Origin of the sequence: Pseudomonas sp. gcc21 (genome assembly GCF_012844345.1) — a bacterium.
Lineage (GTDB): Bacteria > Pseudomonadota > Gammaproteobacteria > Pseudomonadales > Pseudomonadaceae > Halopseudomonas.
This window is the reverse complement of sequence record NZ_CP051625.1, coordinates 3,384,277-3,441,947: the sequence shown is the minus strand read 5'-3', so window position 1 is coordinate 3,441,947 and position 57,671 is coordinate 3,384,277. Positions and strand designations below refer to the sequence as shown.

54 protein-coding genes, 2 tRNA genes and 1 other RNA gene (2 of these 57 only partly in view) are annotated in these 57,671 nt (G+C 56.6%); 26 read left to right on the top strand and 31 right to left on the bottom strand.

Annotated elements, in window-relative coordinates; translation table 11 throughout:
- Positions 1 to 342, top strand: partial view of a pseudouridine synthase gene (locus HG264_RS15935; RefSeq protein WP_169408526.1) — the final stretch only. Its footprint begins 354 nt before the window's first position; only the last 342 of its 696 coding nucleotides appear in the window; its start codon lies beyond the left edge, outside the window; it ends in the stop codon at positions 340 to 342.
- Between the two features lie 11 nt (positions 343 to 353).
- On the opposite strand, the gene HG264_RS15930 is transcribed toward HG264_RS15935, so the two are convergent.
- The 17 genes from HG264_RS15930 to rlmE form a co-directional block, all read right to left on the bottom strand.
- Entirely contained in the window at positions 354 to 683 is a 330-nt protein-coding gene (locus HG264_RS15930) for a hypothetical protein (protein ID WP_169408525.1), read from the bottom strand.
- Entirely contained in the window at positions 680 to 1,009 is a 330-nt protein-coding gene (locus HG264_RS15925; RefSeq protein ID WP_169408524.1) for a hypothetical protein, read from the bottom strand. Before HG264_RS15925 ends, HG264_RS15930 begins: the two co-directional genes overlap by 4 nt.
- A gap of 140 nt (positions 1,010 to 1,149) precedes the next feature.
- Complete coding sequence (gene pnp, locus HG264_RS15920; RefSeq protein WP_169408523.1) at positions 1,150 to 3,258, bottom strand: polyribonucleotide nucleotidyltransferase; 2,109 nt, start codon at positions 3,256 to 3,258, stop codon at positions 1,150 to 1,152.
- Positions 3,259 to 3,346: 88 nt separating this feature from the next.
- Entirely contained in the window at positions 3,347 to 3,616 is a 270-nt protein-coding gene (gene rpsO / locus HG264_RS15915) for a 30S ribosomal protein S15 (protein WP_169408522.1), read from the bottom strand.
- Between the two features lie 162 nt (positions 3,617 to 3,778).
- Positions 3,779 to 4,699: a tRNA pseudouridine(55) synthase TruB gene (gene truB / locus HG264_RS15910; protein WP_169408521.1), complete on the bottom strand. Its 921-nt coding sequence runs from the start codon at positions 4,697 to 4,699 to the stop codon at positions 3,779 to 3,781.
- 3 nt (positions 4,700 to 4,702) lie between these two features.
- A complete protein-coding gene (gene rbfA, locus HG264_RS15905; RefSeq protein ID WP_169408520.1) occupies positions 4,703 to 5,089 on the bottom strand; it encodes a 30S ribosome-binding factor RbfA in 387 nt (128 codons plus the stop codon).
- Positions 5,090 to 5,269: 180 nt separating this feature from the next.
- Complete coding sequence (gene infB / locus HG264_RS15900) at positions 5,270 to 7,786, bottom strand: translation initiation factor IF-2 (RefSeq protein ID WP_169408519.1); 2,517 nt, start codon at positions 7,784 to 7,786, stop codon at positions 5,270 to 5,272.
- A 61-nt stretch (positions 7,787 to 7,847) separates the two neighbouring features.
- The gene (gene nusA / locus HG264_RS15895) at positions 7,848 to 9,329 is read right to left on the bottom strand and encodes a transcription termination factor NusA (RefSeq protein WP_169408518.1); all 1,482 of its coding nucleotides are present in this window, start codon (positions 9,327 to 9,329) and stop codon (positions 7,848 to 7,850) included.
- A 52-nt stretch (positions 9,330 to 9,381) separates the two neighbouring features.
- Positions 9,382 to 9,837 (bottom strand): ribosome maturation factor RimP, encoded by a 456-nt coding sequence (rimP, locus tag HG264_RS15890; protein ID WP_169408517.1) that lies wholly within the window; start codon positions 9,835 to 9,837, stop codon positions 9,382 to 9,384.
- 118 nt (positions 9,838 to 9,955) lie between these two features.
- A tRNA-Met gene (locus HG264_RS15885) sits at positions 9,956 to 10,032 on the bottom strand.
- A gap of 102 nt (positions 10,033 to 10,134) precedes the next feature.
- Positions 10,135 to 10,219 (bottom strand) — tRNA-Leu (locus HG264_RS15880).
- A gap of 12 nt (positions 10,220 to 10,231) precedes the next feature.
- A complete protein-coding gene (secG, locus tag HG264_RS15875) occupies positions 10,232 to 10,612 on the bottom strand; it encodes a preprotein translocase subunit SecG (RefSeq protein WP_169408516.1) in 381 nt (126 codons plus the stop codon).
- On the bottom strand, positions 10,612 to 11,370 hold the full coding sequence (gene tpiA / locus HG264_RS15870) for a triose-phosphate isomerase (RefSeq protein ID WP_169408515.1): 759 nt from the start codon (positions 11,368 to 11,370) through the stop codon (positions 10,612 to 10,614). Before tpiA ends, secG begins: the two co-directional genes overlap by 1 nt.
- A 69-nt stretch (positions 11,371 to 11,439) precedes the next feature.
- Positions 11,440 to 12,786: a phosphoglucosamine mutase gene (glmM, locus tag HG264_RS15865; RefSeq protein ID WP_169408514.1), complete on the bottom strand. Its 1,347-nt coding sequence runs from the start codon at positions 12,784 to 12,786 to the stop codon at positions 11,440 to 11,442.
- A 40-nt stretch (positions 12,787 to 12,826) separates the two neighbouring features.
- A complete protein-coding gene (folP, locus tag HG264_RS15860) occupies positions 12,827 to 13,675 on the bottom strand; it encodes a dihydropteroate synthase (RefSeq protein ID WP_169408513.1) in 849 nt (282 codons plus the stop codon).
- A 7-nt stretch (positions 13,676 to 13,682) separates the two neighbouring features.
- Complete coding sequence (ftsH, locus tag HG264_RS15855; protein ID WP_169408512.1) at positions 13,683 to 15,632, bottom strand: ATP-dependent zinc metalloprotease FtsH; 1,950 nt, start codon at positions 15,630 to 15,632, stop codon at positions 13,683 to 13,685.
- A 142-nt stretch (positions 15,633 to 15,774) separates the two neighbouring features.
- Entirely contained in the window at positions 15,775 to 16,404 is a 630-nt protein-coding gene (rlmE, locus tag HG264_RS15850; protein ID WP_169408511.1) for a 23S rRNA (uridine(2552)-2'-O)-methyltransferase RlmE, read from the bottom strand.
- Positions 16,405 to 16,486: 82 nt separating this feature from the next.
- Between rlmE and yhbY the strand changes: the two genes are divergently transcribed.
- Positions 16,487 to 16,801, top strand: a complete 315-nt coding sequence (gene yhbY, locus HG264_RS15845; RefSeq protein ID WP_169409172.1) for a ribosome assembly RNA-binding protein YhbY — start codon at positions 16,487 to 16,489, stop codon at positions 16,799 to 16,801.
- 10 nt (positions 16,802 to 16,811) lie between these two features.
- Here yhbY and HG264_RS15840 read toward each other — a convergent pair whose 3' ends face one another.
- From HG264_RS15840 to carA, 4 genes are read right to left on the bottom strand one after another with little or no spacing between them, the layout of a single operon-like run.
- Positions 16,812 to 17,234: a hypothetical protein gene (locus tag HG264_RS15840; protein ID WP_256663707.1), complete on the bottom strand. Its 423-nt coding sequence runs from the start codon at positions 17,232 to 17,234 to the stop codon at positions 16,812 to 16,814.
- The gene (greA, locus tag HG264_RS15835) at positions 17,231 to 17,704 is read right to left on the bottom strand and encodes a transcription elongation factor GreA (protein ID WP_169408510.1); all 474 of its coding nucleotides are present in this window, start codon (positions 17,702 to 17,704) and stop codon (positions 17,231 to 17,233) included. The genes HG264_RS15840 and greA overlap by 4 nt, the downstream gene beginning before the upstream one ends.
- Positions 17,705 to 17,707: 3 nt before the next feature.
- Positions 17,708 to 20,923, bottom strand: a complete 3,216-nt coding sequence (gene carB, locus HG264_RS15830; RefSeq protein WP_169408509.1) for a carbamoyl-phosphate synthase large subunit — start codon at positions 20,921 to 20,923, stop codon at positions 17,708 to 17,710.
- A 32-nt stretch (positions 20,924 to 20,955) separates the two neighbouring features.
- Complete coding sequence (carA, locus tag HG264_RS15825; RefSeq protein ID WP_169408508.1) at positions 20,956 to 22,092, bottom strand: glutamine-hydrolyzing carbamoyl-phosphate synthase small subunit; 1,137 nt, start codon at positions 22,090 to 22,092, stop codon at positions 20,956 to 20,958.
- A gap of 352 nt (positions 22,093 to 22,444) precedes the next feature.
- On the opposite strand from carA, the gene HG264_RS15820 reads away from it, so the two are divergent.
- Positions 22,445 to 23,206, top strand: coding sequence for a hypothetical protein (locus tag HG264_RS15820; protein WP_169408507.1), 762 nt, complete (start codon positions 22,445 to 22,447; stop codon positions 23,204 to 23,206).
- A 95-nt stretch (positions 23,207 to 23,301) separates the two neighbouring features.
- Here HG264_RS15820 and dapB read toward each other — a convergent pair whose 3' ends face one another.
- From dapB to grpE, 4 genes are all read right to left on the bottom strand, one after another.
- Positions 23,302 to 24,111 (bottom strand): 4-hydroxy-tetrahydrodipicolinate reductase, encoded by an 810-nt coding sequence (dapB, locus tag HG264_RS15815; RefSeq protein ID WP_169408506.1) that lies wholly within the window; start codon positions 24,109 to 24,111, stop codon positions 23,302 to 23,304.
- Between the two features lie 11 nt (positions 24,112 to 24,122).
- Positions 24,123 to 25,265, bottom strand: a complete 1,143-nt coding sequence (gene dnaJ / locus HG264_RS15810; RefSeq protein WP_169408505.1) for a molecular chaperone DnaJ — start codon at positions 25,263 to 25,265, stop codon at positions 24,123 to 24,125.
- 151 nt (positions 25,266 to 25,416) lie between these two features.
- The gene (gene dnaK, locus HG264_RS15805) at positions 25,417 to 27,336 is read right to left on the bottom strand and encodes a molecular chaperone DnaK (protein ID WP_169408504.1); all 1,920 of its coding nucleotides are present in this window, start codon (positions 27,334 to 27,336) and stop codon (positions 25,417 to 25,419) included.
- Between the two features lie 86 nt (positions 27,337 to 27,422).
- The gene (gene grpE / locus HG264_RS15800; protein ID WP_169408503.1) at positions 27,423 to 28,004 is read right to left on the bottom strand and encodes a nucleotide exchange factor GrpE; all 582 of its coding nucleotides are present in this window, start codon (positions 28,002 to 28,004) and stop codon (positions 27,423 to 27,425) included.
- A 228-nt stretch (positions 28,005 to 28,232) separates the two neighbouring features.
- On the opposite strand from grpE, the gene recN reads away from it, so the two are divergent.
- Positions 28,233 to 29,906, top strand: coding sequence for a DNA repair protein RecN (recN, locus tag HG264_RS15795; protein ID WP_169408502.1), 1,674 nt, complete (start codon positions 28,233 to 28,235; stop codon positions 29,904 to 29,906).
- Positions 29,907 to 29,985: 79 nt separating this feature from the next.
- Here the strand turns inward: recN and fur are convergent, their stop codons facing one another.
- Positions 29,986 to 30,390 (bottom strand): ferric iron uptake transcriptional regulator, encoded by a 405-nt coding sequence (gene fur / locus HG264_RS15790; RefSeq protein ID WP_169409170.1) that lies wholly within the window; start codon positions 30,388 to 30,390, stop codon positions 29,986 to 29,988.
- 94 nt (positions 30,391 to 30,484) lie between these two features.
- Here fur and HG264_RS15785 point away from each other — a divergent pair, with 94 nt between their 5' ends.
- On the top strand, positions 30,485 to 30,919 hold the full coding sequence (locus tag HG264_RS15785) for an outer membrane protein assembly factor BamE (protein WP_169408501.1): 435 nt from the start codon (positions 30,485 to 30,487) through the stop codon (positions 30,917 to 30,919).
- A 54-nt stretch (positions 30,920 to 30,973) separates the two neighbouring features.
- On the opposite strand, the gene HG264_RS15780 is transcribed toward HG264_RS15785, so the two are convergent.
- The 3 genes from HG264_RS15780 to HG264_RS15770 are packed head-to-tail and all read right to left on the bottom strand — an operon-like array spanning position 30,974 to position 33,135.
- A complete protein-coding gene (locus tag HG264_RS15780) occupies positions 30,974 to 31,297 on the bottom strand; it encodes an RnfH family protein (RefSeq protein ID WP_256663705.1) in 324 nt (107 codons plus the stop codon).
- A complete protein-coding gene (locus HG264_RS15775) occupies positions 31,287 to 31,724 on the bottom strand; it encodes a type II toxin-antitoxin system RatA family toxin (RefSeq protein ID WP_169408499.1) in 438 nt (145 codons plus the stop codon). The genes HG264_RS15780 and HG264_RS15775 overlap by 11 nt, the downstream gene beginning before the upstream one ends.
- Before the next feature lie 7 nt (positions 31,725 to 31,731).
- A complete protein-coding gene (locus HG264_RS15770; RefSeq protein ID WP_169408498.1) occupies positions 31,732 to 33,135 on the bottom strand; it encodes a sodium-dependent transporter in 1,404 nt (467 codons plus the stop codon).
- Between the two features lie 119 nt (positions 33,136 to 33,254).
- On the opposite strand from HG264_RS15770, the gene smpB reads away from it, so the two are divergent.
- Positions 33,255 to 33,737 (top strand): SsrA-binding protein SmpB, encoded by a 483-nt coding sequence (gene smpB / locus HG264_RS15765; protein WP_169409169.1) that lies wholly within the window; start codon positions 33,255 to 33,257, stop codon positions 33,735 to 33,737.
- Positions 33,738 to 33,921: 184 nt separating this feature from the next.
- Positions 33,922 to 34,308, top strand: a transfer-messenger RNA (tmRNA) gene (gene ssrA / locus HG264_RS15760).
- A gap of 95 nt (positions 34,309 to 34,403) precedes the next feature.
- Here the strand turns inward: ssrA and fdhD are convergent.
- The gene (gene fdhD / locus HG264_RS15755) at positions 34,404 to 35,222 is read right to left on the bottom strand and encodes a formate dehydrogenase accessory sulfurtransferase FdhD (RefSeq protein ID WP_256663704.1); all 819 of its coding nucleotides are present in this window, start codon (positions 35,220 to 35,222) and stop codon (positions 34,404 to 34,406) included.
- A gap of 632 nt (positions 35,223 to 35,854) precedes the next feature.
- Here fdhD and HG264_RS15750 point away from each other — a divergent pair.
- The 18 genes from HG264_RS15750 to HG264_RS15665 all read left to right on the top strand — a co-directional run bounded on the left by HG264_RS15750 (position 35,855) and on the right by HG264_RS15665 (position 55,750).
- The gene (locus HG264_RS15750) at positions 35,855 to 36,274 is read left to right on the top strand and encodes a transcription termination/antitermination NusG family protein (RefSeq protein ID WP_169408497.1); all 420 of its coding nucleotides are present in this window, start codon (positions 35,855 to 35,857) and stop codon (positions 36,272 to 36,274) included.
- A gap of 268 nt (positions 36,275 to 36,542) precedes the next feature.
- Complete coding sequence (locus HG264_RS15745; protein WP_169408496.1) at positions 36,543 to 37,010, top strand: hypothetical protein; 468 nt, start codon at positions 36,543 to 36,545, stop codon at positions 37,008 to 37,010.
- Positions 37,011 to 37,065: 55 nt separating this feature from the next.
- Positions 37,066 to 38,247: an outer membrane beta-barrel protein gene (locus HG264_RS15740; RefSeq protein ID WP_169408495.1), complete on the top strand. Its 1,182-nt coding sequence runs from the start codon at positions 37,066 to 37,068 to the stop codon at positions 38,245 to 38,247.
- Between the two features lie 137 nt (positions 38,248 to 38,384).
- Entirely contained in the window at positions 38,385 to 38,921 is a 537-nt protein-coding gene (locus tag HG264_RS15735) for a polysaccharide biosynthesis/export family protein (RefSeq protein WP_169408494.1), read from the top strand.
- 2 nt (positions 38,922 to 38,923) lie between these two features.
- Positions 38,924 to 41,146 carry a polysaccharide biosynthesis tyrosine autokinase gene (locus HG264_RS15730; RefSeq protein ID WP_169408493.1) on the top strand — a complete coding sequence of 741 codons (2,223 nt, stop codon included), beginning with the start codon at positions 38,924 to 38,926 and terminating at the stop codon, positions 41,144 to 41,146.
- A gap of 371 nt (positions 41,147 to 41,517) precedes the next feature.
- Positions 41,518 to 42,279, top strand: a complete 762-nt coding sequence (locus HG264_RS15725; protein WP_169408492.1) for a hypothetical protein — start codon at positions 41,518 to 41,520, stop codon at positions 42,277 to 42,279.
- A complete protein-coding gene (locus HG264_RS15720) occupies positions 42,276 to 43,670 on the top strand; it encodes an undecaprenyl-phosphate glucose phosphotransferase (RefSeq protein ID WP_169408491.1) in 1,395 nt (464 codons plus the stop codon). The genes HG264_RS15725 and HG264_RS15720 overlap by 4 nt, the downstream gene beginning before the upstream one ends.
- A 106-nt stretch (positions 43,671 to 43,776) precedes the next feature.
- Entirely contained in the window at positions 43,777 to 45,123 is a 1,347-nt protein-coding gene (locus HG264_RS15715; protein WP_169408490.1) for a UDP-glucose/GDP-mannose dehydrogenase family protein, read from the top strand.
- Between the two features lie 85 nt (positions 45,124 to 45,208).
- Positions 45,209 to 46,498 carry a lipopolysaccharide biosynthesis protein gene (locus HG264_RS15710; protein WP_256663701.1) on the top strand — a complete coding sequence of 430 codons (1,290 nt, stop codon included), beginning with the start codon at positions 45,209 to 45,211 and terminating at the stop codon, positions 46,496 to 46,498.
- A gap of 54 nt (positions 46,499 to 46,552) precedes the next feature.
- A complete protein-coding gene (locus tag HG264_RS15705) occupies positions 46,553 to 47,713 on the top strand; it encodes a glycosyltransferase family 2 protein (RefSeq protein ID WP_169408488.1) in 1,161 nt (386 codons plus the stop codon).
- Between the two features lie 59 nt (positions 47,714 to 47,772).
- A complete protein-coding gene (gmd, locus tag HG264_RS15700; RefSeq protein WP_169408487.1) occupies positions 47,773 to 48,897 on the top strand; it encodes a GDP-mannose 4,6-dehydratase in 1,125 nt (374 codons plus the stop codon).
- A gap of 2 nt (positions 48,898 to 48,899) precedes the next feature.
- Positions 48,900 to 49,874: a GDP-L-fucose synthase gene (locus tag HG264_RS15695; protein WP_169408486.1), complete on the top strand. Its 975-nt coding sequence runs from the start codon at positions 48,900 to 48,902 to the stop codon at positions 49,872 to 49,874.
- A gap of 1 nt (position 49,875) precedes the next feature.
- A complete protein-coding gene (locus tag HG264_RS15690; RefSeq protein ID WP_169409167.1) occupies positions 49,876 to 50,328 on the top strand; it encodes a GDP-mannose mannosyl hydrolase in 453 nt (150 codons plus the stop codon).
- A gap of 123 nt (positions 50,329 to 50,451) precedes the next feature.
- Entirely contained in the window at positions 50,452 to 51,735 is a 1,284-nt protein-coding gene (locus HG264_RS15685; protein WP_169408485.1) for a hypothetical protein, read from the top strand.
- Positions 51,698 to 52,471 carry a glycosyltransferase gene (locus HG264_RS15680; RefSeq protein ID WP_169408484.1) on the top strand — a complete coding sequence of 258 codons (774 nt, stop codon included), beginning with the start codon at positions 51,698 to 51,700 and terminating at the stop codon, positions 52,469 to 52,471. Before HG264_RS15685 ends, HG264_RS15680 begins: the two co-directional genes overlap by 38 nt.
- Positions 52,472 to 52,531: 60 nt before the next feature.
- A complete protein-coding gene (locus HG264_RS15675) occupies positions 52,532 to 53,278 on the top strand; it encodes a WecB/TagA/CpsF family glycosyltransferase (protein WP_256663700.1) in 747 nt (248 codons plus the stop codon).
- A 2-nt stretch (positions 53,279 to 53,280) separates the two neighbouring features.
- Positions 53,281 to 54,717, top strand: coding sequence for a mannose-1-phosphate guanylyltransferase/mannose-6-phosphate isomerase (locus tag HG264_RS15670; protein WP_169408482.1), 1,437 nt, complete (start codon positions 53,281 to 53,283; stop codon positions 54,715 to 54,717).
- Between the two features lie 61 nt (positions 54,718 to 54,778).
- Complete coding sequence (locus HG264_RS15665) at positions 54,779 to 55,750, top strand: phosphoribosyltransferase family protein (protein WP_169408481.1); 972 nt, start codon at positions 54,779 to 54,781, stop codon at positions 55,748 to 55,750.
- Between the two features lie 54 nt (positions 55,751 to 55,804).
- Here HG264_RS15665 and HG264_RS15660 read toward each other — a convergent pair whose 3' ends face one another.
- Entirely contained in the window at positions 55,805 to 56,857 is a 1,053-nt protein-coding gene (locus tag HG264_RS15660; protein ID WP_169408480.1) for a glycoside hydrolase family 5 protein, read from the bottom strand.
- 210 nt (positions 56,858 to 57,067) lie between these two features.
- Between HG264_RS15660 and HG264_RS15655 the strand changes: the two genes are divergently transcribed.
- Positions 57,068 to 57,671, top strand: the 5' portion of a protein-coding gene (locus tag HG264_RS15655; RefSeq protein ID WP_169408479.1) for a WecB/TagA/CpsF family glycosyltransferase. Its footprint extends 182 nt past the window's final position; only the first 604 of its 786 coding nucleotides appear in the window; the start codon lies at positions 57,068 to 57,070; the stop codon falls past the right edge of the window.

Here is a 57,671-nt window from a genome sequence, read left to right as displayed (position 1 = left end):
CGCCTGACTGAACCCGGCAAAAAGATCGCCAAGACCTATCGAGTCACCACAGCCAGACCCATCACGCCGCAAACCCGGCTACGGTTCGCCGAAGGTATCTACTTTGCGCTGGAGAATCTCACCACCTCCCCCGCCCAGCTCCAACAACTTGACGATCATTCAGCACGCCTGACTATCTATGAAGGGCGCTACCATCAAGTGAAACGCATGTTTCACGCCGTTGGTAATCATGTAACCGCTCTGCACCGTGAAAGCATGGGCGAAATTCGATTGGACGACACGCTGGAGCCGGCCGCCAGCCGGCCATTGACCGAGGCAGAAATCGCTTCAGTTGACGGGTAAAACGCCCCCGGCTATTCCTGACTCAGTAGCCGCTGCGCCAGCTGTTCCGATCCGGCAAAATATTCCAGACCGAGGCCGACGGGCACTCCGCAAGGCCTGGCACCAAGCGAGCGAGCAAGCGCATCCAGCCCGGGGCTGAAATACAGTTTGAGCTCACAATGCAATCGACCTTCTGATTCGAATCGTTGAAAGACCGCCAGGTCATCGACCGCCTGCCTGCACGCTTCGTCCACCGCCTGCAGCACTGACTCGAGCTGTTGGTCAGCCAGCAACGGATCCCCGACATTGAGTACATGCCAGACGCTGGGGGGTGACGACCCTTCCCGCGTATCGAAGCTCATCTGACGAGCGCAATAACAGCCACCACCACGGCTACCAGCGACGCAGCCGAGGACAGCATGACCAGCTTCTGCAGTCTGTTGACCTCCTGCTGTAGCCTCGCCGCCGCGTCATCAATCCCCAGCACTGTTTGCTCGAAATTCTCAGCGAGGGTATGGATGGACTCAGCGTTGCGGGTTGCCGCGGTTTGTAACTCTTCTATCTGTCGGGTTACCACCGGGTCTGCCTTGCTGGCGTCCGGTTTGGACGTGAAGGCCGGAATGGCGGTCGCCACAATCTGTGTGACATAGGGAAGCGTGGTTTTCAACAACGGTAACCAGGCTGGCATGGGCAGCGCCTCTGACGAAATGAGATAGCGTCAGCATAGCTGAGGTAGCTCAGCGTAAGAACCCGGCCGCACATTCCTGCCGCCAAACGCAAAAAGCCCCGGAGACCGGGACTTTTCGTTACTGCGGACTGAAGCTGATATCAGACGCCGCTGGTTTCAGCCGCTTCGACGTCCTTCATGGACAGCTTGATGCGCCCACGGTTGTCGACATCGAGTACCAGAACCTTCACTTCCTGGCCTTCCTGCAGCACGTCAGTCACCTTCTCGATACGCTGGTTGGCGATTTGCGAGATGTGTACCAGACCGTCCTTGCCGGGCAGGATGCTGACGAATGCGCCGAAATCGACGATACGCTCGACCTTGCCTGTGTAGACCTTGCCGATTTCCGCTTCGGCAGTGATACCGTCTACGCGCGCCTTGGCAGCGTTGGCGGCATCCTTGCTGGCAGCAAAGATCTTCACAGTGCCGTCGTCAGTGATATCGATGGAAGCGCCGGTCTCTTCACAGATGCTGCGAATGGTAGCGCCACCCTTGCCGATCACGTCGCGAATCTTGTCGGAGTCGATCTTCATGCTGATCATCGTCGGTGCGTTGGAAGACAGCTCCTTGCGCGACTCTGGCAACACTTCGTTCATCTGGCGCAGGATGGTCAGACGCGCTTCGTGGGCCTGATGCAGAGCGGTTTCCATGATCTCTTCGGTAATACCGTTGATCTTGATATCCATCTGCAGGGCGGTAACACCCTTCTCGGTACCGGCTACCTTGAAGTCCATATCGCCAAGGTGATCTTCGTCGCCAAGAATGTCAGTCAATACAGCGAACTTCTCGCCTTCCTTGACCAGACCCATGGCAATACCTGCAACAGGCGCCTTGAGCGGAACACCGGCATCCATCAGTGCGAGAGACGCACCACAAACCGACGCCATGGAGCTGGAGCCGTTGGATTCGGTGATCTCGGACACAACGCGGATGCTGTAAGGGAACTGATCCATGTCAGGCATGACAGCCTGGATACCACGACGGGCCAGACGGCCGTGGCCAATTTCGCGGCGGCCAGTGCCACCCATGCGGCCAGCTTCGCCTACCGAATAGGGAGGGAAGTTGTAGTGGAACATGAAGGGGTCTTTCTTTTCGCCTTCCAGAGTGTCCAGCAGCTGCGCATCACGAGCGGTACCCAGCGTAGTAACAACCAGTGCCTGAGTCTCGCCGCGGGTGAACAGAGCCGAACCGTGGGTGCGGTTCAGTACACCGACTTCGATATGCAGCGGACGCACAGTCTTGGTGTCGCGCCCATCGATACGCGGGTTACCGTTGACGATGCTCTCGCGCACGGTGCGGTATTCGATCTCGCCAAATGCATCCTTGACCTCGGCTGCAGAAGGCTTGCCTTCTTCTTCGCCGGACAGGGCTTCGATAGCCTGATTGCGCAACTCGCCCAGACGGGTATAACGCGCCTGCTTGTCAGTGACGGTGTAGCCTTCAGCAATACCGGCACCAAACTGGCCCTTGATCGCGTCCAGCAGCACAGTGTTTTCAGGCGCAGCCTGCCAGTCCCAACGCGGCTTGCCGGCTTCGGCAGCCAGTTCCTTGATTGCCTGAACGGCAGGCTGGAATTCCATGTGGGCGAACAGTACTGCACCCAGCATCTGGTCTTCGGTCAGCTCTTGCGCTTCGGATTCGACCATCAGTACGGCGTCTTCAGTACCCGCTACGATCATGTCCAGACGCGAAGACTTGAGCTGCTCGTAAGTTGGGTTGAGGACGTAACCGTTGTTCTCGTCGAACCCGACACGGGCGCCGCCAATGGGGCCGTTGAAAGGAATGCCGGAGATGGCCAGCGCAGCAGACGTACCAATCAGCGCGGCGATATCCGGATCGGTAGTCTTGTCTGTGGAGACAACAGTACAAACGACCTGGACTTCGTTCATGAAGCCGTCTTCAAACAACGGACGGATCGGACGGTCAATCAGACGCGAGGTCAGAGTCTCTTTTTCGGTAGGCCGGCCTTCACGCTTGAAGAAACCGCCGGGAATCTTGCCCGCAGCGTAGGTTTTCTCGATGTAATGCACGGACAGAGGGAAAAAGTCGCGACCGGCTTCGGCTTTCTTGGCTCCAACAACGGTACACAGAACGCTGACGGCATCATCGATGCTGACCAGAACGGCACCGGTAGCCTGGCGAGCGATGCGGCCCGTTTCCAGGGTAATGGTGTTATTACCTAATTTGAATTGTTTGATAACCGGTTTCACGGTGACTTTTCTCTCTGTATTTGCCTTTGGGGAATCTCTGGGCATGGTCGGGTTTCGGACCCGACCATGTCCAAACGGGAATGATCGCTTAGCGACGCAGACCCAGACTGCTGATCAAGCTGCTATAACGCGGAATGTCTTTCGACTTCAGGTAATCCAGCAGCTTACGACGCTGGTTTACCATCCGGATCAGACCGCGACGGGAGTGGTGATCCTTCTTGTTGTCCTTGAAGTGACCCTGCAGCTTGTTGATGTTTGCGGTCAACAGAGCTACCTGGACTTCCGGAGAACCGGTGTCACCTTCGCCACGGGCATATTCGGATACGATTGCAGCTTTTTCTTCAACGCTCAGTGCCATGACAGCTTTCCTCTGAGTGAACAGGCCAGGACATTTCGTCCTGTGTTTTAAATCGGGGAATGACCGTGCCTGTTAACAGCCACCCTCGTTGTGATCCATATGGATCGACTTCATCAGAACGCATCAACCCGCAGGTTGCAACGCACCTTTAATCACTAAATATTAACCACTGAATCGCATCAGTCTCTTGGGTGCGACCCGTGCGTCATCGGTCATTTCACCGATGCCGATAAATTTGCCGGTCTGATCACGCAGGCGAACCTTGCCGAATGCCGGACTACCGGGCACCCGTACCGCCTGACCGTGATTGAGATAATACGCGGTCTGCTCGGTAAGCTGCACCTCGGGCCAATCTTCCAGACCACTGTCGCTGGGTAACAGCAAATGATCCAGGGCGAGGTGACCGCCTTCGGCGTGCAGGGCTTCGAGCGTTTCCAGCGTAACAGCCTTGCTCAGATCAAAGGGGCCGGCCTGAATACGCCTGAGCTCGGAGACGTGTGCCCCGCATCCCAGTGCAGCGCCAATATCTTCAACCAGAGTGCGTATGTAAGTGCCCTTGGTGCAGTGCACTTCCAGACGTAACCGATCGCCTTCCAGGCCTAGCACAGTCAAGCGCTGTATGGTAACAGATCGCGCTTTACGCTCCACCGTTTCCCCGGCGCGGGCCAGCTTGTAGAGCGGTTGACCCTCATGCTTGAGCGCCGAGTACATAGGCGGTATCTGCTCGATATCGCCGGTAAACCGGGGCAGTACTGCTTCCACGTCGGCCTGGCTGACCTGAACAGGCTTCATCTCCAGCACATCGCCTTCGGCGTCGCCAGTAGTAGTAGTCATACCCAGGCGCGCTTCGGTGATATACCCCTTGTCGGCATCCAGCAAGTATTGCGAGAACTTGGTCGCCTCGCCCAGACATAACGGCAACACGCCGCTGGCCAGCGGATCCAGGCTGCCGGTGTGCCCACCCTTGCTCGCATTGAACAACCAGCGCACCTTTTGCAAAGCGGCGTTGGAGGTCATCCCGAGAGGCTTGTCGAATATCAGTACGCCGTCGATATCCCGGCGTTTGCTACGCGGTGCTGACACCCGTTACTCCTCGTTATCCCGGGGGTGCTGGCGATCTTCCTCTACCGCACGCTCAATCAAGGATGACAAATGCACACCGCGACGAACGCTTTCGTCGTAATGGAAATGCAATTGCGGAACACTGCGCAGCTTCATCGAGCGCCCCAACTGAACCCGGAGGAACCCTGCCGCATCTTTCAGCGCCGACAGGTTCTGAGCGATGTCTTCTTCAGTCGCTTCGCCCATCAGGGTCAGATAGACCTTGGCGTGCGCCAGATCGCGACTCACCTCGACCGCAGTAAGCGTCACCATACCGATGCGCGGGTCGCGGACCTCGCGATGGATCAGCTGAGCCAGTTCACGCTGCATCTGGTCAGCAACACGCTGGGTACGACTGTATTCTTTAGCCATAAAATTCACCTCTGGCTGCCGGGCTCTTTGCTCCCTTCATGGACGAGCAACGTGCCTGGCTACCTGAATCTGCGTTACACCAATAATCGGCATAACCCTCAAACAACAAACGGCAAGCCCAGCCCCTGGCGTCGCTCTGGACTGCCAAAAGGCCCTGGCTTGCCGCTTGCCGCAGACGTCTTAGAGCGTCCGCGCTACCTGGATGCGCTCGAATACTTCGATACGGTCGCCAGGACGGACATCGTTGTAGTTCTTCACACCGATACCGCATTCCATGCCGTTGCGTACTTCAGCGACGTCATCCTTGAAGCGACGGAGCGATTCCAGCTCGCCCTCATAGATAACCACGTCTTCGCGCAGCACACGGATCGGACGATTGCGATAGACAGTGCCTTCGATGACCATACAGCCAGCGATATCACCAAACTTGGGCGACCGGAACACGTCCCGCACTTCTGCCACACCGAGGATCTGCTCGCGCACATCACTGCCAAGCATACCCGTCAGGGCTTTCTTGACGTCTTCGATGATCTCGTAGATCACACCGTAGTAACGCAAGTCGAGGCCTTCGCTCTCGATGATCTTGCGCGCCGACGCATCGGCCCGCACGTTGAAGCCGAAGATCACCGCGTTGGAAGCCAGTGCCAGGTTGGCATCGGTTTCGGTTATGCCGCCGACCCCACCGGACACGATCTTGACCTGGACTTCCTCGTTGCCCAGCTCGACCAGCGAACTTTGCAGCGCCTCCAGCGAACCACGCACGTCGGCCTTGAGCACCACATTGAGAGATTTCTTCTCGCCCTGTCCCATGTTCTCGAACATGTTCTCGAGCTTGGCTGACTGCTGACGCGCCATCTTGATCTCGCGGAACTTGCCCTGACGGAACAGCGCTACTTCGCGTGCTTTCTTCTCGTCACTGAGAACCGTCAGTTCATCACCGGCGCCAGGTGTACCGTCCAGGCCGAGGATAGCGACCGGAATAGATGGGCCGGCTTCCTTGATGGTGTTGCCATTCTCGTCGAACATAGCCCGGACTTTGCCGTAGTTGACGCCTGCGAGTACCACGTCGCCCTGACGCAGGGTACCGTTCTGAACCAATACGGTCGCTACCGGACCACGGCCCTTATCGAGACGCGATTCAACCACAACACCGCGGCCAGGAGCCGTAGGCTGCGCCTTGAGCTCAAGCAGCTCTGCTTGCAATAGAACGGCTTCCAACAGCTCTTCAATACCGGTACCAACCTTCGCCGATACATGTACGAACTGAGTATCGCCGCCCCACTCTTCAGGGATCACTTCACGTGCAGCCAGATCATTCTTGATACGATCTGGATCTGCGCCTTCCTTGTCGATCTTGTTGACGGCTACCACCAACGGCACGCCGGCAGCTTTGGCATGCGCGACCGCTTCTTCGGTCTGGGGCATCACGCCGTCATCAGCTGCAACAACCAGAATCACGATATCGGTAGCCTCGGCACCGCGGGCACGCATGGCAGTAAACGCCGCGTGACCGGGGGTGTCGAGGAAAGTCACCATGCCACGATCGGTTTCGACGTGATAGGCGCCGATATGCTGGGTAATGCCACCCGCTTCGCCGGACGCTACTTTGGTGCGGCGGATATAGTCGAGCAGCGACGTCTTACCATGGTCAACGTGACCCATAACGGTCACAACCGGCGCACGACTTACATCCTCACCTTCGAAGTGCAGGTCTTCTACCAGGCGGTCTTCGATGTCGCTTTCCTTGACCTGCTTGACCTGGTGGCCCATGTCTTCAGCAACGATGGTCGCGGTGTCCTGATCAAGCACCTGGTTGATGGTCACCATGTTGCCGTTCTTGAACATGTACTTAATAACTTCAGCGGCCTTAACTGACATTTTCTGCGCCAGTTCAGCCACGGTCACGGTCTCGCCAATTACTACTTCTCGCACTACTGGTCCTGTCGGCTTCTCGAAGCCGTGCTGATTGCGTTTCTTGTGCGCCTTGAGCTTGCCACCGCCGCCGCGACGTCGCGCAAGCGCTTCGTCATCGTCGGATACGCGCGGTGCGTTACGGCCTTTGGCCCCACCGGCACGCTTGTTACGGTTACGCTCATTATCATCGTCACGCGTAGGCGCCGCCTTGCGCCGATGTTGCTCTTCTTTCTTCTTCGGCTGCTCTACCGGCGTCGGTTCAGCCGGCGCTGGCTCAGGCACAACCGGTGCCGGAGCCGATGCTGCTGCCGGCTTGATGGCACTAGCAGCCGCAGCTGCGGCCGCTTCCTGCTCAGCTGCCTTATGCGCTTCTTCCGCTTGTCGGGCAGCTTCTTCAGCCTGACGTTTAGCTTCCGCCTCAGCCGCCAGACGCGCTTCTTCAGCGATGCGTTGCTCTTCAGCTTCACGTTGACGCTCGGCTTCCTGCGCATCAGGCTCACGCTTGACGTAGGTTTTCTTCTTGCGCACTTCGACATTAACGGTTTTGCTACCCGCTACCTTCAAGGTGCTCATGGTCTTGCGCTTGAGTGTGATTTTGCGAGGCTCGGAACCCGAATCGCCATGGGCGCTTTTCAGGAACGTCAGCAGCTTCTGCTTCTCATCATCTGTAACAGGCTGCTCGGCACTTGAATGCGCCAACCCGGCTTCCTGCATTTGTTGCAGCAGGCGCTCAACCGGAGTACCTACTACCTGAGCCAATTCTTTGACCGTCACTTCCGCCATTCACTTCTCTCCTCAGTCGGGTCCGTGCGTCTCCGCAGGGGGGTACCGCTATACCGACCGGTTATTCAAACCAGGGCGCCCGGGCAGCCATAATCAGCGTGCCGGCACGGGCTTCGTCAATACCATCAATATCCAACAGATCGTCGACCGATTGCTCAGCGAGGTCTTCCATGCTGATGATGCCTTTTGCTGCAAGCTGGAACGCCAGGGCCCGATCAACACCTTCCATATTCAGGAGGTCTTCGGCAGGCTGGGCTTCTTCCAGCTTCTCTTCGCTGGCAATCGCCCTGGTCAGTAGCCGATCCTTGGCTCGTGCGCGCAATTCATTGACGATATCTTCGTCAAAACCGTCGATTTCCAGCATTTCTTCCATCGGAACGTAGGCTATCTCTTCTAGCGAAGTGAAGCCTTCTTCCACCAACATCTGAGCCAGTTCTTCGTCTACGTCCAGCTCTTCAATAAAGCCGCGCAAGATGTCGCCAGTCTCAGCTTCGCGCTTGGCGACGATGGCTTCTTCAGTCATCACGTTCAGGGTCCAGCCGGTCAATTGACTGGCCAGGCGAACGTTCTGCCCGCTGCGACCGATAGCCTGCGCGAGATTATCCTCGGCGACCGCAATATCGATGGTGTGGGTATCCTCGTCCAGGATGATCGACGCAACTTCTGCAGGCGCCATCGCATTGATGACGAACTGCGCCAGATTGTCGTCCCACAGAACGATGTCAACTCGCTCACCACCGAGCTCGCCGGATACTGCCTGCACGCGCGAACCGCGCATGCCGATACAGGCACCCTGCGGATCAATACGCTTGTCTTTCGAACGCACCGCGATTTTCGCGCGGGAGCCCGGATCACGGGCTGCGCCCATTACCTCGATCAGCTCCTCGGAAATTTCCGGCACTTCAATACGGAACAGTTCGATAATCATCTCTGGCGCGCTACGCGACAACACCAGCTGAGGACCACGATTCTCTGCACGAATTTCCTTGAGCAGCGCACGGATGCGGCTGCCGGTACGGAATGTCTCGCGCGGAATCATCTCTTCACGTGGCAGCACAGCCTCGGCGTTGTTGCCGAGATCGACTATTACGCTGTCCCGCGTAACCTTCTTGACTGTACCACTGATGATTTCACCCAGACGGTCACGGTAGGCATCGACCACCTGAGCGCGCTCGGCTTCGCGCACTTTCTGCACGATGACCTGCTTGGCGATCTGGGCGGCAATACGGCCGAACTCAACGGACTCGATCTTCTCTTCGATCATGTCGCCGATCTTCAGATCCGGATCACGCGCTTCGGCCTGATCAAGCGTCAGTTGCATGTCGGGTTCTTCGAAATCCTCATCAGCCACCACAGTCCAGCGACGGTAAGTGTCATAGCTGCCCGTATGCCGATCAATCTGCACCCGTACATCTACTTCATCTTCGTAACGCTTCTTGGTTGCTGTGGCTAATGCCAGTTCCAATGCTTCGAAAATCACATCGGGCGGTACGCCCTTTTCATTGGAAACGGATTCCACAACCAGCAGCACTTCTTTGCTCATCGTATGCCTCGCCTAACGCCGTCCATTGGGGCCACTGGAGCCCGAAAAATGCTCAAAACCGCGGGATAATATTGCTTTTGTCGATGGAATCGATGGGCAGCAGGTATTCGTGTTCACCGACCTGAAGAATCACCTCATCGCCTTCAACACCGCGGATGACACCTTGAAAATTCCGCCGCCCTTCATACGGGACGCGCAATCTGAGTTTGGCCTGTTCACCGGTATAAGCGGCAAACTGCTCCAGGGTGAACAGCGGCCTATCCATGCCGGGGGAGGACACTTCCAAGGTATAGTCCCCGGCGATGGGATCTTCAACATCCAGAACGGCGCTTGCCTGCCGACTCACCTCTGCGCACGCTTCGACAGTAATACCGTCCGGATGATCAATGTAAACGCGCAGGAGGGTGTGACGGCCCTGAGACAAATACTCAATGCCCCAACAACGATAGCCTAACGCTTCGATAATCGGGACCAGAAGTATTTCCAACTCAGAAACTTTGCCGGACAAATTCACCACCTTTGCTTTGCATGAATAAAAAATGGGCCTTTAAGCCCATCCTGGTCGCTGGCCACTTCCGAGGAAGTCCAGACATCTAACAAAAAGCCCCTAAAAAGGGGCCTTTGACTGGTTGCGGGGGCAGGATTTGAACCTACGACCTTCGGGTTATGAGCCCGACGAGCTACCAGACTGCTCCACCCCGCGTCGAATCTAGGGCATGAATTATACGCCCGGCCGCCCAACAAGACAACCGGCACACACAGCCCGAAAACAAAGCAGGGCCTGCCAAAGCAGACCCTGAATGATTGGTGCGGAAGATGGGACTCGAACCCATACACCCTAAGGCACTACCCCCTCAAGATAGCGTGTCTACCAATTCCACCACTTCCGCAAAACGTTAGGCTTACTCGACGGCGGGCACATCATCCGTCGCAGCAGGAGCCTGAGGGGCCTGCTCTTCAAGAACAGGTACATCCTCGCTCAGGACCGGAGTAGCCGGCTCAGAGCGCAACACCGGATCAGGCAAACCACTCTCGAGCGATCGTGCTGCATAATCGCTGGCATAGTAGGCCAGACCCAGAGAAGTCAGAAAGAATACAGCGGCCAGCGCGCCTGTCAAGCGACTTAGAAAGGTAGCTGAACCCTGACTGCCAAATACAGTGCCGGAGGCGCCAGAACCAAAGGACGCGCCCGCGTCAGCACCCTTGCCCTGCTGGATCAGTACCAGACCGACCAGAGCAATTGCTGCCATCAGGTGGATAACTATAACTACCGTCTCAATCATTATGCTCGTCCCGCGGCGCGCGCTATCGCACCAAATTCATCAGCATTGAGGGAAGCCCCACCAACCAGCCCCCCATCGATATCCGGCATCGCAAACAGCGCTTCGGCATTGTCCGCCTTGACACTACCGCCGTAGACAATCTGCACACAGCGGGCCTGCTCGTCATCGAGCATTGCCAGCCGGCCACGGATCATCGAATGTACATCCTGTGCCTCTTCCGGCGAGGCCGTCAATCCCGTCCCAATGGCCCAGACCGGCTCGTAAGCCACTACGCCCTGGGCGAGACCACCCACACCGAACGATTCAAGTACCACCTGCAACTGGCGCCCGACTACTTCAGCAGTCTCACCAGCATCGCGCTGCTCGCGCGTCTCGCCGACACACAGAATCGGTCGCAGACCACAGGCCAACGCGGCTGCAAACTTCTTGCAAACCACCTCGTCCGTCTCACCGAACAGACTACGCCGCTCGGAGTGACCAACGATCACATATTCACATCCCGCATCACGTAGCTGAGCTGGCGATACTTCGCCGGTGAATGCGCCAGGCTCGGCCTGGGTTGCGGATGTCTGCCCCGCCAGACTGATGGGCGAACCTTCAAGCGCTGCGCGGCACTGCTGTAGATACAGCGCGGGCGGAGCGATAACGAGATCAACCTCTTCGGGCCAATCCTGCTGATTCAATCCACCAAGCAAGGTCTCAACGGATTGCCGAGTACCGTGCATTTTCCAGTTTCCGGCGACCAGCGAACGACGCATGCCTAACCTCTCAGCTCAAGCGGGCGCCAATCTTACCCAAGATGCCCGGGCGAAACAACCGCATTCTACTCACGAAGCACTGAACAACCTGCTGACCTGTTCAGCCAGGATACCGGCCTCGGTTTCCACCTGCCCGGCGTCTTCGCCTTCGACCATCACGCGGATGACCGGCTCGGTGCCAGACAACCGCAGCAGCACCCTGCCCGCATCCCCCATACGCTGTTCCGCCTGGGCTACTCCGGCCTGCAATTCGGGATGCTCAAGTGGCGAGACCTCCCCGCGCTGGTAACGGACGTTGATCAGCTTCTGCGGACATTTGTGCATACCCTTGCGGGCCTCGCTGAGCGTCGTACCGGCGATTTGCAACGCACGCAGCACCTGCAACGCTGCGATGATACCGTCACCAGTAGAAGTGTGGTGCAGACAAACCAGGTGCCCTGAGGACTCGCCACCGAGAATCCAGTCGCGCTCACGCAGCTCTGCCATCACATACCGATCGCCGACCTTGGCCCGCACGAAGGGAACACCGGCTTCCTTCAGTGCCAGCTCAAGCCCAAGGTTGGTCATGAGCGTGCCGACCACACCGCCGCGCAATAGGCCACGCTGCTGCATATCCCGTGCGATTATGAAAAGCAATTCATCCCCGTCGACTTCTTCGCCCTGCTCGTCGACCATCAATACTCGGTCACCATCACCGTCGAAGGCAATACCGAGGTGCGCACCCGACTCCAGCACCGCCTCACGCAGCGCGGCCAGATCGGTCGAACCTACGCCTGCATTGATATTGAGCCCGTCCGGCTGGGCACCGATTACCTTTACCTCCGCACCGAGCTCGCGAAACACGTTCGGAGCTACTTTGTACGTGGCGCCATGGGCACAATCGATGACCAGCTTGAACGCCTTGAAACTGGTGCTGGTGGGCACACTGCTTTTGCAATACTCGATGTAGCGACCCGAGGCATCCTCTACACGCGCCACCTTACCCAGACTGGCCGAGTCGACGACCTCCATCTGCGAATCAACCAGACGCTCGATCTCGAACTCCAGTTCATCCGGCAGCTTGCTTCCGGTAACCGAGAAAAATTTGATGCCATTGTCGAAGAAAGGATTGTGCGATGCGCTTATGACGATACCGGCATCGGCCTGGAAGGTGCGCGTCAGGTAGGCGATCGCCGGCGTAGGCATCGGGCCGAGCAGTTGCACCTGGGCACCAGCGGCGGACAAGCCTGCCTCCAGCGCCGACTCAAACATGTAACCCGAAATGCGCGTGTCCTTGCCAATCAAAACCCGGCATTGGCCCTGACGCTTGAATGCCATCCCCACAGCCCAGCCCAGCTTGAGCATGAATTCGGGTGTTATGGGATGGCTGCCAACCCGACCGCGGATGCCATCGGTTCCAAAATAGCGTTTTTCCATGTTGCGCAAATCCTTCAGGTTCTGTCTTGTTCTGTTTGGGTCAGGCGGAGAGCACCGCTTCGATCATGCGAACCGCATCGACTGTTTCAGGTACATCGTGCACCCGAATGATGCGTGCGCCCTTGGTCACGGCAAGAGCGGTTAAAGCGATACCACCGAACAAACGTTGGTCCACCGGCCGGTCAAGCGTCTGACCGATCATGCTTTTACGCGATACCCCGACCAGCACAGGCAAACCGGACGGCTGTAGTGCCTCGAGGCGATTGAACAGTTGGAGGTTATGCTCCAGCGATTTGCCAAAGCCGAAACCAGGATCCAACACCAGACGCTGACGTGGAATACCTGCCGCTTCACAGGCAGCAACGCGGTCATTCAGGAACGCATTTACCTCGTCGAGAACCGAGGTGTACGTTGGCGCTTGTTGCATGGATGCCGGCTCGCCCTGCATATGCATGATACATACGGGCAACCCGGTCGCGGCAGCGGCTTCGAGCGCACCCGGCCGGCAAAGCGCGCGGATATCGTTGATAAACCCGGCACCCGCCCTGGCCGCTTCGGTGAAAACGTCCGGCGTACTGCTATCGACCGACACCACTGTATCGAAGCGTGTTTTGATCGCCTCGACCATTGGCACAACCCGTTCAACTTCCTGCGCAACGGACACCGGAGCTGCCCCGGGCCGGGTCGACTCCCCGCCGATATCGATCATCGTTGCGCCAGCGGCAAGCATTTGCTCGACATGCGCTAGCGCCGCGTCCTTCCGAGTAAACCGGCCACCATCGGAAAAAGAGTCGGGCGTAACATTGAGGATACCCATGATATGGGTTCTGGAAAGATCAAGCTCCCGATCACCGCAAGGCAACCGGGAGCTATTAGGCAGGTTAGTCATCGACGCTTCAGTGTTCGCCAGCAGGGCCGCCGATTATACCGCCATCCTTAGGCTTGTCGTCACCGGTCGTCACATCCGTGGCCGGATCATCTCCGACGCTCGCTGACGCACCAGGCCCCTGGCTATCGTCACCCTGCCAGCCTTTAGGCTCGCGAGGCGGATTACCAGCCATGATGTCATTGATCTGCTCGGCATCAATGGTTTCGTACTTCATCAACGCTTCGGCCATCATGTCCAGTTTATGCCGATTATCTTCAAGCAACTGACGGGCTGTTGCATAGCACTCATCAATGATCCGGCGCACCTCTTCGTCAATCAGCTTGGCCGTCTCTCCGGATACGCTGGCAGCTTGTCCACCCCCCATACGGCCGAGATAGCCTTCATTCTCGTCTTCGCCGTACATCAGCGGACCGAGTTTTTCCGACAGACCCCACTTGGTCACCATGTTCTTGGCCAGCTGCGTGGCGCGCATGATGTCATTTGACGCCCCGGTGGTTACGCCTTCAAAACCGAGGGTCATTTCCTCTGCGATACGGCCACCAAACAACGAACAGATCTGACTGATCAGCGCGCGCTTGGACAGACTGTACCGGTCCTCTTCCGGCAGAAACATGGTCACACCCAACGCACGGCCACGCGGAATGATGGACACCTTATAGACCGGGTCATGCTCTGGAACCAGGCGACCGACGATCGCATGGCCGGACTCATGGTACGCCGTATTGAGCTTTTCCTTATCGGACATGACCATGGATTTGCGCTCGGCGCCCATCATGATCTTATCCTTGGCCATTTCGAATTCTTTCATTTCCACCAGACGCTTGCCGGCTCGCGCAGCGAACAAGGACGCCTCGTTAACCAGGTTTGCAAGGTCAGCACCGGAGAAGCCGGGCGTGCCACGCGCAATATTGGTGGGCGCCACATCATCACCCAGCGGAACCTTGCGCATATGAACCTTGAGGATCTGCTCGCGCCCGCGGATGTCCGGCAAACCAACAACGACCTGGCGATCGAAACGACCGGGACGCAGCAGTGCGGGATCAAGTACGTCCGGACGGTTAGTGGCGGCCACCACGATGATGCCGTCGTTTGGCTCGAAGCCGTCCATCTCAACCAGCAGCTGGTTCAGAGTCTGCTCGCGCTCATCGTGACCACCGCCCATACCGCCGCCACGGTGACGACCGACAGCGTCGATCTCATCGATGAAGATAATGCAGGGTGCATGCTTCTTGGCCTGCTCGAACATATCGCGCACGCGGCTGGCACCAACGCCAACGAACATCTCGACGAAATCCGAACCCGAGATAGTGAAGAACGGCACTTTCGCTTCGCCTGCTACCGCCTTGGCCAGCAACGTCTTACCAGTACCCGGCTGCCCTACCATCAGCACGCCGCGGGGAATATGCCCTCCCAGACGCTGGAACTTGCCCGGGTCACGCAAGAACTCGACCAGCTCACTGACTTCTTCCTTGGCCTCGTCACAACCAGCGACATCCGCAAAAGTGGTCTTCACCTGGTCTTCCGTCAGCATCCGCGCCTTGCTCTTGCCGAAGCTCATCGGGCCGCCGCGTCCGCCTGCACCGCCCTGCATCTGGCGCATGAAGAACATGAAGATGGCAATGATGATCAAAATCGGGAAGCTGGCTATCAACAACTGAGTCCAGATGCTCTGCTGTTCTGGCTGCTTACCCTCGATAATGACGTCATTCTCGAGCAGGTCACCGATAAGCCCACTGTCCTGAATCGCCGGACGAATCGTGGTGAAGGTGGTGCCGTCGCGGCGACGCCCTTCAATCTCATAACCGTCAACCGTCACGCGTTCAACCTGACGATCTTCGACCATCTCGAGGAACTGGGTGTAATTGAGGGTATTGGTTTCGGTGGGAGTACTGAAATTGTTCATCACCGTCACCAGGACGGCGGCAATGATCAACCACAAGATGAGGTTTTTCGCCATATCGTTCAAATCGCTACCCTCTTGCCCCGCCGCACGTGCGGCCAAGCCTGACTGAAATCTTCATATATGTATGACATGCCTACCTTACACCAGTTTTCGGCATCACGGCAGGCGCGGCAATGTTACGCGCTATGTCGCGGCACTATGCTTGCGGGCCTTTATATCCCTTGGCCAGCAGGTAGGTTTCGCGGGACCGGTCTCTGGATGCCCCAGGCTTACGGGTAACCAGCTTGTCAAACTGACCTCTCATTTGCCGGAAGTACTCATCAAAACCTTCCCCATGGAACACTTTCACCAGAAAGCTGCCACCGGGCCGCAGAACCTGTGCCGCCATATCCAGCGCCAGCTCGCATAGATACATCGCCCTCGGCTGATCGACTTCAGGCGTACCACTCATATTGGGGGCCATATCAGAAATAACAAGATCTACTGGCTGATCGCCGATCGCGCGGAGAATCTCTTCAAAGACCGCTTCCTCGGTGAAGTCGCCTTCGATGAAGGTTACATCCGCAATACTGTCCATTGGCAGGATATCCGAGGCAATAATACGCCCCTTATCACCAATCAGACGGCTCGCCACCTGGCACCAGCCTCCCGGTGCCGCACCCAGATCCAGAACGGTCATACCCGGCTTGAGTAGCCGGTCCTTCTCCTGAATTTCCAGCAATTTGTAACTGGCACGCGAACGATAGCCGTCCTTTTGCGCCTTCTTGACATAGGGATCGTCAAAATGTTCTTTCAGCCAGCCTTTGCTGGTTTTGGATCGAGCCACGGAATACCTCGTGCAGCGGATGTCGCCGCCGGTTAAACTAGTCGCGATTTCTTTCAACGAAACTGGAACGCATACAGATATTATGGCGCTTAGCTCCGAACAGAAAAAAGTCTACAAACGTATTGGCCACCATCTCAAGCCGATCGTAATGATCAGCGAAAACGGCCTCAGTGAGGGCGTGATGGCCGAACTCGATCGCGCGCTCACCGATCATGAACTGATCAAAATCCGCCTGAGTGTTGCCGATCGCGACAGCAAACAGGCGCTGATTGAAGAGCTATGTAAAAACAGCGGCGCCGAGCTGGTGCAGGTTATTGGCAAGATGGCGATTTTGCTACGCAAAGCTAAAAAACCCAACGCACAGTTATCCAATCTCGTACGTTACAAGAACATGTGACCGGTCACGGCTAGCGTCCGGTTTCATCCGGACGTGGCTGGAGGACCAGTATCAGCCCCGCAAAAGCCAGAACCAGATAGCAGAACAGCTCGATGTAATCGCCGGCTGCAAAGAATCTTGCGCCGAAGAAGATGGCAGACGCGCCCAGCACTAGCATCAACAGCTGCCCACGCAAATCTTTCCACCATCCCCCACCTATCGCCGACCAGGCAATGACCAGCTGAAGCACTGCGCAGACGGCCGCAAAAGCCACCATCAGCGGTCGCATGAAATTGCCAATCTCGTCGGTCAGCATCGGCGCCAGGCCGAAGCTTTCCAATGCCGGTAGCAAGACAAAATGCAACATCCAGATGCCGCCGACCCATAGCGTTACGGTCAGCTGCCAGGCAACCCGACCGCTACGCAATGCAGGCACGGCGGCCGCCCGGCTCACAGGTGTCGCACCTCAACAATCTCGTACTCAACCACACCGCCGGGCGTCTTGACCGCAACGATGTCGCCTTCTTCCTTGCCGATCAACGCGCGGGCAATCGGCGAACTGACCGAGATCTTGCGCGTTTTGATGTCTGCCTCGTCTTCTCCGACGATCTGATAGACCATTGATTCGTCGGTATCGACGTTGGCGATTTCGATCGTGGTCCCGAATATCACCTTGCCTGAATGCGGAATCGTCGTAGGGTCGATGATCTGGGCGTTAGACAACCGCCCCTCGATATCGCGGATCCGCGCCTCAACCATGCCCTGCTGCTCCCGCGCAGCGTGATACTCAGCGTTTTCTTTCAGATCGCCCAGCTCCCGCGCTTCGGCTATCGCCTGGGTTATCTGCGGACGCATGGTGTTCTTGAGATGCTTCAGCTCTGCCTCGAGCGCTTCAGCACCCTGCTTGGTCATCGGATATTTCATGAATCAAGCTCCTTCATGCAGATCCTGAAGGCGCCTTACGGCACGCTCAGGACCAAATTTCAGTGCCATGCAAACTGCTTGGCCGCCAGCCAGTGTGGTCGTGGAGTACACCTTGTGCTGCAGCGCATTGCGACGGATTGAATACGAATCGGCGATCGACTGGCGGCCCTCGGTGGTGTTGATTACCAGACGAACCTCATCGTTCTTGATCATGTCAACGATGTGCGGACGCCCTTCGGTCACCTTGTTCACTCGACGCACCTTGTGCCCGGCTGCCTGAATTACCTTTGCGGTGCCGCTGGTTGCCACCACCTCAAAGCCCAGCTCGATCAGCTCGGCTGCCATCTCAGCAACAAACGGCTTGTCGTCCTCTCGCACGCTGAGGAACACTGTGCCGCCCTGCGGCAAGACTTCACCGGCACCAAGCTGTGATTTGGCAAATGCCTCGGCAAAGCTGTCGCCCACACCCATGACTTCGCCGGTTGATTTCATTTCCGGCCCAAGGATCGGATCAACACCCGGGAACTTGGCAAAGGGGAACACAGCTTCCTTCACGCTATAGAACGCGGGCACGATTTCCTTGGTGAAACCAATCTCTTTGAGCGTTTTTCCAGCCATGACCCTGGCAGCTATCTTCGCCAGCGACTCACCGATGCACTTGGATACAAAGGGCACTGTCCGCGATGCACGAGGGTTGACCTCAATGATGTAGATGCGGTCGTCCTGCAACGCCAACTGCACGTTCATCAAGCCCACCACACCCAGCTCGAGCGCCATCTTCTTGACCTGCTCGCGCATCTCGTCCTGGACATGCGCTGGCAGCGAATAAGGCGGTAGCGAACATGCGGAGTCGCCCGAGTGCACACCAGCCTGCTCAATGTGTTGCATGATCGCGCCGATCACCACGTCGGTACCATCCGATACCGCGTCCACATCAACCTCAATGGCGCAGTTGAGGAAGTGGTCCAGCAACACAGGGCTATCGTTGGAAACCTTCACCGCATCGCGCAGATAGCGCTTCAGCTCTTCTTCCTGGTAGACGATTTCCATCGCCCGGCCACCCAACACATAGGATGGGCGTACGACCAGCGGATAACCGATCTTGCCAGCAGCGCGAATGGCTTCTTCTTCACTGCGAACAGTCGCATTCGGCGGCTGCAACAGGTTCAGACGCTCGACCATCTGCTGGAAACGCTCGCGGTCTTCGGCGCGGTCAATGGCTTCAGGACTGGTACCGATAATCGGCACACCGGCCTCTTCCAGCGCCCGCGCCAATTTCAACGGGGTCTGACCGCCGTACTGTACGATCACGCCCTTGGGCTTCTCGACCCGGACGATTTCCAGCACGTCTTCAAGTGTCACCGGCTCGAAATAAAGACGATCGGAAGTATCGTAGTCAGTGGATACGGTTTCCGGGTTGCAGTTGACCATGATGGTTTCATAGCCATCATCACGCATTGCCAGCGCCGCATGTACACAGCAGTAATCGAACTCGATACCTTGACCGATACGGTTCGGACCACCACCCAACACCATGATCTTTTCACGGTCTGAGGGACTGGACTCGCACTCTTCCTCGTAGGTCGAATACATATAGGCCGTGTCAGTCGCAAACTCGGCAGCGCAGGTATCGACCCGCTTGTACACCGGGAATACATTCAGCTTGTGGCGGTGACGGCGCAGGCTCTTCTCACTGACAGCCAGCAGCTCGGCGAGCCGGGCATCCGAGAAACCCTTGCGCTTGAGGCGGTACATCAGGTCGCGATCGAAATCAGCCAGACCCATGGTCTTGACCCGCTCTTCATCCTTGATCAGATCTTCGATCTGAACCAAAAACCAAGGATCAATATTGGTCAGCTCGAAGATTTGCTGCATGCTCATACCGGAGCGGAACGCGTCACCGATATACCAGATGCGCTGTTCGCCAGGCACGGTCAACTCACGAACCAGATCGGTCTGGGCATCACTGCTGTTCAGGTCGACCTTTGGATCCAGACCGGACACTCCGACTTCCAGTCCGCGCAGGGCTTTCTGCAGGGATTCCTGGAAGGTGCGACCGATGGCCATCACTTCGCCAACGGACTTCATCTGGGTGGTCAGACGCGCATCAGCATTGGGGAACTTCTCGAACGCGAAACGCGGAATCTTGGTCACGACGTAATCGATGGAAGGCTCGAAAGAGGCCGGAGTGCGCCCACCGGTAATGTCGTTGCTGAGCTCATCCAAGGTATAACCCACTGCGAGCTTCGCAGCGATCTTGGCGATCGGGAAACCGGTAGCCTTGGAGGCCAGCGCCGAAGAACGGGACACGCGCGGGTTCATTTCGATCACGACCATGCGGCCGTTGACCGGGTTGATGCCAAACTGAACGTTGGATCCGCCAGTTTCGACGCCGATTTCGCGCAAGACGGCCAGCGATGCATTACGCATCACCTGGTATTCCTTGTCGGTCAAGGTCTGCGCTGGGGCGACGGTGATCGAATCTCCGGTGTGAACACCCATCGGATCGAAGTTCTCGATGGCGCAGACAATGATGCAGTTGTCCTTGGTGTCACGGACAACTTCCATTTCGAACTCTTTCCAGCCAATCAATGACTCATCGATCAGCAGCTCATTGGTCGGCGACAGGTCCAGACCGCGGGTGCAGATTTCTTCGAACTCTTCGCGATTATAAGCAATACCGCCACCCGAGCCGCCCATAGTGAACGAGGGACGAATAATGCACGGAAAGCCAACCTGCTCCAGGACGCCATAGGCTTCCTGCATGTCGTGGGCAATACCTGAGCGCGGGCATTCCAGACCGATGGCCTTCATGGCCTTGTCAAAACGCGAACGATCCTCGGCTTTGTCAATAGTATCGGCGTTAGCACCGACCATCTCGACGTTGTACTTCTCCAGCACGCCGTGCTTTTCCAGATCCAGCGCGCAGTTCAGTGCCGTCTGCCCACCCATGGTCGGCAGCACCGCATCGGGGCGCTCTTTCTCGATGATGCGCGCCACTGTCTGCCACTTGATCGGCTCGATATACGTGGCATCGGCCATCGCCGGGTCGGTCATGATGGTCGCCGGGTTGGAGTTGACCAGGATGACCCGGAAACCCTCTTCCTTCAGTGCCTTGCAAGCCTGGGCACCGGAGTAGTCAAACTCGCAGGCCTGGCCGATGACAATCGGACCAGCGCCGATAATCAGGATACTTTTGATATCTGTACGTTTTGGCATAGTCGTCTAAAAATCCTAAGTGAACCGGCGGCTTAGCGGCGTTTGGCCATGGTCTCGATGAAACGATCGAACAGCGGGGCCACATCGTGCGGGCCCGGGCTGGCTTCGGGGTGACCCTGGAAACTGAACGCTTCTCTGTCCGTCAGCTCGATACCCTGCAGCGTGCCGTCAAACAGGGATTTGTGTGTGGCGCGCACGTTGCCCGGCAGCGAAGACTCGTCGACTGCAAAGCCGTGGTTCTGACTGGTGATCATTACCTCACCGGTGCGCAGATCCTGTACCGGATGATTGGCGCCGTGATGCCCGTTGGGCATCTTCACGGTGCGTGCCCCTGCGGCGAGAGCCAGCAACTGGTGGCCCAGACAAATACCAAGGATTGGCGTATCGGTCTTCAGCAGCTCCTGAATCGCCTCGATGGCATAATCACAAGGCTCCGGGTCGCCCGGGCCGTTGGCCAGAAGGATGCCATCGGGTTTCAGCGCAAGCGCGTCAGCAGCGGTAGATTGAGCAGGCAGAACGGTTAAACGGCACCCGCGCGCCACCAGCATACGCAGAATGTTGTATTTGATGCCGTAGTCGAAGGCCACCACATGATACGGCAGCTCGCTCGCTTCGATTTCCGTATGAGCATTATTTTCCAGGCACCACAGGCTTGAGCGCCACTCGTAACGCTCCTTGACGCTCACTTCCTTGGCCAGATCCATGCCCTTCAGCCCAGGGAACTCACGAGCCAATTCAAGCGCGCGCTCTTCAGTAGCGTCCTCACCCGCAAGAATGCAGCCATTCTGCGCGCCCTTTTCCCGCAGAATGCGCGTGAGACGGCGCGTATCGATGCCGGCGATAGCGACCGTACCGTTCTCGACCAGGTAAGCATCCAGAGGCTGAGTATTACGCCAGTTGCTGGCCAGTAGCGGCAGATCACGAATAACCAGTCCGGCGGCCCAGACCCTGAACGACTCGCTATCGTCCGCCACTGTCCCGGTATTGCCGACGTGCGGATAGGTCAGCGTAACGATCTGACGCGCATAGGAGGGATCAGTAAGTATCTCCTGATAACCGGTCATGGCTGTATTGAAAACAACCTCACCTACGGTCTGACCGTCGGCCCCGATGGACTCGCCACGGAAAATGCTGCCGTCGGCTAGGGCGAGAATGGCTGGCTTGGACAAGAAAACCTCCGAAAAGAGCGGACAAGTTTTACTAAACGCGGGCTGCACAAAAGCGGGAACGAGGTGTTGGACACTTCATCCCGTTTACATTTTGAGCATTGTCAGATGCGCGCTGGATAGACAGATTAGCCCGGCATTCTAAGGGATCGCTCGTCATATATCCAGACCGAAGGATCGCAGCCCCCATTCAGCCCCGCACAGAGCCGTCGATCTATTTCGCTTAGGACACATTGCCAATTTGTTCCATATGCCGTAGCAGTTGTGTTAAAACAGCTGTGAACGGATACAGCCCAGCCACTGATGCTGTGAAGCGCAGGAGCTGTGACAATAAAAAAAGGACCGGAGAGACCCCATGATACCGCGCCTAAGACGCTACATGGTGCTGGCACTACTGAGTGTCGCGCCCCTGATTCACGCAGCAGAACTTCAAGAACTGCAAGACCTCCACGAACTCCGCAGCGATGGGTATGTTGCCGGCACTTATGTGCTGATAGACAACAACCTGTTCGAGCGCGTACGCGAACCTGGCAATCGCGAGACCTACAACAGCGCGTTGAAGAATATGGATCAGCTGTTGCGCAAGATGGGCAACCCCACCGAATTGCGCAGACCCTATGACGCTCTGGTGAAGCTGATTCGCCAGCTCGAAGGTCAGTCCATGGAAGAGGCTCATTACCACCTGGCGACGGTCAACCAGATCATGATGGCCCACGCCGAACTGGACAAGGCGGTAGCGGCTGATTACGAGGCGTTGGCGAAGAACGCTCCAGAAGATCTGCTGGCCCTTCATCGCCAGAGCCTGGAAACCAACCAGATCCTGTTGCTTTACCAGAACAGCATGTTCAGCTCTATCGGCGTGTATTTCCTGGAAACCAAGGAAGGCCTGTTCAACGAAATGGATGCTCGCATCACTCAGCGTTCGAATGAACTACGCGAGCTGTTTCCTGAACTGGAAGCCACGTTCGATCAGCTGGACAAGCAATACAATTTCATCAAACCCCGACTACTGGATCACCGGGCGGACTGGGTACCCACTATCGCTGCGTTTTACCTGCTGCGTAATGCCAGCACTCTCAACAGCCTTTCCCGCGACGCGCTTAACCGCGGCGCCTGACTGGCAGATATTCACCGGGTAACGCTGTTGCTTCACAAGCGTTACCCGGTGACGACACCCAATACATCAGCAATGCGCGCTGAACCTGTAGCGGCTCAGTTTCGCAGAGACAGCACATCCTGCATGTCATACAAGCCTGCCTGACGTCCGGCCAACCAGATGGCCGAACGTACCGCTCCCTTGGCAAACGTCATCCGACTTGAAGCCTTGTGCGTGATTTCGACACGCTCCCCTTCAGTAGCAAACAAGACCGTATGATCGCCCACCACATCACCGGCCCGTACCGTGGCGAACCCGATGGTCTGGGGATCACGCGCCCCCGTCTGGCCCTCGCGGCCGTATACTGCAACCTGCTGCAGATCACGGCCCAGCGCCTTGGCAACGACTTCGCCCATTCCCAAGGCGGTGCCGGAAGGCGCGTCGACCTTGTGCCGGTGGTGCGCTTCGATTATTTCGATATCGGCTTCATCACCCATCACTCGCGCTGCCATATCCAGCAGCTTGAGGCAAAGATTGACGCCCACACTGAAGTTGGGTGCGAAGACGATCGGGATATCCTGAGCCGCCTCGGCAATAACCGCCTTCTGAGCGTCGGAGAATCCAGTGGTGCCGATAACCATCGCCTTGCCGGCATCACGACACAGCGCCAGGTTAACCATAGTGCTGGTCGGGTGCGTGAAATCGATCAGAACGTCGAACTCTTCAAGCACATTTTCCAGAGCCCCGCTCACCGCGATTCCCAGCCGACCTACGCCAGCCAGCTCACCCGCGTCTGCACCGATCAGCGAACTACCGAGCCTTTCGATTGCCGCGGTCAGCACTGCGGCACCTTCGGCCTGGCTAACCGCCTCGATCAGCGTCTTGCCCATTCGGCCAGCCGCACCGATTACCGCTACCCGTCTCATTTCTGCCCCGGTCAAAATTTCATATCCTCGAAAAAGTTTTTAACCCCTTCAAACCAGCTCTTGGCCTTTGGCGACTGGTTGCTGCCTTCTTCTTCCAGGCTGGTGCGCAGTTCCTCGAAGAGTTCGCGCTGACGTCGGGTCAGATTCACCGGTGTCTCGACCACAACGCGGCACAACAAATCACCTGCAGACCCGCCGCGAACGGGTGTCACACCCTTGCCGCGCAAACGAAACAGTTTGCCGGTCTGGGCGCCTTCCGGGATCTTCAACTTGACGCGACCATCCAGGGTCGGCACTTCCAGCTCACCGCCCAACGCTGCGTCGGCGAAATTGATCGGCACTTCGCAGTACAGGTTCTTGCCGTCGCGCTGGAAAATCTTGTGCTCGCGCACCGAGACCACTACGTACAAATCACCAGCGGGACCACCGTTGACGCCGGCCTCGCCCTCACCACCGAGGCGGATCCGGTCGCCGGTATCGACACCTGCTGGAACCTTGACCGACAGGGTCTTGTGTTCTTCGACGCGACCCTGACCATGGCAGTCATTACAGGGATCAGCAATCATCTGACCCGTACCATGGCAACGGGGGCAAGTCTGCTGCACCGAGAAGAAACCCTGCTGCATACGCACCTGGCCGTGGCCACCGCAGGTGGTACAGGTTATCGGCTTGGTGCCCTTCTTCGCGCCGCTGCCTTCACAGGTCTCGCATGCCACCAGAGTCGGAACACGGATGGTGACAGACGTCCCCCGCACCGCCTCTTCCAAGTCAAGCTCCAGCGTATAGCGCAAGTCGCTGCCGCGCTGTACGTTGGAGCGGCCACGACCGCCCGCTGCACCGCCGAAAATATCGCCGAACACATCGCCGAAGATATCCGAGAAGTTGGCACCACCGCCGCCAAAGCCGCCAGGTCCGCCACCCATATTCGGGTCAACCCCGGCGTGACCATACTGATCATAGGCCGCGCGCTTGTTAGCGTCGGTGAGAACTTCATAAGCCTCGTTGGCCTCCTTGAACTTCTCTTCCGCGGTCTTATCGTCCGGGTTACGGTCCGGATGGAATTTCATTGCCAGGCGGCGGTAAGCCTTTTTCAGCTCGGCATCGCTGGCGCCGCGCTCTACGCCCAGCACTTCGTAATAATCACGCTTGGCCATCGTTTTACCATTCCTTCATTCAAAGCTCTGTTGACGTTTCGCGGCACGCCGCAGCGAAACGTCAACAGACCCAGGGGTCCGTTACAAACAGCAACGCGGGAAAAGCTCCCGCGTTGCCTGCACTCAGTCGTTAAGCCGTTCTATCAAGGACTTACTTCTTGTCCTTGACCTCTTCGAACTCGGCATCAACGACATCATCCGCGCCTTCCTGGCCAGCATCTGCTTCAGAATCGCCGCCCTGTGCAGCTTGCGCCTGCTCTGCGTACATCTTCTGAACCAGCGGACCGGAGGCTTCGGACAGAGCGTTGATCTTGGCTTCGATATCAGCCTTGTCATCGCCCTTGATTGCAGTCTCGAGATCAGCCAAAGCAGACTCGATTGCAGTCTTCTCTTCCTCAGTCGCCTTGTCGCCAGCCTCAGTCAATGTCTTGCGAGTAGCGTGCACCAACTGGTCAGCCTGGTTACGGGTAGTGACCAACTCTTCGAACTTGCGGTCTTCCTCGGCATTCGCCTCGGCGTCGCGTACCATCTGATCGATTTCCTCATCGCTCAAGCCGGAAGAGGCCTTGATGATGATCGACTGCTGCTTACCGGTCGCCTTGTCTTTGGCAGACACGTTAAGGATACCGTTGGCGTCGATATCGAAGCTCACTTCGATCTGCGGTACACCGCGCGGTGCCGGCGGAATGTCAGCGAGGTCAAAGCGACCCAATGACTTGTTCTGCGACGCCTGCTTACGCTCACCCTGCATGACATGGATGGTTACCGCGGTCTGGTTATCATCAGCTGTCGAGAACACCTGCGACTTCTTGGTCGGGATGGTAGTGTTCTTCTCGATCAGTGCGGTCATCACGCCGCCCATTGTCTCGATACCCAGAGACAGCGGAGTAACGTCGAGCAGCAATACGTCCTTCACATCGCCCGCCAGTACCGCGCCCTGAATAGCAGCACCTACCGCAACGGCTTCGTCCGGGTTCACATCCTTGCGCGGATCCTTGCCGAAGAACTCGGCAACGGTACGCTGCACCAGCGGCATGCGGGTCTGACCACCGACCAGAATCACTTCATTGATGTCGGATACGTCCAGACCTGCATCCTTCATGGCCACGCGGCAAGGCTCGATACTGCGCTTGACCAGCTCCTCGACCAGCGACTCCAGCTTGGCCCGGGTAACCTTGACGTTCAGGTGCTTCGGACCCGATGCATCGGCAGTGATATACGGCAGGTTCACATCAGTCTGGTTGCTGGAGGACAGCTCGATCTTGGCTTTCTCGGCCGCCTCTTTCAGACGCTGCAGCGCCAGCGGATCGTTGTGCAGATCAACGCCGTTTTCCTTCTTGAATTCGTCGGCCAGATAGTCGATCAGGCGCATGTCGAAATCTTCACCACCCAGGAAGGTATCACCGTTGGTAGCCAGAACTTCGAACTGGTGCTCACCGTCAACTTCTGCGATCTCGATAACCGATACGTCGAAGGTACCACCGCCAAGGTCATACACCACGATTGTCGAATCGCCGCGCGACTTGTCCATACCATATGCCAACGCAGCGGCAGTCGGCTCGTTGATGATCCGCTTGACGTCGAGACCGGCGATCCGACCAGCATCCTTGGTAGCCTGGCGCTGGCTGTCGTTGAAGTAAGCCGGTACGGTGATGACCGCTTCAGTTACCGGCTCGCCCAGGTAATCCTCGGCGGTTTTCTTCATCTTCTTCAGCACTTCTGCAGATACCTGCGGAGGCGCCATCTTCTCGCCCTTTACTTCAACCCAGGCGTCACCGTTGTCGGCTTTGACGATCTTGTACGGGACCAGCTTGATGTCTTTCTGTACGACGTCTTCTTCAAAACGGCGACCGATCAAACGCTTCACCGCGTTGAGCGTGTTCTGCGGATTGGTTACCGATTGACGCTTGGCCGATTGGCCGACCAGCGTTTCGCCATCGTTGGTATAGGCCACGATCGAGGGCGTGGTGCGACCACCTTCAGCATTCTCGATTACCTTGGCCGTACCGTTTTCCATGATCGCCACGCAGGAGTTGGTAGTTCCCAGGTCGATACCGATTATCTTGCCCATCTAAATTCTCCGAATCTGTGTGCCGCGTGATTCCTGCGGCGGGATTGTCTATTGATGAACCCTTAGTGGGGTCACTCGATTCAATTTCAAGCCTGTTCGTCGATCGAAGGTGATGCCGGCTTGTCAGCGGGAGCCTTGCTCACCACCACCATCGCCGGACGCAGAAGGCGACCACTGAGCGTGTAGCCTTTCTGAAACACCCGTACCACTGTGTTGGGCTCCATGCTGTCCCGCTCTTCGGTGGTCATCGCCTGATGGAGTTCGGGATTGAAAGGTTCACCTTCAGGGTGTACCGCTTCGATCTGATGACGCCCCAGGGTGTCAGCGAACATCTTCAGCGTCAGCTCCATGCCTTCACGCATCGGCTTGAGCGCTTCGTCACTGGGGTCAGACAATTCGATGCCGCGCTCAAGGCTGTCGAGCACCGGCAACAGGTCATTGGCGAAACGCTCGAGCGCGAACTTGTGCGCCTTCTCGACTTCCTGCTCGGCGCGCCGGCGCGCGTTCTGCACATCAGCGGCCGCGCGCAGAGCCTGATCCTGCGCGGTAGCCAACTGCTCCTCGAGGCTGGCCACCTTTGCAGCCAGGCCCTCCGTATCAGTGCCTTCCAGCACCTCTTCGACTTCGGGGTCCTGATCGTTCAGGTCCTGCTTCTGTTCGTCCGCCATGAATCTCTCCTGTCGATAAATAAGGGTAATTCGCCGGCCGGTTGACGTTGCGGGCACCGTCATCGCGATGCCACGCCAACCGGCCTTTCATCTCTGACCCCATATATGGGGACGGCAGCCAGCGATTCAAGCCCCACAATCTGCCGGATAAAAGGAATGCCAGGGGACTTGTACGGAAAACTCGGACTACTGTATAAATAACCAGACTTACTATCCGGGAGCACGGCGATGCTGGTACATCTTGCGGTGAACAATTACGCCATTGTCGATCACCTCGAACTCGAGCTGGCCAATGGCATGACCGTCATCACTGGCGAGACGGGTGCCGGCAAATCAATCATGCTCGACGCGCTGTCGCTGACCCTGGGTGACCGAGCCGATAGCGGAGCCGTTCGTCCCGGCGCCAGCAAGGCTGACTTGCTGGCGACCTTCGATATAAGCGACATTCCGGAGGCCATCAGCTGGCTGGAAGAGCGAGATCTTGCCGGAGAAGACAATCAGGTCATCCTGCGCCGCGTGGTAACCGCCGAAGGTCGCTCACGGGGCTATATCAACGGCAGTCCCTGTCCGCAACAACATCTGAAGGCGCTCGGCGAAATGCTGATCGACATCCACAGCCAGCATGAGCACCAATCATTGCTCAAGACCGACACCCACCGGCGCTTGTTGAACAACTATGCCGGTGCCAGCGAACTGGCGCGCCAGGTGCAACTCGCTGCTCAGCGCTGCCGGCAGACCGAACAGGCGCTTCTGAAGGCGAGCCAGCGCGGCGATGAGCAAAGCTCGCGCCTGCAATTGCTGACCTACCAGCTTGAGGAGCTGGATAATCTCAGCTTGCAGGACGGTGAGCTCGAGCAACTGGAAAACGACCAGCGCCAGTTAGCCAACGCCGAGCAGATCCTGCATTCGTGCCAACAGGTGATCAATCTCTGCAGCGAGAACGACAGCGGCAGCGTGCTGCAGGCACTTACCGCCAGTCTGCAACGCATGGGTAGCCTGCAGGCGAATCACCGCAATCTGGACGAGGCCAACACCCTGCTGGCCAGCGCCCAGATACAGGTAGAGGAAGCGGTCGGTGAGCTGACCCGTTATCTGGACCATTTTGAAGCCGACCCAATTCGTCAACAGCAGATTGAAGAGCGTCTTGGCACCATTTATGACCTGGCCCGCAAGCACAGGGTCAATCCGGACGAACTGCCCGCGCTGCAACAACAACTCATAGACGAGCTGGAAAGCATCCAGCAAAACCATGCCGATTCAGGCCAGCTGGCGGAAGAGCTCGAGGCGTTCCGCATTCATTATCAGGAGCTCGCCGGCAAACTCACAACGGCGCGGAAAAAAGCGGCTGACAAGCTTGCCGAAGCGGTTACCCGGGAAATACAACAATTGGGCATGCCTGGCGGCAAGGTTGTGGTTCAGCTGGTGACAAACAAGGCAGAGGAATATTCTCCACACGGCCTGGAAAGCGTCGAGTTTCTCGTCAGCGCCAACCCCGGTCAGCCGCCCAAGCCTCTGGCCAAAGTCGCATCCGGTGGTGAACTGTCACGCATAAGCCTGGGCATACAAGTCATTACTGCCCAGACCTCGCGGGTACCGACACTGGTATTCGATGAAGTGGATGTAGGCATTGGCGGACCAACAGCGGAAATCGTCGGCCAATTGCTGCGCCAGCTCGGCGCACGCGGGCAGGTATTGACTGTCACCCACCTGCCTCAGGTAGCGGCGCAGGGACACCAGCACTTGTTCGTGCGCAAGGAGCAGTCGCGCAAATCGACCCGCACCCGCATCGACAATCTCGATCGTGAAGGTCGTATTCACGAGGTGGCACGCATGCTCGGTGGAATCGACATGACTGAAGAGTCCCTCGCCCACGCACGCAAACTGCTCGCCAGCCCTGATTAAAGCAGAGCTGCCATAACGACAAACGCCCTTCCTGCTACAGGAAGGGCGTTGTGTTATGGCTACGCCGGTTGAAGGCTGTTCAGACGCGTTTCTTTACGTACAGCACCAGATTATGATCCACCAGTTCGTAGCCATGCTCCTTGACGATGTCGTGCTGGCGACGCTCGATTTCCGGATCGTAGAATTCGATCACTTCACCTGTATCCAGGCACACCATATGGTCGTGGTGCTCACCATCCGCCAATTCGAACACGGCGTGCCCGCCATCAAAGTTGTGGCGAACCACCAGGCCCGCGGACTCGAACTGGGTCAGAACCCGATACACGGTGGCAAGCCCGACATCCTCACCCGCTTCCATCAGCGCCTTGTACACATCTTCGGCGCTCATATGGCGATCGGGCGAGCTATCCAGCATCTGCAGGATCTTGACGCGCGGAAGCGTAACCTTGAGGCCAGCTTTCCGCAGTTCTTGATTTTCAACCATGGGTAGTTTCTCGTTCAGCGCTTCGCAGGGCGGGTTCTGTCGGGTATGATTCAGGGCCATTCAGCCGACTCACGATAGTGGATGTTACCACGCGATGCCTAACAGTCTGAACCGAATCCTCTGTGTCCTTTTGTGTACGTCCGCCTTGAGCCTCGCCGGTTGCGGCTTTCCCGGTGTTTACAAGATTGATGTGCAGCAGGGAAACGTCGTAACACAGGAAATGATTGACCAGCTGCGCCCTGGCATGACCACGCGGCAAGTCCGGTTCATCATGGGCACACCGTTGATCCAGGATACCTTTGCGCCCAACCGCTGGGATTATCTGTACAGCATGCGCGCCGGCCATGACGCTCGTCAGCAGGAGCGCGTCAGCTTGACATTCGAAAACGATCAGCTGGTTGGATTGGCAGGTGACTTCCAACCAGGCACCAGCCGCGACGAAGCCATCATGCGCGGACGCGCCCATGAGCCACCTGCGACTGAAAGTTATCCGGTAGATCTCGGCGCTCCGCTGGGTACCGGCGAATAACAGACAACCCTTGCTCGTAAGGAGCTGACCAGAACTCCTTTCGAGCCAACCGGCTCACCCCTTGTTCGCCTCTTCTGCCTTTGCCTCCTTGGCCTTGGCAGCTCGCTGCTTGCGCACCTCCTTCGGATCAGCAATAAGCACGCGGTAAATCTCAACGCGCTCTCCCGCCTTGAGCTCCCGCTCTGCCGGCTTGGGCACCGTCTTGCCGAAGATCCCCAAGGCGCTGCCCTCAACGTCCAGCCCGGGAAAATGCTCATCCATCCGTGACAATCGCGCCGCTTCCAACACGGTTGTGCCTTCAGGCACCACCAGACTGACGATCTTCTGCTTTTGCGGCAGCGCGTAGGCGACCTCCACCGCAATGGTTTTATCGACCACCGTAAAGCTCCTTGGCGCGCTGAGAGAAAGCCTCAACCAGTGTATTTGCCGCATGATTGAAGAGCGGTCCAAGCGTCGCCTTGACTACCGGCCCAGAATAGCTGAACTGCAAATCCAAGCTTATCTTGCAGGCGTGATCACTCAACGCACGAAACTCCCAGACGCCATGCAGCGAACTAAAAGGTCCGTTTTCCAGATGCATATCGATTCGGGAACCCGGTTCGAGCTGATTGACAGTAGTAAACGACTGATGGATGCCCGCCTTGCCTACGGTCAGTCTGGCGCGCATCTCTGTCTCGCTCTCCTCAAGCACTTCTGCAGCAGAGCACCACGGCAGAAATTCGGGGTACAGCTCGACGCGGTTTACCAGCTCGAAAAGGCTTTCTGCCGGATAGGGCAGCAATGCAGAACGTTGAATATGAGTCATGGACACTTCAATTGTAGAGTTCTGTGACAAACACGATAGTCACGCCGACGGGTGCCACATAGCGTAGCAACCAATACACCACCGGGAACAGTCGCGGGTATTTCAGCCCCAGCTCCGCCTTGAACACATCGCGACCCAGCACCCATCCGGCAAACAGAGCAAACAAGAGCCCGCCTAGCGGCAACATGATGCGACTGGTCACGTAATCGACGGTATCGAAGAAGGTCTTACCGCCTTCAGCGCCCCAGGCAAACAACCGCCAACCGGCGTCATCCGAAACAAAAAACCTGGCATCAGCCAGCACGTTAAAGGACAACGCCGATCCCAGCCCGACAATCCAGCAGATCCCTGCAATCACTGCAGTAACCCGGGCACGGCTCTTGCCCGAACGCTCAACCCAGAAGGCGACTGCTGGTTCCAGCATGGAAATAGCCGAGCTCCAGGCAGCAATAGCGACCAGGACGAAGAAGATCACCCCGAACACCTGACCCATCATCACATTGCCGAAGGCGATCGGCAGCGTGACAAACATCAGTCCGGGGCCGGCACCGGGCTCCAGACCCGCCGCAAAGACGATCGGAAACAACGCCAGTCCAGCAGTCAGCGCCACTACCGTATCCAGCAACGCAACCGTCAGCACAGTGCCGCCGATTGAGGAGCGTTTGGGCATATAGGAGCCGAACACCATGATCGAGCCGACACCGATGCTGAGCGTAAAGAACGCATGCCCCATCGCAGCGAGGATGCCCGCACGCGCCTCGGACACATCGAAGTGAAACAAAAACTCGACGCCCTGCATGAAATAGCCAGTAGTGAGGCTGTAACCCAGCAGAACCACCAACAACACAAACAACATCGGCATCATGATTCGCAGGCTGCGCTCAAGCCCTGCCACCACGCCCTTGGCGATGATATAAGCGGTGACCAGCATAAACAGCGAATGCCACAAGGTGAGCCGCCAGGGATCCGCTGTCAGCGAATCGAAGCGGGCGCCAGCTCCGGGACCATCAATACCAGCAAACTCGCCCCGCCCCATACCAATGATGTAGTCCAGCGACCAGCCGGCAACCACACTATAAAAGGAAAGAATCAGCAAGGCCGCGGTCATGCCCATTGTCGCTGCCCACGACCAGCGCGGAGATGCGCCGGAGTGCACGGCCAGGCTGCGCAACGTATTAACCGGACTCTGACGTCCGCGCCTGCCCAGCACTGTCTCCGCCAGCATGATAGGCAAACCAATCAGCGCGATACACACCAGGTAGACGAGCACGAAAGCACCGCCACCGTAGGCACCTGCCATGTAGGGAAACTTCCAGATATTGCCCAGGCCCACCGCTGACCCGGTCGCCGCAAGGATAAAAACCCAACGGCTCGACCAGATTCCGTGTATCGATACGCTTGCGTTGGCCATATGAATACCCGGTCCATATTGGAAAAGAACGGCATTGTCCAGATTCTGACCAGCCGCCACAAGAGCGGGCGATGACGGCGATAGCCGAACTTGTGTTCAGCCCCTATAATACGCCGCCTATGAGCAACCAAAAGAAAACCCAGGCCAACAGCGGCACTATCGCGCTGAACAAGAAGGCCAAACACGAATATTTCATCGTAGATCGCTTCGAAGCGGGCATCGCCCTGGCCGGGTGGGAGGTGAAAAGTCTGCGCGCCGGCAAGGTCCAGCTGGTCGACAGCTATATCTTGCTCAAGGATGGCGAAGCATTCCTGCTGGGCGCCCATATCACGCCACTGAAAACCGCCAGCACCCATGTGATTGCTGATCCGACCCGCACGCGCAAACTGCTGCTTAAAGCCCGCGAGCTGGAGAAGCTGCTCACAGGGGTACAGCAGAAAGGCTTCAGCTGTGTCCCGATAGCCCTGTACTGGAAGCGGCACCTGGTAAAATGCGAGATTGCTCTGGTTCGCGGTAAGAAGGATTTCGACAAGCGCGCGACCGAGAAAGACCGCGACTGGGCTCGTGACAAGGCGAGAATCATCCGTGAGAACCACCGCTGATGCAGTATGCCGCCTCTAGTCTTCGCCCGAGCTGAGCCCGAGGCCAAGCCACGCTAGCCAACCAGCCTGCCTGCCTGCCGGAAATAGCGCGCTCAGGCCTCGGTGGCATGAATAGTCTTGAAACAAACCGTCCTTGGTAAAGACCTGTGCTTAGGTTACACTGCGCCCGTACCAAGATGGTTTTGGGGCCGATTAGGATTCGACGACGGTTACAAAACTTGAGGGGCATGCCGAGTTGGTAACAGAACTCGTAAATAAACTGTTGCAAAACCTATAATTGCCAATGATGACAATTACGGTGCTCAACTAGCTGCGTAAGCAGCCTAGTCGCACTTCTGGTAGCTTCGGCTCCAGCAATCATTAGAGGATGTCTGTAAACTCGAAATGATTGTCATATAGAACAGAATCGCCGCGTAGTACGTTGTGGACGAAGCGGTTAAACATTACACAACTCGCTCCAAACACCCTGCCACTCGGGCGGTGAGGAGTTAACTCAGTAGAGATGGCTAAGCATGTAGAACCGATAGCGGCGGACTGGCGGACGGGGGTTCAAATCCCCCCGGCTCCACCAAACAAAGCAAAAAAGACGTCCTCGGACGTCTTTTTTTATGTCTGAGATTCAGCCCGCCACACCACCCGAACACCCGTAGCGGGTGCTTCAATACATCACGGCAAAGGCGCAGGACTATACACCCTCGGCCCGCTACGGTGCGGAATATGGATAAGATTGAGTCCGTGCGCGCGCGCCCACTGAACACTCAAAGCAGTAGGCGCGGACAGGCACACCAGAGTCGAAATGCGTCCGCGCACCGCTTTGTGGATGAGTTCCAGGCTGCAGCGACTGGTCACCACGGCAAAGCCATCACCTGGACTCAACGCGCTGCGATAAATAGCGCCGATCAGTTTATCGAGGGCATTGTGCCGGCCGATATCTTCGCGGCAGAGCAAGATTTCTCCGTTCAGCCCATCGACAAAGACCGCAGCGTGCAACGCACCGCTTTGCCGAGCCAGCAGCTGTGCCGCACTGATACGATCGCGCATGCCTTCCAGTAGCGAAGGTTCTGGCAGAGCCACACGATCTAGCGGTGCAAGTGTCGGCAACGCCTGCTCCAGCGCCTCCACCCCGCATAATCCGCAACCGCTGTTACCCGCCAGATGACGACGCTGCTGCTTTAGTGCCCAGAACGCTCGACTACTCACCTCCAAATCTGCCCGTCGCTGCTCGCCCTCGCCGCTCAAGCGAAGGTCATAGATTTCGTCAAGGGAGGCGACCAGCGCGCCAGTGAGACTGAATCCGACGACAAAGTCCTCTAGCGCGTCCGGAGAAACCATCATCACTGCCTGGCTGATCCCGTTGTAGCTCACCGCCAGCGCAACCTCGTCTGCAAGCGTTTGACTCGCCCGCAGGGAACCGCCAAGTTCAACATATTCGAACAGCTGCCTCTCGGAACTCCCGACAGCGTTCGCGGGCATATTCTGTGACATGGGACGCTCCCGATCTGCAGTGAATAGCCACAATAAGAATTTAAGCGGCTCAGGTAAAGGCAGTGCAGGAAAGCCGAAGCCGGCAGGAGCAATGCGGGTCACGCTGCCATCATTGCGCCTGTCCTCAACGCCACGACATTTTGCGCCACCCTTGGCTTCGACGAAGCGCCGCCAACAGTGCCATAACGGAGCCGTGCCGGCCGGGCGGTTGGTGAATCGAGCATGACTAACGGTCGCCCGCTCCGCTCGTGAGACGCATTGCGCAACCGCTGACAACCTTCTCAAAAACAGAACCTGCCCGCCATCACGCGATGGCACATTTGACGGAACGCCATGATTGGCGCGGGATGTAGCTTAACTCGCTGATTCGCCAACCTATTCTGACAAGCCCGTTTCTGACTCTCGGATGCCAGTTATTTTCTCATCGCTTATATCTAGCGGAATCGACCTGTTTCCAGTGGCACCGGTTGTCGAAAAGCAGGACTGACTGAACAAAACTTTTGGAACTCTTTATTCAAAGCTCTGTCTAGTCTTTCGGAGCGATTGAATCAGCTGATAGCGATTTGACATCCCAACGGATTAAGTGGCAGCAAACATGTTCCGCGGTATGTGCCTCAAGGCTAGGAGGGCTTATGAACAACCATAGGGAAATGCCGGAAGTCGCCTGGTACCTCTTACAGTGCAAACCCCGACAGAACAACCGAGCGGGTGAGCATCTCGCGCGTAAAGGCTTCAAATGTGTGAATCCAATTTTTCGGGCCAGCAAGCTTCACGACGTTAAGGTGAAGCGGATCAAGCAGCCCATGCTTCCCGGTTATGCCTTCTCAAAAACAAAAGCCCAGGATAACTGGACTGCGCTCTCTTTGACCCGCTGTGCTTCAAGCGCTGTCAACTCCGGCGGGCAAACCATCTCCGCAGAGCACACTGGCGCCGGTTGGTTGCGCCAGTCATGTAGCGATGCGACGTATCAGCCAGCATGCTTGGCTAGTCTGGGCAGCGCATTGACAACAAACGTAACCAACGGGACGGGCGCATATTTTGCAACGCGTTGATTTGGGCAGTACCGAAACAAGCATTTGTGACCTTAACAGGGAAATCGAATGGCGCATCAAACGCCATTTCGTGCTGGTGAACCCGCTGAAATCAAAGGTGATTCCTTTGGGCGGTAGCGTGCCTGTTGCAATGCAGGCGCACTCGAACAGGGCATGACCTGTAACCGAAGGCACGAAAGCTGCATTTTGCACTTTCGTGCATCTGTGACTGAGTCAACAACGCTACGGCGTCAGCATGGGTAGTCTATATCTACCAAGGAGATAGTTGATGATGAGGAAAACTTTGCTTGTGCCGCTTACGGCGCTCGCTATGTCCGGGATGGGCGTCACGAGTCTGCCTGCTCTGGCAGCAGATGTCTGCGTGAATTCTGCAGAGCACCAGCTTACTAACACCGACCATACACGACAGGAAGTCACCGTCGCGGTTCAGCAACGCATTACCGAATGCAGCGAGAAAGCTGCCGACATCGTCACGCTTGCTATTGGGGTGTATCCCAAGCTGGCAAGTGATATCACCCTGGCGGCTATCGATGCAGCGCCCGATCAGATTTCAGAGATTGTGGAAGCGGCGGTAGCAGCAGCACCTGATCAAGCCGAGGAAATTGTCAGCGCAGTAACTGACAGACTGCCCACCGCTTCCGGCGCGGCGCCCTCCCCGGCCGCTACCTCCCTGGGGGTGCCTCGCGGCGGCTCAGGGGGCGGAATCGGCGGCGGAACCACCGCCAGTTCCAGCTGATCGCTACCGTTCAACAGAACAACAATCTTTCATTTCCGAGAAGGAAGACTGCTTTATGAGGCTCTCCAAATTTCTGACCGCTTCGCTCGCAACCTCTGTATCTGCCTACAGCTGGGCAATCGAGCCAATGAGCATAGATGTACGCGGCTTTCAATTCACGCCGACCCTACTTGTCTCCGAAAGCTACGACGATAACTACCGTGGCGTGCGAGACAACGCTGCTGACTCGTGGATCACTACCATCGAGCCGACCTTTGCGTTGAGCGCGGAGAACCGCAACAGCCAACACGAATTGAAATACTCCTTCGATAGCGATATCTATCACGACGATAGCGACGCATCCAACACCGACCACCACCTCACGTTCAAAAGCGCGCTGGCGCTGACTTCGCGTCACCGTGTCCGGGGTAACATCGGATACCACCGGATTGAAGACACCATCAACGATGACACATTATCAGCAGGCGACGTCCTTACGAGAGACTTCTACAACGACAAGTATAGCCGCGCGGTAGCCGGCCTCGGGTATACCTTCGGCGCTGTCAGCGCGCAGAATCAGCTCGACTTTGCTACCAACTATGAGCAGCGTCGCTATCACAACAGCGGCGACCTCAACGAAGACCAGGAGCGCGACAGCATCGGTGTAAGCAGCACCTGGTTCCATCGTATTGGCGGCCGCACCCGCTCAATTGTAGAAGTACGCCACACACAGCATGATTACGTGGAAGACCGCTTCAGCCGAGACGGGACCAATACAGCGGGCTTGATTGGTGCAACCTGGGACGCTACAGCCAAGACCACAGGTACCGTTCGCGTGGGTGCTGAACGCAAGAAGTTCGACAGTGACGGGCGCGAAGATTTCACTAGCCCCATGTGGGAAGTCGGCGTCGCCTGGGCTCCACGGTCCTACTCTACGTTCGAGATCAACGCGCGCCGGGCTTTCGACGAGGGTGAAGATGATTCTTCAACCGTCGAAGATGTCACCACGGGTGTCAGCTGGACACATGGCTGGACACCGCGCATCAGCACCGAGCTTGAATACCAGATTTCCGATCGCGAGTACAAGGCCAGCGACCGCGAGGACGACCGGACCGCATACAGCGTCGGGGTCAGCTACGCATTCGATCGCTGGGCGGACATTACCTTGGGCTATCTGCGGTCAGAAAATGAGTCGTCTCGCTACTTCAACAGTTACGAGCGAAATGTGTATTTGCTAAGCCTTAACATGAGCCTTTGACGCTCAGCGTCCGGCTGAGCGCTGCTTAGATAACGTTAACACCTGCCGTATAGCCTGAATCCGGAAGGATTCAGGCCAGGCTATGGGGCTGACATCCCCCCACAGCGCTGACAAACAGCTAGATGGAGAGAGCAAACATGTCTATCCAACATATGTTAAGAACAGCAACGATCCTATTACTGCTCGCCCTGAGCTTTCAGGCTACAGCAAACACGCAGTACCGTCTCAGTTCGGGCGATGTACTGCGCATCAGCGTGTTCGGCGAACCCGACCTCACATTCGAAGAGATTCGCCTGAACGATGCAGGGACTTTCTCGTACCCCTTCCTCGGCGCAGTGGAAGCGAAGGGCAAAACACCCCGCGAAATAGAGAACCTGATTACCGAATCCTTGAAGGACGGCTATCTGGTCGACCCACGCGTTTCGGTGAGCGTTATCAACTACCGCGAATTTTATATCAGCGGTGAGGTCAAACAGCCCGGTGGTTATCCATACCAGCCCGGCTTGACGCTTGATCGTGCTATCGCTCTGGCAGGCGGACTCACGGAACGCGCCTCGACACGTCGCATTACCATTGTTCGCGGTTCTGATGAAAATCGCGCCGCCGAACGGGCGTCACTGAGCACTATCGTTCAGCCAGGTGACACCATCACTATCGACCAAGGATTCTTTTGAGCATGAACAGCTCCATACGACCTGACCGCCAGTGGCAGCCAATGCAGTCTGAAGACGACGCTGACTATATCGACCTGAAAAAGATCTGGCACGCGCTATGGTCCCGGAAATGGAGCATTATCTCGCTGGTCCTGGTGGTTACAATGCTGGCTACCCTGGCCGTGATGCAGATGACACCCATCTATCGCGCCAGTGTGACCATGATGATCGAATCCAAGGGCGATCAGCTGGTCGACTTTCAGCGCGTCTACGACAATACAGGCCAGTTGAGTGAGTATTTGCAGACCCAGCTTGGTTTGATCAACAGCCGCGGCGTCGCTGAACGCGTGGTACGTGAGCTGAACCTAACCGAGCATCCTGAGTTCGATCCACGCCAGCGCTCTGAGCCATTGATCGATATCAAGGGCATGGTACGGCGCGCCAAAAACATGATCCTTGGCGAAGACCCTTCGAAATCAGCTGCCCCGATGACAGAAGCAGAGATCATGGACGCGGTCACTCGCGACTTCATGACACGTACAGCCGCCGACGTCGAAGGTAAAAGTCAGCTGGTTCGAATTTCAGTCGAGATGGCGGACCGCTTGACTGCCGCCCAGGCAGCCAACGCTTTGGCCAACAGCTATATTGAAGGCCAGCTGGAAGCCCAGATGGAAATGTCCATGGCTGCCACCACCTGGATGAATAGCCGCCTGGCGGAACTGCGCACTTCGCTCAAAGAGGCTGAAAACCGCCTGCAACAATACCGTGAAGAAGAAGGCCTGGTTGACGTCGGCGGCGTCGGTACCGTCAGTGCAGACAACCTGTCCCTGACAGGCGACCGGATGATTGACGCCCGTCGTCAACGTGCCGAAGCCGAAAGTCAGTACCGTCAAGTTCAGGCCATGCAAGATCAGGGCTGGGAACGGATGGCAAGCGTCCCGGCAGTACTGGGTCACCCGTTGATTCAGCAGTTCAAATCTGAACAGGCGCGTGCCCGGGCGAAGGTCGAAGAGCTGTCACGCCGTTATGGCGAGCGGTTCCCTGCCATGCAGGCGGCGCAATCCGACCTCGCAGCGGCCACCGCCAGCCTGAAAGCGCAAGTTGAGCAGGTCGTAGCAGGTATCGAACGTAACTATCAACTCGCGGTTGCCAATGAAAACTCGCTGCGCGCGTCCTTCGATCAGAACAAAGAAGAGATCCAGGATATTTCGCGTAAGGAGTTCAAGGTTCGCGAGCTCGAACGTGACGTAGAAAGCAACCGGGAGCTGTACGAAACCTTCCAGACCCGGTTACGTGAAACCACCGCGACTCAGGATTTGAGCAGCACTAACGCTCGCATTGTCGACGAAGCTCTGCCACCAGCCACACCATCAGCCCCGAATACTCGCTTGTTGATCATGTTGGCCAGTGTACTGTCGTTCATTGCCGGCATAGCTATTGCGCTCATTGCTGACTTCCTCAACAACACCTTCAAGAGCGCCGAGGACGTCGAGAACAACCTCAACCTGCCGGTATTGGGTATCGTACCGCTGGTTGCCAAGAAGCAGCAGAAGAAGGTGGCCCATCTCTTCGAGAAGGGTGACGACATGCGGTTCTGCGAGGCAATCCGGACCATTCGTACCAGTGTCATGCTGGCCGATATGAGCAGGCCGCAGAAAGTCATTGTGGTAACCTCCTCGGTTCCTGCTGAAGGTAAGAGCTCGGTAGCAGCCAACATGGCGTTCGCGCTAAGCCAGCTACAGCGCGTTCTGCTGATCGACGCCGACTTGCGACGCCCTACCCTGGCCAAGAATTTCGATTTCCCGGTGGGTACACCGGGTCTGGCGAACCTGATTGCCGGCACGGCCAAAGCAGAAGATTGCATCCAGACAGTCGACAATCAGCTGGACATGTTGACCGCTGGTGCGGTGCCGCCAAACCCGCTGGAGCTGCTGGCATCACCTCGCTTCGCCAAGTTCCTGGAGCGTGCCAAGGAGCAATACGACCACATTCTCATTGATTCACCTCCGACCCAGGCGGTCAGCGATTCGGTGTTGATGTCTACGTATGCAGACTCGGTTATTTATGTGATCAAGTCGGAACACACCTCCATCAACATGGCGCAAAAAGGCGTGGGTCAGCTGCTGCAAAGCGGTGCATCCATTGTCGGGGTGGTTCTTAACCAGGTTGACGTCAAGAAAGCCGCCAAAAAAGGCGAGTACAGCGGGTACTACGACCACTACGGTTACAGCGAGCAGAATGCATAGTCCCGCGCCGATGATGTAGCATCGCTACTGCACTACCGCGGGCATGCCGCCATCTAAGAACGAGGCGGCATCAAAGCGCCTCTCGCCTTGCTCTTACCCCTTAGCCGCTGCGCAACCATGCTGATGCTTAAGCCTGGTTGCGCAGCTGTCTATGCAGTCGATATCCCGATTAGCCTACCAGCCATCCGAGCGGTAGCACATAAATGCGAAACGCATCGTTTTTTTTGGGGAACATCAGACTTGAAGCCTTGTCGTAGATACACCACGGCTCATCCCGCATGAGCGTGACGTATTTTTCAGAGGTTACTGGCCGCGGACGGCCAGGAGTGTCATGCCAACTCGGCGAAGGACAAAGGCAAGGATGTTTGGAAATGACCATATCCGCTGATAACGGCCCATATACAAAAAGCACGTCCCCCCGCCGCGCCTCCGAGCAGCCACCGATCGCGCAGAAGCTAGCTTGTCTTTTTGCGCTACCGGTTTCTGCCCTATGTCTGGTGCTCTCGGCTCCTATGTTGTTTGCCGGGGTAGCCAGCGAACAGGCGGAGTTGGCATTGCGCAACTGGCAGCGCTCGGACACACCGCCTAGCGAAAGCTATTGGAACATGTCTTTTCAACGAGCAGTGAGCGCAGTAGAGCAGGCCCCGATTACAAACGCCGAGTACCTTGACCGCCTCGGCAGGGTCTTGTTATGGGGCTCCCTGGTTGCGCCTGAAGGCGCTAGAAGAGAGACCCAGCGACAAGGCGCGCTTCAGGCCTTCCGTCAATCGGTTGAGGCGCGCCCTGTCTGGCCCTGGACATGGCTGAGATTGGCGTACGCAAAACAGGCGTTGCATCAGATGGATGACGAATACGACTTGGCAATGCGCCGTACTAACGAGCTCGGCGCAGGCCGAATGGAACTGGACAGTGACCTCGCCGCACTGGGATTTTCAGCTTGGAGCGAACTCACTCCCAGCCAACGAACTATCACGCTCGAAGCAGCGAATCGCTCCGTCGCTTTCAGCAAAAAGGAAGCATTACATATGTATAACCTGGCAAAGGCCACAGGCCTGGCCACCCCACTGTGCTGGAGTCTCGGCTCAGCGGTCAAAGCCGAGCAGCAGATATGCAAGGAGGAAGGTTCACAATGATCGCCAAACGCACCAATCCCGCCGTGAATCGCCGGGGTCTTACGTTCTGGGGCCAATGGCTTTGCGCTATGTCTCTGGTCAGCGGCCTGCTTTGCTATCTGGTTTATCAGCAACTGGAAGTCGTCCCTACGCAATATCGGCTTCTGATCGTCATCACCGTATTCGGGTCAGTGCCTGCCTATATGCTGATGCACGTTTACCATAAGCGGCACAGTTATCTATCCGGCCTGGTTCACCTGATGGGCGGCTGGGCGCTCCTGCTGGCGGGCTTAGTGGCTATCACTTATGCCAGCCAAAGCATGCACCTGTTCTCCTCCGATGTGTTTCTGCAATGGGCTGTGCTTGGGTATCTGATTCAGGCAGCGAGTTATATTCCCCTGCGCTATTTTGGCAACCTGCACTCCAGCAAGCTGCGCCTCGGCAGAACATCCGTGATCATCGGCTCCGGTCCTGCGGCGTATGAGCTAGCCAAGCGTTTGCATGGCTCCAACCGGGTACCGCTGGTGGGTCTGATCACTTCCAAGCCCGACACCCAGACACTCGATGGTCGCTTTCCGGTCCTGGGTGATCTGTCCAAAGTTCGGGAACTGGTAGACCAGTACGGCATTCGTCGTGTCTATATCGCGCTAAGCCTGGACGAAGTTGCCTATATCGAAAAACTCTACATCACCCTGCTCGACCTCAGCGTAGACGTGGTCTGGATCCCGGATTTCGGCCGGATGCCTCTACTCAACCAGTCAATTTCTCAAATCGAACAGCTACCCGCTATCTATCTGAATGAAACGCCGCTTAGCTCTCACCCGGCGTCGGTGTTCAGCAAGGAACTGCTCGACCGGGGCGTAGCATTGCTGGCAATCGTTGCGCTCAGCCCGCTGCTGATCTGCGCCGCTATCGCCGTAAAAATGTCTTCACCGGGCCCGGTACTGTTCCGCCAGCCGCGGCATGGTTGGAATGGCGAGATAATCCACGTCATGAAGTTCCGCTCCATGCGCATGCATGACGACGACAAAATTGTAAAACAGGCTACGCGTGACGACCCGCGCGTTACACCGGTGGGCCGCATACTGCGCAGCACCTCCATAGACGAGCTACCGCAGTTGTTCAATGTATTGCGTGGAGAGATGTCCCTGGTGGGACCACGTCCGCACGCCGTGACCCATAACGATTACTACAGTGACAAGATCCTGGCTTACATGGCACGTCATCGCATCAAGCCGGGCATCACTGGGTTGGCCCAGGTCACCGGCCACCGTGGCGAAACGGAAACAATTGAGAAAATGCAGCAACGCGTCGAGCAGGATCTGGCCTACATCAATAACTGGTCGCTGTGGCTGGATATCAAAATTCTGTTCCGTACTCCGTTCACGTTGTTCTCACGAGACGTCTACTGATTGTCGAAGCCATCCGGGCAATCCGCTGAAGCCATCAGATATTAAACACGCCCCCGGCCTCGATGCCGGGAGTGCAAGCAGATTTGTTCAAATTTAAGGAAGCGCCATGAATATCACAGTTGTAGGAACCGGCTATGTTGGGCTCGTTACGGGCGCTTGTATCGCAGAAATGGGTAACACTGTTTACTGCGTGGATATCGATCCCGCGAAGATAGAGAATCTGAAAAAGGGTATTTTGCCGATCTATGAGCCCGGTCTGGAAGACATTGTCTCTGACAACTTTTCTGCGGACCGTTTGCGCTTTACTACGTCGCTGAAAGACACCATCGAAGATTCTGAAGTGTTCTTCATCGCGGTAGGTACTCCTCCGGGCGAAGATGGCTCAGCGGACCTGCATTATGTAGTGGATGTTGCTCGAGAAATCGGCAGTCTGATCACCCGCCCCTCCGTCATCATCAACAAGTCCACGGTACCTGTCGGCACTGCTGACCTGGTGCGCGCCACTGTCGCAGAACAGCTCGAAAAGCGCGGCTTGGACATCGAATTCGATGTGGTATCGAACCCCGAGTTTTTGAAGGAAGGGGCTGCCGTCGATGATTTCATGCATCCCGACCGGATCATCGTCGGCACAGATAGTGAGCGAGCCCGCGGCGTAATGAATGAGCTGTACGCGCCCTTCATTCGCAACCGTCCCCGCATGATGTTCATGGGTGTTCGCGATGCAGAAATGACTAAGTACGCGGCAAACGCCATGCTTGCGACCAAGATCTCCTTCATGAACGAGATTGCCAGCCTGTGCGAGCGACTTGATGTCGATGTGGAAAATGTACGCCTGGGTATCGGCTCTGACCAGCGAATCGGCTACCACTTCATCTACGCCGGCTGTGGTTACGGCGGCTCATGCTTCCCCAAAGACGTGAAAGCCCTGATCAGTATTGCTCACAAAAGTGATTTCGAACCCAAGCTGCTGCAGGCAGTGGAAGCACGCAACGAGCTCCAGAAACAGTCGTTGTTCAACAAGGTCAACGCGCACTTTGACGGCGACCTGGCCGGCAAAAGCTTCGCAGTCTGGGGCCTGGCATTCAAGCCGGGTACCGACGACATGCGTGAAGCGCCAAGCGTGGTGCTGATCAACAGTCTGATCAATGCTGGCGCGACAGTGAAAGCCTGCGACCCGGTAGCTTACGAGACCGCACGACGCGAGTTCCCGGAAAAATGGTTCGCGGAAGGCAAGCTGGAAATTGTTGAAGGCCAGTATGAAGCCGCCATAGACGCAGACGCGCTGATCCTGGTTACCGAGTGGAAGCCCTACCGCCGGCCAGACCTCAAAGCATTGAAAAAACTGCTGAAGCAACCTTTGATCATTGATGGGCGTAACCAGTACGACCTGACTCAGATCAAGCGTGCCGGGTTCGACTATTACGGTATCGGCCGTACCAGCATCAATGCCTAACGGGTCGCCGACAATGGAGGTCGACATCAACGCAAACGGACACGGATCCCGCTGGTCGAGATACAGCGAGCTGCTGCGTCAGCAAATGCGCAGCAAACTGCTGCGCAATATCCTCACCGTGGTGTCCGGCACAGCTGGTGCCCAGGTGCTGACGATGCTGTTCATGCCGGTCATAACCCGGTTGTACGGTCCGGAAAGCTATGGTGTGCTTGGTGTGTTCATGGGCGTGGTCATGATGATCGTGCCCGCGGCCGCCCTGTCCTATCCGATGGCCATAGTGCTGCCCAAAAGCAACGCCGACGCGAAAGCAGTGGTCAGACTGTCTCTATTCATTGCCGTAGGCATGGCCATTCTGTCGGCAGCGTTACTATATGGTTTCGGCACGCCCCTGGTGGCAAAAATGGGCGTAGAGGAAATCTCGCCTTTTCTGATGCTGCTACCGCTGACCATGTTCTTCGGCGCTGCTCTGGAAATTGCACAACAGTGGCTGATCCGCCATCAGCTGTTCCGCATCACGGCTAAGGTCGCCATCACGCATTCCTTGCTGCACAACCTCATCCGTAGCGCCGCGGGCTGGATCCACGCTTCGGCCGCTGTGCTGGTTTTCACGACTGCAATCGGTCCACTCCTGCATGCGCTGATGCTGCTGTTTGGCATTCGTCGCGCTAGCGGAACCGACAATGATGATGACGCAGCGAACAGACAGGCAGCGAAGGATCAGACCCTCTCCGTTGCCAAGCGCTACAGTGACTTTCCGCTATTTCGTGCACCGCAGATGTTCATCAACACTGTGTCGCAGAACCTGCCGACGCTGGTACTTGCCGCCTATTTCGGGCCGGCGGCTGCGGGATACTTCACGCTGTGCAAGCAGGCATTGAGTATGCCAACGCACCTGATCGGAAAATCGGTCGCTGACGTCTATTATCCTAAAATCACACAAGCCATCCACCGCCAGGAACCCATCACCGCGATGCTGATGAAAGCGGTAGCCGGGTTGGCGATCGTTGGGCTCGTGCCCTTTGGCACAGTGTTTTTCTTCGGCCCCTGGATGTTTGCCTTCGTGTTCGGTTCAGCCTGGGAATCAGCGGGCGAATTCGCGCGCTGGCTGGCGCTAGCTGAGTACGCCATCTTCATCAGCCGACCTTGCACCGTCGCCTTCCCTGCTCTGTCCATGCAGCGACTGTCTCTGGTGTTCGAAATCGTCAGTACGGTATTACGCATATCCGCGCTGTTCATCGGTGCCGCCGTGCTCGAAGATTCGCTGAGTACAGTGATCGCTTTCACCGTCGCGAGCATCGTTATTTACCTGTGTCTGGTAGCGCTGACAGCTGTTGAATCGCGTAGAAGGTTTGCCCGGGGATACCGCAATGCCTGATCACTTGACCGGTTTACGCCTATCAATTTTCCCCAACTCTGGTTGTGAGACGTTATGCCTCTGAATCTGCCTACCATCATTGTCATCGGGTACAACCGCCCGAAGAGTCTTAGTCGCTTGCTGGGCTCGCTGCGCAAAGCGCATTTTCCGCCGGGGAACGTCCGTCTGGTCATCAGCCTGGATAATTCGGGCATGGAAGAACCCCGCGAGGTTGCGGAAGACTTCGATTGGCCATTCGGCGAAAAGCGCATCATTGCTCACAAGACTCGCCTCGGCCTGCGGGAACACGTACTGAGCTGCGGCGACCTTACCGAGGAATACGGCGATGTCATCATCCTCGAAGATGATTTGTTCGCTTCGCCATATTTCTACCAATACACCACCGCGGCGCTCAGCTTTTATGCGGGCGACGCAAATATTGCTGGCATAAGTCTGTATAGCCAGCAGTTCAACCAGACGGCAAACCTCCCGTTCACTCCCGTTGATAATGGCAATGCCGACGTCTATTTCATGCAGCTGGCAGCGTCCTGGGGGCAGGCCTGGTCACGCTCCCACTGGATCGGTTTCCGCGCGTGGATGGAAAAAAACGGTACGGATATTGCCCACATCGACAATATCCCTGCGGATATTCGCGCTTGGCCGGAATCGTCATGGTTGAAGCTGTACAACGCTTACATCATTTCGCGGAACAAGTTCTTCGTGTACCCCTACCGTTCGCTCACGACGAACTTTGGCGACCCGGGGCAACACTTCAACATCGCGTCGTCGCGCTTCCAGGTAGCCATACAGCAACAGGAAATTGACTACCAGTTTGCCCCCCTCGACGACAGCCTGGCCAAGTACGACGCATTCTGCGAGCTGCTACCTGAGAGCGTAAAAAAGCAGAATGAAAAGCTTGCCGCCTATGACTTCACCGTAAACCTCTACGGTTGCAAGGATTGCCGCAGCGGATTGCAGCTGACCCGTACCAGTCAGAAGGGATTATTCAACTTCAGCTTATCTATGAAACCCATGGAGCTCAGCGTCATGCATGACATAGAGGGCGACGGCATTGCCCTGATCGATTCTGCCGAACTGAATAGCGCCAGCCTGACTGCGCCGAAAACCGAATACGACATGTACCGCTTTTTCTACAAGTTTCCGTCGGTACAAGTCATTCTTTTCGGCTTCCGCGAGCGTATTCAAATTCTGCTTCGTAGCGCCAGATCACGATAGACGACTACCCGATTCAAACGAATTCAACTCATTGCAAATACGACCGGAGTATTAAGAAAATGGAACGCAAAAAGGCTTTAATCACGGGCATCACCGGGCAGGATGGTTCTTATCTCGCAGAATTCCTGCTCGAGAAGGGTTATGAAGTTCATGGCATCAAGCGCCGCGCTTCATTGTTCAATACCCAGCGCGTCGATCACATCTATCAGGACCCGCATGTCGAGAACAAGAACTTCGTTCTGCACTACGGCGACCTGTCCGACTCGTCCAACCTGACCCGCATCCTGCAGGAAGTGCAGCCCGATGAGGTCTACAACCTCGGCGCTCAGTCCCACGTAGCCGTCAGTTTCGAAGCGCCGGAATACACTGCAGACGTCGATGCCATGGGCACGCTGCGTATCCTTGAGGCAATCCGCCTGCTGGGCCTGGAAAAGAAAACCCGCTTCTATCAGGCGTCGACATCCGAGCTCTATGGTCTGGTGCAGGAGATGCCACAGAAGGAAACCACGCCCTTCTACCCGCGCTCTCCCTACGCTGTGGCCAAGCTGTACGCCTACTGGATCACCGTGAACTATCGCGAAGCTTATGGCATGTATGCCTGTAACGGCATCCTGTTCAACCACGAATCCCCGCGCCGCGGCGAAACCTTCGTTACCCGCAAAATCACCCGAGGTATGGCCAACATCGCCCAGGGCCTGGAAAGCTGTCTGTATATGGGTAACATCGATTCCCTGCGTGACTGGGGTCATGCCAAAGACTACGTGCGCATGCAGTGGATGATGCTGCAGCAGGAACAAGCTGAGGATTTCGTGATCGCAACCGGCGTTCAATATTCGGTGCGCGAGTTCATCAGCTGGTCTGCCGCTGAGCTGGGCATCAAACTGCGCTTCGAAGGCAGTGGTGTTGACGAAAAAGCCATCGTCGAAAGCGTTGAAGGCGATCAAGCGCCAGGCGTCAAGGCCGGAGACGTGGTGATGCGAGTCGATCCGCGCTACTTCCGTCCAGCCGAAGTAGAAACCCTGCTGGGCGACCCGTCCAAGGCCAAGAGCAAACTGGGCTGGACGCCTGAAATCACAGTACAAGAGATGTGCGCCGAAATGGTCCGTGAAGATCTCATGGTCGCCAAGCGTCACGCCCTGCTCAAAGAACACGGCCACGATATCCCGGTCACCGTGGAGGGTTGAGTATGCGACAGGATCTCGACCAGCGCATTTTCGTGGCGGGGCACCGAGGCATGGTTGGCTCAGCCATCGTGCGCCGGCTGGAAGCTCTCGGCTACAGTAATATCATCACCCGCAGCCGGCATGAGCTCGACTTGCTCAGCCAGGCTGCGGTGAGTGCGTTCTTCGCTGAAGAACGCATCGACCAGGTCTACCTGGCCGCAGCGAAGGTTGGCGGCATCCATGCGAACAACAGCTACCCGGCCGAGTTCATCTACGAGAATCTGATGATCGAAGCCAACATCATTCATGCTGCGCATGCCAATGATGTTCAACGGTTGCTGTTCCTCGGCTCGTCGTGCATCTATCCGAAGAATGCCGACCAGCCGATGCGCGAGGAAACCCTGCTCACCGGCGTGCTGGAACCGACCAACGAGCCCTACGCTATCGCCAAGATTGCCGGCATCAAACTCTGCGAAAGCTACAACCGTCAGTATGGACGTGACTACCGCAGCGTGATGCCGACCAACCTGTACGGCCCGCATGACAATTACCATCCGGAAAACAGCCACGTAATCCCCGCCCTGCTGCGTCGTTTTCACGAAGCGACTCAACGCGGCGATGAGGAAGTCGTGGTCTGGGGCAGTGGTACGCCGATGCGCGAATTCCTGCATGTGGACGATATGGCCGCCGCCAGCGTCCACGTCATGAATCTGGACAGCGACACCTATCAGCAGCATACCCAACCCATGCTGTCGCACATCAACGTGGGCACGGGTCAGGACTGCACTATCCGCGAGTTGGCTGAAACCATCAGCCAGGTGACCGGGTTCCAGGGCAAGCTGACTTTTGATGCCAGCAAGCCCGACGGTACGCCGCGCAAGTTGATGGATGTGTCGCGCCTGGCAGCACTTGGCTGGAGCGCACAGATCGGGCTGGAAGACGGCCTGCGTGATGCGTACAGCTGGTTTGTGAAGCACATGGACGAGGCGCGTGGCTGATATGTTTCTCGAAGCAGACGCCTTTCAATCGATAGTGGCCAGCACACCGCTGGTTTCGATTGATCTGATTGTGCAGAACCAGAGCGACGAGATTCTTCTGGGCCAGCGGTTAAACCGCCCGGCCCAGGGTTACTGGTTCGTTCCAGGCGGTCGTATCTATAAGAACGAAAGTCTCGACGCGGCTTTCAGGCGGCTGACTGAAGTCGAGTTGGGCCAGGCATTTGCGCGTGAGAACGCTGCTCTGCTTAACATCTATGAACATTTTTATAACGACAGTGTGTTTGGCGACACGCAAGATACCCATTATGTGGTGGTAGCCTACACCCTGAAGCTGCCATCCGGGTGCGTCCTGCAGCCTCCAGCGATCCAACATGGACGCTACCGGTGGTGGTCAAAACCGGACCTCCTGGCTTCGGATGACGTGCACGTGCACACCAGGGCCTACATAGCCTGAACCCCGCCGACATACGGTAGGGAACTTATAGACGGCATGGGGGCCAAATTCTGTTGTCGAATGGCCGCTTCTCGACACCCCCCGCTGCCATGACTAGCCTCAATACAGAAAGGGAAATCGCCATTGTTCAAGCAATTGCTTGCATACAGGAATCTGCTCTTCATTCTTATTCTGTTGAATTCGGAAGTTTTCTTCCTGACTGACGATAAGAAAGCTGGCATCCCCTTTCTGCGTGAACTCTATCTGCTCGGCGTTATTGCTGCTGCAGGCGCGCTGTTTGTGACCTGGCGACGGGTGTATCAATCGAAAACCGCCCTGTGGATCGTGTTCCTCGGCGTGCTTCTACCCGTATCGTCAGCCGTTCTGGCCAATCTCAACTATGGACAGCCTCTGGTCTACGGCCTGCTCGAGGAACGCCGTAGTTTCATGTGGTTGAGCTTTTTTGTCGCGTTGTTGCTGCTGATAAAGACGGCTCCAACGCAAAAGCACCTTGAGAAATACTTCCTGTATTCCGCGCTGTTCGCGACCTTCGTCGGTTTCATGTACTACCTCAGCATCATTCCCGACAACGCGTCGGTTTCCTTCGCCAAGGATGAGGTTGATTGGGGTAACAACCCGCTGCGACCCGACCGTTACCGTATAGGCTCGGGTTACGTCACGATCGCGGTATTCATGCTGCTATATCAGCTCAAAGAGAAACTCTCGATCGGTAAACTGGCGCTGGTTCTGTACTTCGCTGCCTATCTCTGGCTGGTGATCCAGACCCGCGGCACCATGCTTATATGGGCGCTGGCAGCACTATGGATTTTCCGCAATCGTATCGACTCGATGGTAAAGGTCGGCGCGATGGCGGGCCTGATTCTGGTCGCCTCTTTCTTCCTTATGCCGGAGTTCTGGGCCGAGCAGATAGAGCGATTCAACCTGTTATTCGAGGAAGCCACCACCGGGCCTGGGGTACGGGACAACACCATCGCCACGATCATTCAGGCGATCAAAGAGAACAACTATATCGGCAAGGGCGCGTTGTCCCTGCAGTGGAACGAAGGTTTTCATTCAATATACAACCCGCACTTCTACCTGTCAGATGTCGGCATTGTCGGTGTCTACCATCGCTATGGCTTCCTGACGCCGTTTATCGCTGTCATTTTCTATGGCATGTACCTACGTATCATGAAGGGCTGCAAGCACAAGGGCGACTTGCTTGCAGCCTTTCAGCTGAGCTTCGCGTTCAGCATTATCAACATGGTGATGTCCAACGCGATCATGTACGGGGGGGATATGCTGGGCATTACCACCGCCTGCTTCCTTTATTACTCCAAGGTGCAAGCAACCGAAACTACGTCGCCTCGACAATTCAACCGGGTGAGCAATGGTCCACTTCAGTATCGTAACTATAAATTGGAATAACCTGGCCGGTCTCAAGGAGACCTACCAGAGCGTTGTTCGGCAGTCCCATCGGAATTTCACCTGGATCGTAATCGATGGTGCGTCCAACGATGGAGCGGTCGAGTGGCTCAGTCGTATCAATGATCCGCAGGCGGACATCACATCCGAGCAGGACAAGGGCTTGTATGACGCTATGAACAAGGGATTGGTCAAAGGCTCGGCGCTGCCTGGCTATACCATCTTCCTTAACAGCGGCGACATGCTGTATGACGAAACCGTGCTGGAGAAGGTTGCTGCGGCCATCGAGCAAGCAGAAGTCCGTCCGAAATTTATCTATGGCGACTTCTATCTGCGCACCGGTAGCCGCAGGCTGATTGAGTCGCATGCCAAACCAATCGACAAATTGTTTATCGGCATGCCGTCGAGTCACCAGGCGATGTATTTCGAGAATGAGCATCTCAGTACCCTGCGCTTTCGGGACGATTACAAACTGTCAGCCGATTACTGCATGCTCATTGAATTCACTAATGGTATTGAGAAGCCGCGTGAAGTGCTGCAGCTTGCCGAACCACTGTGCATCTTCGATTTGACCGGCGTTTCCGAACAGCGCCGCTTTGAGGCTATCAAGGAGGACGTACACATCCGCAAACGCTTCCTCAAATTGTCCTCATTCAAAAATTACGTTCTGTATGGGCTGCATTACGTACATGCCCACATCAAATCAATCAAGGCTGCACGGGATAAGCGGGCCGCCTGAACGCAGTAAACTCACAGAGTGCGCATTTGTAGGCCTTTTTCAAATGCCAGGGAGGTTGCATTGAAAGCTTTTGATATTGAATTTTACGGAGGCTCCGAGGAACAGCTGGTCGAGGAGATCAAAACGACCAGCCAGGAGGACTTCAGTTATATCGTCACTCCCAATGTCAACCATGTCGTTCAGCTTCAGGACGACACGGATCTGCGCGCCGCCTATGACCAGGCCAGCCATCGAATCTGCGATAGCCGTGTTCTGCTGCCGTTTCTCAAGTTCTGCAATCTTGATCTTGAAGAAGCCATTCCTGGCAGTACCTTGACTGCGCGCCTCATCCATCTGGCAAACGAACAGCACTGGAAGGTATGTGTAGTCGGTTGTGAAGCGAGCAACATGATGCTGCTTCGCGAGAAGTTTCCCGGTATCACCTTCTACCACCATTATCCGCCCATGGGCTTCATCAAGGACCCTGAGGCGACTGCAGCCTGCGTGGACTTTATCGTCAACCATCCAGCGCATCTGGTGGTGTTCGCGCTTGGCTGCCCGACCCAGGAAATAATGGCGCACAAGGTTTTCCAGACCGGCAAGGCTAAAGGCGTCGGTCTGTGCGTTGGCGGCTCGCTGAACTTTCTGTCCGGTGCTGTGCCGCGCGCACCCGAATGGATCCAGAAGCTTTATCTCGAATGGCTACACCGCATCTGCAGCGAACCGCGCAGACTGAGCGGGCGTTACGCACGCGACGGCCTCCGGTTTATCCCGATACTTGTCAAGCAGCTCAGAAGTAAACAGCCGCTATCATACAAAGGAGTCTAGAAATGATCCCCATCATCATGTCGGGCGGCACCGGCTCGCGCCTTTGGCCGCTCTCGCGCCAGCTGAATCCCAAGCAGTTCCTGCCGCTTGCAGATGCCTCGCTGTCTATGCTGCAAGCCACCATCAAACGCCTGGATGGCCTCGATATCCAACTGCCACGCTTGATCTGTAATGAAGAACACCGCTTCCTTGCCGCCGAACAGATGCGCAAGCTGGATATGGAAGAGGCGCCAATTCTGCTCGAGCCGGTCGGCCGCAACACCGCCCCGGCAGTTGCGCTCGCGGCATTGCAGGCCGTCGCTGAAGGCAATGACCCGGTGCTGTTGATTCTGGCAGCCGACCATTTGATTCAGGACGAAGCAGGCTTCCGTGAACGTATCGGCGTCGCCTTGCCACTCGCTGAGGCGGGCAAGCTGGTCAGCTTCGGCGTGGTACCCACCCACCCGGAAACAGGCTATGGCTATGTGCAGAAAGGCGCGCCTGAGGGAGATGGGGGTTACAAGGTGGCCAAGTTTGTCGAGAAGCCAGACCTGGAGACTGCCAAGGATTACCTCTTATCAGGCGATTTCTACTGGAACAGCGGCATGTTCATGTTCCGTGCGAGTCGGTATCTGGAAGAACTGGAGAAGTTCCGGCCGGATATTCTTGCCGCCTGCCGCAAGGCCATCAGCCGCAGTAGCCAGGACATGATTTTCACGCGCATCGACAAGGAAGCATTCATCGCCTGCCCTGAAGATTCCATCGACTACGCCGTCATGGAGAAAACCGCCGATGCGGTGATGGTCCCGCTGGATGTTGGCTGGAGCGATATCGGATCCTGGTCTGCCTTATGGGAAGTCAGTAACAAAGATGAGCAGGGCAATGTGTTCAAGGGTGATGTGCTGAGCGAGAACACCCAAGGGACCTACGTGAACGCCGAGCACCGTTTGGTGGCCACCGTAGGCGTCGAAGATCTGGTGATCATCGAGACCAAGGATGCGGTAATGGTCGCGCACAAGAGCCAGACCCAGGAAGTCAAACGCATCGTCGAACAGCTCAAGCGTGATGATCGCTGCGAGTATCTCAATCACCGGGAAGTTTATCGGCCCTGGGGCGTGTATGACTCCATCGACAATGGCCAGCGCTATCAGGTCAAGCGTATCACCGTGAAGCCAGGCGCCAAATTGTCAGTGCAGATGCATCACCACCGCGCCGAGCATTGGATCGTGGTGTGCGGTACGGCTCGCGTTACCAACGGTGACGAGACGTACATGGTCACCGAGAATCAATCTACCTATATCCCTATAGGCCAGGTGCATTCCCTGGAAAACCCCGGTGTTATTCCGCTTGAACTCATCGAAGTTCAGTCCGGCTCCTATCTCGGAGAAGACGACATCATTCGCTTTGCTGACAATTACGGACGCGTAACGGAAGCCGATACAAAAACGTCCGTTACCTGATTGGATTCGGTATCCCCCCGAGCGCTGAACAACCCCATCGGGGGGTCTAGGAGCAACGCTAATGAACTATCGAAGTGTCAGCGATCTGGCGAATCTGACTAACAAATACGCAAGCAAGGTGCCCCACGACATCGATCTCGTTGTGGGCATTCCACGTAGCGGCATGCTGGTAGCCAGCATCATTTCGCTAAAACTGAACCTGCCGCTTACAGACCTCTATTCGTTCTGTCGCAACGATGAGCTGAAGAAAGGCAATACGCGCACCTACAAACATGCCCACCTGGCGAACCCATGGGATGCCACGAAAATCCTGCTGGTGGACGACAGTATCGCTTCAGGCAATTCGATGCTGGCGGCGGCGGAGATGGTGAGGTCCGTCTACCAGGGCGAAGTAATTACCATGGCGGCATTCGCTCAAAAAGAGAACACCGGCAACGTTGATCTCTATTTCGAAACGGTTGAGCAGCCGAGGCTGTTCGAGTGGAACATCCTGCATCACAACCTGATGCGACACGCCTGTCTGGATATTGATGGAGTGCTGTACCTGCAGCCAGACGCCGCCGATGTGCACGATGATCAGAGCTGCGCTACCTACATCGAGAACGCCACGCCATTATTTACCCCCTCAGTGCCCGTTGCGCATTTGATCACGTGCCGTGCGGAGAAATACCGCGAACAAACGGAGCAATGGCTGCAACGTCACGGGGTTGAATATGGCCAGCTGCATATGCTGAACAACGCTGGGCATATCAGCCCGAAGGATGCGGCTATCACGGCGTTCAAGGCTGACATCTACAACCAGGACCCTCATGCGATATTGTTCATTGAACATGATGAGGATACCGCTCTGGATATCATGCGCCTGACCAGCAAGCCAGTTTTCTGCATCGAAGCCAATCAGATGTATGCGCCAGGTATGAGCTTGCCAGCGCTGAAAACCCAGGTCATGCGCAAAGGGTTAACATTCCGGCGCAAGGCACTCGGCAAGCTACGACGCCTTATGTCTGGCTCGCATGTGCCGAGCGAGCCCTGAAAACTACCTGAAGGCAGGCGGAATCAACACCGGCCTGCCGCCAGACTGAACCCGTTAGCCCTTGCTGGGACCAAAGTCAGAGCACTTGTCCTTCGCCGCATATTTTTTCAGCAACGCAACCTGCGGTCGTTTCTCGCCCTTTTTGGGTTCGATTGAAAGCTTGTAGTTGCCCCAGGAAGGTCCCGCCGCCCAATAGTTGATGGGAATACAGTTTTCGTTCAGGTAGCTCAACAGCTTATCCATCGCATCCAGCCAGCGTTCATCATCGTTTGGAATGCCGAACTCACCGATGTGCCCCTTTTTGCCATGCTCTTTCAGCCAATTGACGAAGGGCTCAACGCGCTTCACCCCAATCATCGGCTCAAAATCCTTGCCTGGCCCTTTCTTGTAGCTACCGCTGGCGTCTTCATCGATATATACGTGGGCGGAAAAAACCATGTTGTCGGCGGGATCCTTGAGCTTCAATAGCTCATCAGCATAGCGGGGCCAGCGGGCAGCGCTCGACCACGATGCACCCTCGATCAATAACGGGCGCTTCTTGTCATGTTTGCGCACACCGTCGATTCCCGCCTGCGCAGCTTCAGGCCACAGCTCATCCGCCGAACCGTAGGGCTCATTCATGATGTCATAGGCGAAGAGCGCATCGTGACCGTGCCAGCGTTCGGCGATACGTTCCATAAGATCCTGATAGGCGCTTACCGGCACCTCTTCAGTCCCGATCACGTTCTTGCGATAGCGTGCGTAGTTGTGCACGTCCAGAATGACCTTTACGTCGTATTTCTCCGCCTGATCGAGCATGTCGTCGACCAGCGAAGCGTACACGCTATCCAGTTCGGCATTCAGGCTGGGCTGCAAACGCTCCCACTTCAGCGGAAACCGCACAGTGCGTATGCCCTGTTCGCTCCAGTATTCAAAGTAGTCCTCCGGCGGAAAGAAATAATGCGTGCCGTGCTTACCAGGCAGCTTTCCCCCGGTGAACTCAGCGCCCGCAACGTTGATGCCGATCATATCCACCGACGCAGTCGCCACCGATGCGCCAGCCGATAGCAGAGTAAAGGTGCTGAATATCAACCATTCACGAACTGTCTTCAGGCCTGGTTGTCTCATTGTGTAGATCCTCCTGATGGGTTTCCCGATGATGCCGCCTGGATAGCGCGATCCTCATCAATTCTGCGAGCGTTCGACGCCTAAGCTGAATGGCTATCCCTGTCAAGTCATCCGACAACCTGTGTACCAAGAATCAATTCCAGGACCTGAATTGAACCAATACCCGTCGCAACGTACTCATATGAACCATTGTGTAATACGAGGTCCTCGATGACTAACTCTCTGCTCAAGCGTCACGACCCACTGATCAACAAGTTGCTGCTGATCGACGAGAGTCAATCCGATGCGCTGTTGCAGAAGCTCGCTGCCATTGACTCTCCCACGACGCTGGCGTTCCTTAATCAGCACGCCTACAACCTTGCGCAGCAGAACTTGCCAATGCGCCGTCGTTTTGCCCAGATGTCCTATCTGCTACGCGACGGCATCGGCGTCAAGATCGCCTGCAAGCTGAACGGTAGAGCCCCAAGAGCTAATATGAACGGTTCGGATTTCATTCCGAAGGTGATCGACTACCTTATCCGCACCGATGCCGATCGTTATCAGTTCTTCGCGCTGGGAACGCGCGAGCCATGGCTATCCAAGGGCGCCCGTCGGCTTTTTCAGGGTCACCCTTTCCACGCGATGGATGGGTTCCAGCCCGAAGAAAGCTACGCCCAGTACGTGGAGAGGCATTGTGAGAGCAATAAAGTTCCTGTGATTGTGCTAGCAATGGGGATGCCCAAGCAGGAAGAAGTAGCCATTCGCATCAAACGTGAACTGGATATGCCTGCCCTGCTGATCTGTGGCGGCGCGATTCTGGATTTCTCCGCGGAGC

Coding starts and splice junctions, on each gene's coding strand:
- HG264_RS15930 (WP_169408525.1), bottom strand. CDS start 683: ATGAGCTTCGATACGCGGGAAGGGTCGTCACCCCCCAGCGTCTGGCAT.
- HG264_RS15925 (WP_169408524.1), bottom strand. CDS start 1,009: ATGCCAGCCTGGTTACCGTTGTTGAAAACCACGCTTCCCTATGTCACA.
- rpsO (WP_169408522.1), bottom strand. CDS start 3,616: ATGGCACTGAGCGTTGAAGAAAAAGCTGCAATCGTATCCGAATATGCC.
- rbfA (WP_169408520.1), bottom strand. CDS start 5,089: ATGGCTAAAGAATACAGTCGTACCCAGCGTGTTGCTGACCAGATGCAG.
- infB (WP_169408519.1), bottom strand. CDS start 7,786: ATGGCGGAAGTGACGGTCAAAGAATTGGCTCAGGTAGTAGGTACTCCG.
- nusA (WP_169408518.1), bottom strand. CDS start 9,329: ATGAGCAAAGAAGTGCTGCTGGTTGTGGAATCCGTTTCCAATGAAAAG.
- secG (WP_169408516.1), bottom strand. CDS start 10,612: ATGATTGAGACGGTAGTTATAGTTATCCACCTGATGGCAGCAATTGCT.
- tpiA (WP_169408515.1), bottom strand. CDS start 11,370: ATGCGTCGTTCGCTGGTCGCCGGAAACTGGAAAATGCACGGTACTCGG.
- glmM (WP_169408514.1), bottom strand. CDS start 12,786: ATGGAAAAACGCTATTTTGGAACCGATGGCATCCGCGGTCGGGTTGGC.
- folP (WP_169408513.1), bottom strand. CDS start 13,675: ATGACTAACCTGCCTAATAGCTCCCGGTTGCCTTGCGGTGATCGGGAG.
- ftsH (WP_169408512.1), bottom strand. CDS start 15,632: ATGGCGAAAAACCTCATCTTGTGGTTGATCATTGCCGCCGTCCTGGTG.
- yhbY (WP_169409172.1), top strand. CDS start 16,487: ATGGCGCTTAGCTCCGAACAGAAAAAAGTCTACAAACGTATTGGCCAC.
- greA (WP_169408510.1), bottom strand. CDS start 17,704: ATGAAATATCCGATGACCAAGCAGGGTGCTGAAGCGCTCGAGGCAGAG.
- carB (WP_169408509.1), bottom strand. CDS start 20,923: ATGCCAAAACGTACAGATATCAAAAGTATCCTGATTATCGGCGCTGGT.
- HG264_RS15820 (WP_169408507.1), top strand. CDS start 22,445: ATGATACCGCGCCTAAGACGCTACATGGTGCTGGCACTACTGAGTGTC.
- dapB (WP_169408506.1), bottom strand. CDS start 24,111: ATGAGACGGGTAGCGGTAATCGGTGCGGCTGGCCGAATGGGCAAGACG.
- dnaJ (WP_169408505.1), bottom strand. CDS start 25,265: ATGGCCAAGCGTGATTATTACGAAGTGCTGGGCGTAGAGCGCGGCGCC.
- dnaK (WP_169408504.1), bottom strand. CDS start 27,336: ATGGGCAAGATAATCGGTATCGACCTGGGAACTACCAACTCCTGCGTG.
- grpE (WP_169408503.1), bottom strand. CDS start 28,004: ATGGCGGACGAACAGAAGCAGGACCTGAACGATCAGGACCCCGAAGTC.
- recN (WP_169408502.1), top strand. CDS start 28,233: ATGCTGGTACATCTTGCGGTGAACAATTACGCCATTGTCGATCACCTC.
- fur (WP_169409170.1), bottom strand. CDS start 30,390: ATGGTTGAAAATCAAGAACTGCGGAAAGCTGGCCTCAAGGTTACGCTT.
- HG264_RS15785 (WP_169408501.1), top strand. CDS start 30,485: ATGCCTAACAGTCTGAACCGAATCCTCTGTGTCCTTTTGTGTACGTCC.
- HG264_RS15775 (WP_169408499.1), bottom strand. CDS start 31,724: ATGACTCATATTCAACGTTCTGCATTGCTGCCCTATCCGGCAGAAAGC.
- HG264_RS15770 (WP_169408498.1), bottom strand. CDS start 33,135: ATGGCCAACGCAAGCGTATCGATACACGGAATCTGGTCGAGCCGTTGG.
- smpB (WP_169409169.1), top strand. CDS start 33,255: ATGAGCAACCAAAAGAAAACCCAGGCCAACAGCGGCACTATCGCGCTG.
- fdhD (WP_256663704.1), bottom strand. CDS start 35,222: ATGTCACAGAATATGCCCGCGAACGCTGTCGGGAGTTCCGAGAGGCAG.
- HG264_RS15750 (WP_169408497.1), top strand. CDS start 35,855: ATGAACAACCATAGGGAAATGCCGGAAGTCGCCTGGTACCTCTTACAG.
- HG264_RS15745 (WP_169408496.1), top strand. CDS start 36,543: ATGATGAGGAAAACTTTGCTTGTGCCGCTTACGGCGCTCGCTATGTCC.
- HG264_RS15740 (WP_169408495.1), top strand. CDS start 37,066: ATGAGGCTCTCCAAATTTCTGACCGCTTCGCTCGCAACCTCTGTATCT.
- HG264_RS15735 (WP_169408494.1), top strand. CDS start 38,385: ATGTCTATCCAACATATGTTAAGAACAGCAACGATCCTATTACTGCTC.
- HG264_RS15730 (WP_169408493.1), top strand. CDS start 38,924: ATGAACAGCTCCATACGACCTGACCGCCAGTGGCAGCCAATGCAGTCT.
- HG264_RS15725 (WP_169408492.1), top strand. CDS start 41,518: ATGACCATATCCGCTGATAACGGCCCATATACAAAAAGCACGTCCCCC.
- HG264_RS15720 (WP_169408491.1), top strand. CDS start 42,276: ATGATCGCCAAACGCACCAATCCCGCCGTGAATCGCCGGGGTCTTACG.
- HG264_RS15715 (WP_169408490.1), top strand. CDS start 43,777: ATGAATATCACAGTTGTAGGAACCGGCTATGTTGGGCTCGTTACGGGC.
- HG264_RS15710 (WP_256663701.1), top strand. CDS start 45,209: ATGCGCAGCAAACTGCTGCGCAATATCCTCACCGTGGTGTCCGGCACA.
- HG264_RS15705 (WP_169408488.1), top strand. CDS start 46,553: ATGCCTCTGAATCTGCCTACCATCATTGTCATCGGGTACAACCGCCCG.
- gmd (WP_169408487.1), top strand. CDS start 47,773: ATGGAACGCAAAAAGGCTTTAATCACGGGCATCACCGGGCAGGATGGT.
- HG264_RS15695 (WP_169408486.1), top strand. CDS start 48,900: ATGCGACAGGATCTCGACCAGCGCATTTTCGTGGCGGGGCACCGAGGC.
- HG264_RS15690 (WP_169409167.1), top strand. CDS start 49,876: ATGTTTCTCGAAGCAGACGCCTTTCAATCGATAGTGGCCAGCACACCG.
- HG264_RS15680 (WP_169408484.1), top strand. CDS start 51,698: ATGGTCCACTTCAGTATCGTAACTATAAATTGGAATAACCTGGCCGGT.
- HG264_RS15670 (WP_169408482.1), top strand. CDS start 53,281: ATGATCCCCATCATCATGTCGGGCGGCACCGGCTCGCGCCTTTGGCCG.
- HG264_RS15665 (WP_169408481.1), top strand. CDS start 54,779: ATGAACTATCGAAGTGTCAGCGATCTGGCGAATCTGACTAACAAATAC.
- HG264_RS15660 (WP_169408480.1), bottom strand. CDS start 56,857: ATGAGACAACCAGGCCTGAAGACAGTTCGTGAATGGTTGATATTCAGC.